Source organism: Brenneria sp. hezel4-2-4, from assembly GCF_013155275.1.
Lineage (GTDB): Bacteria > Pseudomonadota > Gammaproteobacteria > Enterobacterales > Enterobacteriaceae > Brenneria.
Genome location: NZ_JABJXS010000001.1, coordinates 632,903 through 690,573 on the forward strand (window position 1 = coordinate 632,903; position 57,671 = coordinate 690,573).

The window sequence follows — 57,671 nt, forward strand, 5'->3', positions numbered from 1 at the left end:
CCCCGGTTTCTCCTGCCATGAAATAGCCCTGGTAGGTAATGCTTCATGTTCACACCAGGTAGCCGGACGGAACATATTGCCTCGATAATTCTGGGCTATAGAATATAGTTCCTGCACCGGGTTTTGATCAATGTCCTCGAACAGAGACGCGACTGCCTTCCTTTGCTCGCCGCATACTTTGTAGTAATTTTCCGGAGACTTAAAATAATGCGATTCACCGATCATTATTCCCGGGACATTATCCTTACGAGGCAGCGCATCGCCTGTAGAATAAAAATTACTGGATATCTTTTCGCATACTGAAATATCAGAAAAACCTCGCAACCATACCGCATCAACTTTACCTTCCATTATATCGAACACAGCCTTACCAACATCTTCGCTGTTATTCCCTTGAACTTCTCTAACTCTGACCATTTGTTTCTACTCCTGTAGGCTTCTTTAATAACCTGAACACATCCCATTTCAAATTTATTCCTGCCGCCCCCAAAAGAATCAGACCTATTCCAGCCCATTGATCCAATGAAAGAGTGACGCCCAAAAATACAGAATCAATAAAAATAGCTAATGCCGGATATATGAATGAAATAGAAGCAGCACGGTAAGCTTCAATTTTTTGAAGTGCACCATAGAGCAGGATGTACATCACTCCGGTGTGCAAAACACCCAAAAGCACGGTGGCGAATGTTTGGCGGTCCCATGTCGGAGAGATAAGCATGCTCAGATCCGCAAAAGGCCACAGCGCCACAGCACCTAACGTCATCTGGAATAGCGCGATCAGTGTCGGTGGGTACCCTTTCAGGATACGTGCGTACAAAGCCGCCACTGCATAAAGTGCAGCCGCAATCAATGCCTGAGCAACGCCAATCAAATAATGGCTTGTCTCATTTGGAATACCATCATGACCAACCATCTGTGAAATAAATAGCAATCCGGCAAGCGAAACGGATGTCCAAATAATAATATTCGCTGTAATCTTTTCTTTGAAAAGAATGCTACCCAGTACGATCATCATTATCGGCTGGGTATTATATATCGTGGTCGCTACACCGATTGATGTTTTTTCATAGGACGCAAACAAAAAATACCAGTTTCCGAGAAGTGCAGCGCCGCCAATGAGCGATCCCATAATAAGGCGGGAAGTAATCAACTTATGATTCAGATATTTTCTAGCAAAGCATATTCCAAGAAGAACAATCATACCAAAAAGACAACGATAAAAAATCAAACTGACTTCAGTCTGTCCGGATGTCATTACCGTAATGCCGATCGTTCCACAGATCGTCATTGCTGCAAGCATCTCAACTATGCCTTTATTTTTCATAAGCCCACCATTAATTAATGACAGGTAAATTTTATTTTATAGTCCTTTCACATTGAATACATTTAATGATATGTTTAGGCCTTAAAGCCTTTTTTAATGACTTTTTTTTGATTATCGGCTAATTTAATTAAATATGGATAAAATAGACTGCAAGCTGCTCGAAACCCTTCACGGGGACGGTCGTATGACCGTAAAGTCACTTAGTGAGCACATCAACTTGTCACAACCCAGTTGCGCAGAGAGACTTAGGCGGCTTCAGGACCAAGGTATTATCGAAAAATTCTCGGTTCAGCTTTCGCCTAGTGCACTAGGATTCCCTATCACCGCCATCGTGCGGGTACGCCCTCTCCCGGGAGAACTTAATCGCGTGGAAAAACTCATCGCCGCGATCAAAGAAATTACACAGTGCGATAAGGTAACAGGAGATGATGCGTTCTTTTGTCGACTTCATTTACGCCATATTGAAGAGCTGGATATTTGTCTTAGTAAAATTTCCCGCTATGCAACGACCAGCACATCTATTGTAAAATCAAGCCCTGTGGCTAACCGATTGCTGCCGTTGCGTTCTTCAGAGTAGAGCAATGATCCAGCTAAAAGAGGATCTTGCTCAGCGACGGTGGACACAGCCTTAAGCGAGGTTTCTTGTTTCACATTGTCGGACTTAGTCCGCTCCGGCGGGGTCGGTTGTAATCAACCTCGATATACTCGAATACTGCCGATTTTATCGTTTTCCGAGTAGTAAAACGCTCTCCCTGGATCAACTAATTTATAAACGCCCTGGAGTTCTAATGAATTCCAGGGCGTTTTTCATTTTCATAGGTTAATGGCGCGGCTATTCACGACAGCGTCAGAAAGCCAGGCTTCATAGCGGGGATGATGCTCACGCATCAAACCCGCTCATCATGCATTACCATCCCATGATGCGGTGCCAGATACCCTGCCCGCCATTGTCCTGACTGAGCACCTGATACTGCTGATGCATGGCCGCTGTCGCGCAGGCATGATTTGGCAAAATGCGTAACCGTGATCCCACCGGAAAGTCATCCGGCTTCAGCGTGCTCTCAACGGGAAGCGCGATGATGCCGTGCTCCTGGTTGGTCGTTGTGAGACAAACATCCAGCGGTTTACCATCCATATCGCAGACCAGCCCGTAACCATAATCGGTCGGCTGCGTGGCGGTGCCGCGATCGCGAGACATGGCCATCCATCCGGCATCAATGAACACCCAGTTCTTGTCGCGGTTGTGACCGATGACCGACGCTACGACAGAGATAGCAATGTCGTCTATGTTGCAGACACCCACATTCTTCATGACCAGATCAAAACAGGTAAACACGCCTGCACGAACTTCTGCAATGCCCGACAGGTCTTCGGCAAAATGTGCCGTGGGGGTCGCGCCGACGCTCAGCACCGGACAGGCAATGCCTTTAGCCCGAATACGCGCGGCGGCAGCCCGGATAGCATCGCACTCATTGCGCGCGGCCTGACGAATTTGTTCATCCGTCCGGCAGTTATAGGATTCACCCGCATGCGCCAGCAACCCCGTCAATACCGCGCCGTTGCCGTGAACGAGCTGGGCCAATTCCGTCAGCGCTTCGCTTTCCGGCGGAATACCGCCACGGTGTCCATCGCAGTCAACCTCGATGAAAACTGAATATATCACGCCGTTATCACTGGCGAACGCCGACACAGCCCGCGCCTGCTCCGGGCTGTCCAGCAGAATATGAATATTGACGCCCTGCTTCATCAGACGCGTCACACGCTCCAGCTTATGCGGTGCAATGCCAACGGCATAAAGCAGATTGGTGTACCCGGCCGCGGCAAAGGCTTCGGCTTCCGCGAGCGTAGACACCGTGGCGGGCGAGTCCGGATTTTTCAACAGATAGCGGGAAGCCTCAAGGGAGCGAAGCGTTTTCAGGTGCGGGCGCACCTGGCTGCCCAGCTTCTCGATCCGCTCATATAACCGATCGATATTTCGCTGATACTTATATTCATCAATCAGTAGAAAGGGAGTATTAATATTCTGTAGCAACAGTAAATCAGACATGATGTGTTTTCCCGGTAAGTCGACGTCGCTATTCGCGCATTATTTCACGGTCGCCAGTGCAACGGCTTCGACCTCGACTGCCGCACCGTAATGAAGTTCAGAAACGCCGGCGACAACACGTGAGGGGCGAGCATCACCGATCCAGTCGGCATAAAGTGTATTAAATGCGGGCCACAGGCTAATATCCGTAACGTAAACCCGCACCGAAACCAGCTCTTTGCGGCTAACGCCCGCACCGACCAGACAAGCGTCAAGGTTACTGAGTACCTGTCGAACTTGTTCTTCGAAAGGCGCGGCAACCTGTTTTTCTCCGGTCGTTTTAATGGGCAGTTGACCTGAAATCCAGACGAACCCGCCCGCCGTACAGCTGTGTGAATAGTGCCCGCCGGGAGGCGGGGCGTTGTCAGCGTTATTAATCACAATCTGTGTGTTCATGATGCTTTTTCCTTTCGTGAGTATAGCCGCCGCACGGTATAGTCTCGCGGCCAATGTCGACGCGACCCGCCGGCGCAGAGCCGGCAGCGTGATCCCACAGCGTCCATGAATCAAAGAGCGCGGTGAGAAGATCGAAAAGTTTCGCTTGGGGATAGTCTGGATTGACAGTGGCGAAAGATTGCTGCATTGCGCTGGCCTTTTTCGCAATCGACGCGTATCAATAGGTCCGATTATAAAGTTCGAACAGGCACTGTCAATTAAGTCACTCTAACTCTTATAGTTAGTAAAACTGAATCTAAAATCAGGCAATGCTTTCAAATCGGCTTCACCCATCGCTTACGCGCCAAAGCACTATCAGGTTCGCCACGGAGGAGTGGGTTTGAATCTGCTCTGCAAATACGTCATAAAGTGTCGGGTTCGCGCCGGTAAACCGGCACGGTTGTGAGTCAGAGCGATCACATTGGCGTCTGGCGCCTTCCAGGTCGGTAGCAGCCTGACAAGTCTTCCGCTTTGAATATCGTCGGCGACGTCCCATTCGGAGCGCAGGATGACACCACGTCCTTCGCAGCCCCAACGGCGAATGACGTCGCCATCATTGCAACTGAGGCTTGACGACACTCTTACGCTGCGGCTGGTTTTCCCTTTGCTGAAATTCCACAAGGAAACGTCTTCGTTGTTCTCCGAGAGCACGATGCAAGGCATATGCATTAGTTCATCCGGAGTGGTTGGGTTGCCATAACGCTGAATAAACGACGGCGAGGCGCAGACGAATCTGGCATTTGGCGCAATGGCAAATCCAACCAGATTGGAGGCGAGCAATTCGCCGATATGTACGACGATATCGAAGCGATCGACCGTTTCAGTGAGCGGACGGTCTGAAAGCGTTAACGCCAGGGTAACCTCCGGGTGCTGCTGCTGAAAGTCGGCAATAACCGGAGCCAGGTAACGACGCCCGAATCCCAGGGGCGCGTTAATCTTCAAGGTGCCGACCAATCCTTCCCTGCGTTCGTGCAAATCTTCAAATAGCGCATCGAACTGTTGCAGCAGATCCCCGCCGCGTTGGCATAGCAGTTGCCCCTCCTCCGTAAAGAGAAGTTTGCGCGCGGTGCGATCCACCAGCCGCATCGACAATTTTTTTTCCAATAATTGCAAACGTTGGGTTACCGCAGAAGGGGATAAACCCAGTTTCCGCGAAGCGGCAGTGAGGCTTCCACTGTCCCTGATTGTGAGCAGGAACCGAATATCGCTGGATTCTGTCATTGCAGTTTTTCTAACTTTAAAAGTTAGCCATATTAAATCGTTTAACCTCATGGTCAAGCGATCTCAGCCCGCACGCGTCGGCATGTCGGGACAGATAAGCCCCCTTGAAATCGGACTTAACCCGACGTTGATCGGCATCGGATAAGATCGGCGCCGCAACGCCCTTCCGGCATACTGAAAACCACCAGAAGCCATTCTCGTTTATTGATAAAACGCAGGTTTAATTATTTTAATATTCGGGATTTGCCGGCCTCTGCCCGTTGCTTAACGTTGATAAGGCAGAGACCGTGGGAAAAAGAACCATCGTTCGAAATTAATGGGACGGCGCGTTATCAAGCACACCCTGGATCGCCGTCGCCAATTCGTTAATTTCGAATTTTGCCACATAAGCATCAGCCCCTACATTGCGAACATGATCTTCATTGGCGCTGCCGGACAGCGAAGAATGGATAATAACCGGAATATGCTTCAGGAAATCATTACGTTTAATATTTCTTGTCAGCGTAAAGCCATCCATTTCCGGCATTTCCAAATCGGTCAACACAAACGCGATCTTGTCCGAAATCGGCTTACCTTCCGCCTGCGCTTCTTGCGCCATCATCTGTATTTTATTCCAGGCCTCCAGCCCGGTAATATGCATAACGGAAGGAATAGCCATCATATTCAGGCCTTGTTCAAGCAGCGAACGGGCAACTTTGGAATCCTCCGCCACAATAGCCACCGCGCCCGGTTTGATATCAAACGTTTTCGATTCCACGTTCTCGATCTGAATATCGCGATCGACGGGAATGATGTCATGCAGGATCTGCTCAACATCCAGCACCAACGCCAGGCGATTACTCTCTTTATCGCTGTCAAGGCGCGCGATACTGGTGATATAGCTGCTGCTGACGCCAGACTCGGCGGCAAGCACCTGACTCCAGTCAAGACGCACAATGTCGTCAACGGATTCAACGGCAAATGCCTGGGTGCTACGCGCGTATTCTGTCACAAGAAGAATATTGAGCCCGGTAACCGGCGTACAGCCCGCTACGGCGGGAAGATCGATGACGGGAATAATCTGTCCGCGAATATTCACCATGCCAAGCATCGGTGATTTCATCCCCGCCGCCTTGGTCAAGGATGGCATCGGAACGATTTCGCGCAGCTTAAATACATTAATCCCAAATAACTCTGACTGTTCGCTGTGTAATGCAGTCCCTAATCGGAACAATAAAAGTTCAAACTTGTTAGCTGAAGTGAGGTTTGCTCTCTCATCAATCTCTTTTTGAAAATTATCCATACTTTCCTCAATGCAAAGGCATTATCAATGCTCGGTCACAACCCGGCATTAGCGATGCGGACTACATCCGACGTCCTCACTTTACGCGATCAATAGCCCTGTTCCAATCTCCCTTGGATGTTATTCCACCCGTTGCGTTATTCGTTGTTGATCCCCACGGAATATGGTTTTCCGCGGCGAGTAAAAACGGCCACTCTATGAGCGGCCATTTTCCCTGCCGGCAAGGCGTTAAAAGCCGTAACGGATCGCATCCTTGCTCTGCTGCATCAACGCATCAATTTTTTGTGAATAGCGCTCCGCCCCGCCGCTGTCGCCGGCCTGAGCACATTCACGCCGTCTGATATTGTAGGCTTTCATCAGTTGCGCCTGAGCAAAACCGGGTTTGCCATAACACGCAATACTTTTTTCCCAACAGGCGATGGCATGCTCGATATCATTTTGCTCCAGGGATTTTTTCCCCAGGTCATTCAGCGCCTTGGCGCGCGCCTCATCGCTCAGCCCCTGTTGCATAATATCGTCTATCGTGGCGCTCATACGGCCTCCGTCAGGCACTATTGGAAGAAGTTAAGAATGTAGCCGAACACCAGTCCGACGCTGATAACGTCTGAATCGCTGAATGTGACATTCTCCAAACCAAACGACCCCAGCAGCGGTAACAGCAACGCGGGCAACAACGTTATGAACAACCCGTGGAAAACCCCGCCGATGATGGCTCCGCGTCGCCCGCCGACCGCATTGGCGAAGATACCCGCCGTGCCGCCGGCAAAGAAGTTGGTCAGCATTCCCGGCAGTATCATCGCCAGCCCGACGGTGGGGAATAGGAACATGCCGATCACCGCGCCCACGGTGGTGGAGATAAAGCCGATAATCACCGCATTGGGCGCATAGGGGAACAGCACCGGGCAATCCAGCGCCGGCACCGCATTGGGTACGATACGCAGCGCAATACCGCGGAACGCGGGAACGATTTCCGCCAGCAGCAGGCGAACCCCGGCCAGCAGCACGTAGACCCCGACCACAAACTGGATCGACTGTATAAAGGCATATACCAGATAATTGACGCCATTCGAGGAGGCCGCCACCACCTCCGGGCCGGCGGCAATCGCCGGGATAAGGTAGATGGGGATCATCACCACCATCATGGACAGATAGGTGTCCTGTAAAAAGGATAACGCCGGCGGTAATTCCAGATCTTCGGTGCTTTTACTGGCATCGCCGGTCACTTTCGCCACGCCGGCCTGCACGATATAACCAATGGTGCAAAAGTGCCCCAGCGCGATATCATCGCTGCCGGTAATTTTACGCACGATCGGTTGCGCCATGGCGGGCATTAATACCGCCATCATCCCCGCAATCACCCCGCCAAGCAGAATGAGCTCCACGCCGCGCAATCCCCCCATATAGCCGATAACCGAACACACCGTCGCCATCCATAGCGAAGCCTGCCCGGTTAAAAAGATATATTTGTGGCGGGTAAACCGGGCAATGGCGATATTCACCACAAACGCGATAACCATAATTAATGCGGTTTCCCTTCCCAACGTTTGCTGGGCGATCCCGGCAATAGCGCCAACGTCGGTAACCACGCCGCGCATATTAAACCCTTGCTGGAAAATATCGCCAAGAAATGTCAGCGTCGCCACGATAATATTGGCGCCGGCGAGCAAAACTAAAAAACCCAGTAATGTTTTTAATGTTCCGGTGATAACCTGACCCGGACTTTTCTTTAGTGCAATCAGCCCGATCATGGCAATTAATGATACCAATATCGAGGCTTGACCTAGCACGTCATGGACAATGAAATTAAGGAAAGACATAACAATCCCCCTGTTCTATTTCGTCGTAATCGGATAACTCAGAAAAAATTAAATAAGATAGCCTTTTTCTTTCAAGATCGGTTCCAGCTTGGTTTTTATCTCATTTTTATCAACCAGCCGTTTTAAATAAATCACGGTGGCATTAATGGTATAATGCTGAAACTGCGATCTGAAATTTTCACCCGTCATAATAATATCCGCCCGGGAAGAGGTCGCGCTGGATATATCACAATGTGAAAGCTCGGCTTCAACACCCAGATCTTTCAGGGCTGACTCAATACTCATCTCACAGGCAAAGCTACTGCCCAGCCCGGCCCCGCATACCGCAAGAATCGATAGTTTTTTCATCAGTATTTCCTTAGTTGATCATATTCAGGTTTCGCGCCGCGATAACCCAATGCGGATCTCATTCTCATTTGCCACCGGCGGCAATGCCCACCGGCGGCCATGACCTGCTCGTTATTCAAAATAGACTAATAATATCAAGCACCTCGATTTTGCTACCGGCATTTTTTAACCTGCTGACGATTTCATCCTCGCAAAATAGTTTTGAAAGACTGGCGATCATTTCAATATGGGAATGGCTATCGATGGCTGCCAGTGCAAAAACAACGTAGACCGGATCATTATCAGGGCTACCGAACTTTACCCCTTCAGAAATAATCATTAATGAAAGTGCGGTTTTAATCACGCCATCTTCCGGCCGTGAATGAGGCATCGCAATTCCCTCCCCTAATACATAGTAGGGACCAATCTCTTCATGCATGGCATAAATAGCGTCAAGGTAGCGAGGTTCAACCGAGCCATTATCGATCATTGGCCGGATGGATAATGCAACCGCCTGACGCCAATCATCAACCTGCGTGAACAATTGAAGATTATTTTCATTAATCCAGTCAGTTAACATATTTCTCCTTATTCAGAATGAGCGTGTTAATTTAATATACTTTCCGAATAATTTAAAAAACGTGATCAAGTTTAATTATTTGGATCTAATTTAATATATCTATAACAATGAATAATTAATTTAACACAAAAGGTCTTTCTGATTAGATGAATTAATCAGTCAGTTTTATTTTCTCCATTAACTATAATTTAGGATAATTCCGTATATCTTTTTAAATTAACCTTAATTGATTATTTATTCAGATAATACCTCCTGCATCCAGGCGGTGATTTTTTCAATATCAACCGGCAACGTTTGGTCGACAATAAAAAGCGGGCCTAATTTCATCGGCTCGGCCACCCGCGCCAGTTCAATCAGTTCAGGAATATAGTCGGCACCGGGATGGCCGGGCAAACGCTGCCCCAGACGGGATTCATAACGCTGCGCCGCCAGCTCGCCGGAGATCTGGCACCACACTTCCGCAAGCTGCGTCACCCCCGACTCCGCCAGATAAGCCTTAAGGCTGGCTTTAGGCTGGAAGCCAAACCACGCATCGATAATAAAAGTATTTCCCACCGGCGCGCTGGCGACGATAGACCAAATCGCCTGATAACTCGCCATGCCCAGCAGACGGTTGAATTTACGATCCACGCCGTCAAGATGCTGTAAAAACGGATTCTTGACGCCATCCAGCGATAGAACGGGCCAGCCGGTCGCGGTCGCCAGCGCGATGGCGATGCTGCTTTTACCGGATGCGGGAACGCCGTTAACCATCACAACGCGTTTTCCGGGCACCCCGACAGGCGCTGCGGATTGCTTAGGCATGATTTACCCGATCCTCTCTTTTATGTTCAGTGTGTTGAGCGCCATGAAAATGTTGACCGATCACCGCTTGAATCTCTTTCAGCCGCGGGATGGCAAGTTTTTCCAGCTTTTCGCGGGTTACCGCGCGGTCGAGCGAAATACAGTCTTTCCACAACGCGCGCCCGGCGATCACTCCCGACGCACCATTTTGCATGGCATCGGCCACCTGCGTTAAGAACGTGCTATGGTCGACCCCCGCTGAGAGTACCGCCCACGGCACCTCTCCGGCAAGTTCGGTAATCGCGGCACAGGCCTGCGCCGAGCCGGGATAAGGGATTTTCAACACTTTCGCCCCGCATTCCAGCGCCATTTTGGTCCCTTCGTAGATCAGCGACGGAAGTTTGCTTTTGTATTGCGCCTCCGTTTCCCCTGCCAGCGGATAGGTCAGAAATTCCACGACCAGCAATAAATCTTCACCGGCAAAGTCTTCGATGCATTGGCGTAGAATAGCCATATTATGGATATTCGCCTGCGGACAATCGGCGCGTAAATACACCATGATTTTACCGCCATTGCCGCCTAACTCACGTACGCGGCGGGCGTTGATGCCGGGCACCAGCCGCGAAAGGCGATAGCCTTCGTCGGTGGCGTCCCACCCGGAGGCATCCAGGCCGATCAATAGCGCGGTATCACGCGCGATAATGCCGTCGTCCACCAGGTCGGGAACCGCACAGACCGGATCGACCAAAACACAAGAAGCCTGACTCGCCAGATAGCGGGTAATATCCGCTTTAATCTGTCCCAGTTGATGTTCGGAAATATTGGCCTGTTGATCGGGGTTCGAAGAGAGCAAACTACGCATTGCCCCGCGTTGATCGCAGGCAATAACCAGCATCGCGCCGTTACTGCCGCAAATTTGCTGATAACCGCGTAGTTCAGAGGTGGACATATGTGACATTGCGTTCTCCTTGGTAGGGTTTTTCGTCGATGAAACATCGTGTTGATAGCTGGCGTAACAACCTTCAACATGCTGTCCTGTCAGGGTTTTACGCCTCGACTACGGATTGCAATTTCAGTGGTGTTGCGCAATAATTCTCCAACTGACGAAATGAGTGTAATACATTGCAGAAAGGAATTTCAAGCTGAAAGAAAATATTTTACCCGACGTCGCGGCAACGCGGGCGATGATGCACATGGTGGCAAAACTGCACTACCAGTCAGATATGTCTCAGGTTGATATAGCTAAAAAACTGGGCGTCTCTACCGCAACCATTTCGCGACTGTTAAACAAGGCACGCGCAGCGGGTATTGTGCGTATTGAAGTCATTGAGTTGACCTCCGCCGAGGAAATCACCGCCGATCTGATCCAGCATCTGGGGTTGAAAACCGCGGCGGTGGTTGAACCCCCGCCGACCAACGTGCTTGGCGCGCTGGTCACGCCGCTGGCCGGGTTATTACAGCAGGCGGATTTGCCTGCCGGCGCCATTATCGGCATCGGCTGGGGACGCGCGGTCAGAGAGGTGACGCTGTCAGGTTTGCCGCGTCTGCCGGGCGTACTGACCGTGGCGCTTAACGGCGGAATGCAGCAGGCCGCGGCCCATTTTCAGATCAATGAGTTTGTGCGCCAGGCTGCGGAACAGATGGGCGGCACGCCGCATTTTCTGCATGCGCCGTATATTTCCTCCACCGAGCTGCGTGACGCCTTTCTTTGCGATCCCAGCGTTCAGCAGATAGCGTCACTGTGGGACAGGCTTGATGTGGCAATCGTCGGCGTTGGATTGACCCATGCCCCCAACCCGTCGGAAACCACCACCGCCACCCCGGACGAGCAGGCGCTTAGTCAGGCGGCCGGCGATGTTATCCGCCATTATTTCACCGAGTCCGGCGAGATCCTGCACTGGGCCGGGGAAGATCGCATGATCGCCGCCACGCCGGCGCAGTTGCGTCAGACCCCGCTGAGTATCGGCGTCGCCGCCACGCCGGAGAAAGCGGCCGGGATTATCGGCGCGGCGCGTTCGGGGATGATTAATGCGTTGGTTACGGATGTGAAAACCGCTCAGGCTATTCTTGACCGCCTGCTGGATTCCTGAATACGCCGCGGCGCGCAGTGGAAAAACAAAGCGCCGCGGCCGGGCGCAGGCGGGTTTTTACTCCTGACAATGGCGGGCAAACCGGCTTCAGATTAGCGGACGTTCGCCAGTTCAGTGGTTCTTTTCACCGCCGCCAATACGCTACGCTGCAACCCCGCGGCAAAATCACTGTTGTTAAGCTCGAACAATCCGTGCATTCCCACCCCTGCCGGCGAATTATTGATGTCCAGCAACTGGCGCGGATGTTTCTTGCTGATCTTCAGCATTTCAGCGGCGCCGACCAGGTTTTCCAACACCACCTGGGTCGCCTGCGCGCGCGGCAATCCCGCCAGCACGCCGGCGTCCGTCAATGATTCGATAAAATAGTAAATATAGTTTGGCCCGGCGACGCCAAAGCCGGTAAAGACGTCGAGCAACCGTTCTTCGAGATACAGAAACTTGCCGAAGCCCGATAGAAAATCCTCAATATTTTCAGCGCGGGCATGGGCGTTCAGCGTGACGCCGCTATAGCCGTAGCCGGTGTCGGTCAGCGTGTTGGGTATCACCCGGGCGATCGCCCGGCTCGCATCCAGCAACGACGCCAACTGGGCCAGGGTCACGCCCGCCACAATCGACACGATGGTGCTGTGCGCCGCCGCATGCTGGTTAATACGCTGCGCGACGGCGGACAGATCGTCCTGCGGACGCACGCCAATCACCACCAGATCCGCCTGCGCCAGCGCGTCCGCGGCGTCTTGCGCAGTCGACAGCCGATAGGTCTGGCTAACCGTTTCGATACGGGCCGGATCAATATCTTCAATACTGATGCGATCGGCGGATAATGTTTTGCGCGCCAGCGATGCGCGAATAATGGCCTCCGCCATCTGTCCGGCGCCAATAAAATGAACCTTTGCCATATTAACCTCCCGGTCATATCCCATGCGGGATAACCGTTATTATCGTGATGAATCCTGCGACAGTCGGATCGATTTTTGAGTGCTCGCCTGCACCGCCTGAATGATCGCCGCACGGAATCCTTTTTCTTCCAATACGCTGACGCCGTCAATGGTGGTGCCGCCCGGTGAACAGACATTGTCTTTAAGGACTGCGGGGTGCTGACCGCTTTCCAGCACTAACCTGGCGGAACCCAGCACCGTTTGGGCGGCAAACTGATAAGCCTGATGGCGCGACAACCCGCCGGCCACCGCCGCATCCGCCATCGCTTCAATCAAAATAAAGATAAAGGCCGGCGCGGAGCCGCTTACCCCCGTCACCGCATGAATCAGGTGTTCCGCCACACGCTCGCAACGCCCGACGCTGCCGATAATCTGGCTAACCAACGTATACTCTTGCGGCGTAACCTGTTCATTGGGCGTAAGTGAACAGATAGCGGCGCGCACCAGCGCTGGCGTGTTGGGCATAACCCGCACCACTTTTTTATCGCGCCCGACAATAGAGGTAATCGTCTCAATGGTAATCCCAGCGGCAATTGAGATTAAAATATGATGAGGCTGTAACCAGGGCGCGATATCTTGCAAGGATGTACGGATAACATCCGGCTTAACCGCCAGAAAAATAATATCCGTTTGTTGCGCCAGCGCCGCGGCGCTATCCGCGGCGACAATGCCGTTCTGCCGGGCAAGCGTATCGGTAATTTCACTCACAATGTCATAACCGAAAATTTGCCGCGGGGAGACGCTTTCACTGGAAATCAAGCCCAGCAAAATTGCCTTGCCCATATTCCCGCAGCCGATAAAACCTATTTTTTTATCCATCACATCATCCGATTATATTAACCTTAAATAAACTGATATTCCCCATCACCGACGAACAGGCTGAGCTGTTTTAATTCAGGGTTGTCAGTCTGCAACCGAATCGCCGCCAGACGATTCAACTCGCCGGTCTGGAAAATAAATTGCCGATCGCCAATACGCAGCCGCGCCGGATCCTGTTCGCTGTACGGCAAATTAAACAATCGCTGCCAATGGGCGGCGACCTGTTGCGGCTGTTTGACCTTGAACAGCGCGGATTGGATCGTGATATTGCCCGCCGGATGAGGCCGATCGAGACCCCGCTGGCGGAGTAAACGCAAACGCGCGTCATCGGCGTCGCCCCACTGGATAATGAATGGATAGGCAACGCCCTGATAATCGCCCGCGATGGTGAACATGCGCCACTCGATAAGATTGCCTTGGGCGTCATGACGCTTGCCATCAACGATCGGGGAAAGCGCCAGATCGTGCTGCTGAAGCGCGGCGTAGCTGGCATCAATGTCATCGCTGCGCAGGGCAAGGCGATACAATATCTGATGTTGCGGTAAAAGGGTCTGCGCGTCATGCGCCAACAAAAACGTATCCCGGGCGGCAGCCAGCTCGGCCGCATCGCGGATAGCCAAAAATTCGATATAGGTCAGACCAAAATAGCTCAGCGCATTATGGGTTCCCCATCCCGGATGGGAGCCGCCGGGAAAAGCCGCCAGTTGATGGTGGTTAAATGCCGCCACGGCATCGTCCGGATTATTCACGTAGTGAACCACATGATCCCATAATAAATTTGCCATACTCGCCTCTCATAATAGATGGATAATAATATTAGAAGAGTAATCAGGTTATTTGGTTAATGATTTTTTTATATTACCTTTTCCGGAAAATGAATATATAAAATTTTCACTTTGTATATATCAATAATGCAAGGCGATAGAATAAAACGTCATTTCCCTAATAATAATTTCTGCCTTTATTCTGCCGTTCAATTGCACTATTTTCTTCTTTAACAGGGATTGCTATGAATATTTCACGCAGACGTTTATTGATCTCTTCGGCTGCCATCACGGCCGCCTTGCCCTTTAGCGCCTTCCTGTCGGCCACGCCAAGCGGCGCGCTTGCGGTTGCGCCGGGAAGTCCGGTTAAGGGCGGGACGCTTGGCGTCCATCTGGCGTCGGAACAGCGTATTCTCAACCCGGCGTTGCGCGCGTCTACCGGCGTTTACATCGTAACCAGCAAAATCATTGAGTCGCTGGTGGATTTGGATGCGCAAGGCAATATCATTCCGCAGTTGGCTACCGAGTGGCACACCACGCCTGATGGCAAAACCATCACTTTTAAGCTGCGCGAGCAGGTGAAATGGCATGACGGCAAACCTTTTACCGCCAAAGACGTGCAGTACAACGCGCTGGAATTATGGAAGAAGCAGCTTAATTACAGCACCGCGCTGCAACAATATCTGGAGACGGTGGATACGCCGGACGATCACACCGTGGTGTTCCACTATTCCCGTCCGATGCCGATTGAACTGCTGCTGCGCGCGCTGGCCGACCTCGGCTATGTGGTTCCCCGCCATATCTATGAAAACACCAACGTACTGGAAAATCCGGCGAATACCGCGCCGATTGGCACCGGGCCGTTCAAATTCGTGCAATATGAACGCGGTCAATACATTATCGCCACCCGCAACCCGGATTACTGGCGGCAGGATCAGCCGTACATTGAACGGATTGTCTGGCGCATCATCACCGATAAATCCGCCGCGACCGCCGCGTTGGAAACCGGGCAACTCCAGCTTAGCGCTTACTCTCAGCTTTCGCTGGCGGATTTGGATCGTCTGAATAAACACCCGGACTTTGAGGTCACGCCGAAAGGTTCGGAAGCCAACGTGTTTAATAACACGCTGGAATTCAATTTCCGCCGCAAAGAGATCGCCGATGTGCGCGTCAGGCGCGCGCTGGCCCACGCCATTGATATTCCGTTCTTTATCGAGAATTTCCTGTACGGTCAGGGAAAACCGGCCACCGGCATTATTCCGTCCACTTCGACGAAATTTTACCCGCCCGACAGCAAACCGCCCTACCCGTTCGATCGCCAAAAAGCGGAAGCCCTGCTGGATGAAGCCGGCTACCCGCGGGCCGCCAACGGCGAACGCTTTAGGCTGAAGCTGGTGCAGTTGCCGAACGGCGAGGATGTTCCGCTGTTCGCCACGTTTATTCAGCAATCGCTGGCCGAGGTGGGGATTAAGGTGGATATCGCCAACTATGACTACGCCGGCGCGTTGTCGGCCGTTTACAAAGAACACAGCTTTGATATCGCCACCGGCTGGCACCAGTACCGCGGCGATCCGGCGGTGTCCACCACCGTCTGGCTGCGTTCCGGCAGTCCGGCGGGATCGCCGTGGACCAATCAGTTCGGCTGGCAGTCCGATGTGATTGACGCCTTGATTGACGACGCCGCCTCCGAAATCGACCCGCAAAAACGGCGCGAACTTTATGCCAGGCTGGTTGAAGAGGCCAATGAACAGTTTCCGATCTGGTTCGCCATCGAGCGTCAGTTCTATACCGTGGTGAACAAAAAGCTGAAAAACGGCCTGAACACCGCCCGCTGGCCCTCCAGCAGTTGGCACGATGCCTGGTTAGAGGCCTGAGCGGTATGAGGCTATTACTACTCAGCGGCCGCCGTCTGGCGGCGGCCATTCCGGCATTGCTGATCATCCTGACCGGTTTGTTTCTGCTGTTGCAGCTGGCGCCGGGCGATACCGTTGATGCGCTGGTGGCGCAGGTGGGCGGCGCCGATCCCTCGATGATCGAAGAACTCCGCCGCTATTACGCGCTCGATCAGTCCACGACGGTGCGGCTGGGTGATTATCTATGGCGCCTGGTTCACCTCGATCTCGGTCAATCGGCGATTTACGGCAAACCGGTGGCGGAAGTGATTCTGGAACGTTTACCGGCGACGTTGCTGTTGATGGGGTCGTCGCTGGCGCTGGCCGTGCCGGTGGGGATGGCGCTGGGCATTATTTCCGCGCGCCGGGTGAATCGCTGGCCGGATACCTTGATTTCCTTGTTGGGGCTGATTTTCTATTCCACCCCGTCGTTTTGGTTTGGATTAATGGGGATCTTCCTGTTCTCCATCTATCTTGACTGGCTCCCTTCCGGCGGTTTTGAAACCATTGCCAGCGGGTTGTCGGGCTGGCCCCGCATCTGGGATATCGCCCGGCATCTGGTGCTGCCCACGCTGACGCTGGCGCTGATTTTTCTGGCCATTTATTTACGCATCATGCGCGCCTCGATGCTGGAAGTCGCCACGCTGGATTTTGTGCGTACCGCCCGCGCCAAGGGCCTGAGCGAAAACCGGATTGTGACCAGGCATATTCTGCGCAACGCGCTGCTCCCGCTGATCACTCTGGTTGGGTTACAGGCGGGCACCATGCTGGGCGGCTCGGTGGTGGTGGAAAGTGTATTCGCCCTGCCCGGTCTGGGCCGACTGGCCTATGAGTCGGTGATGCAACGCGATCTCAACACCCTGCTGGGAGTGGTTTTTGTGTCCGCCCTATTGGTGATCGCGATTAATTTTTTGGTAGACCTGCTGTATGCCAGGCTCGATCCGCGTATTTCAGGTGAACGGTCATGAGCCGGTTTTTCAAACGTTACGCCCGCAGCGCCGCAGCGCTATGCGGCCTGATTTTGCTGCTGTTGGTGATCGCCATGGCGCTCACCGCCGATATTTTTTTCCCGGACAACCCGCTGCGGCTGGCGGGAAGACCGCTGCAATGGCCGTTGAATAACCCGAACTTTCTGCTTGGCACCGACCATACCGGGCGCGATATCGCCGCCCAGATTTTCCACGGCGCACGAATTTCGCTGACCATCGGGCTGGTGGCGACGGTTATCGCCATCCTTATCGGCATTGTGGTGGGTGCCCTGTCGGGCTTCTACGGCGGGGTGGTTGACGATGTGCTGATGCGCTTAACCGAAGCGTTTCAGATCCTGCCCAATTTTCTGCTATTGCTGGTGCTGGTCGCCGTTTTTGGCTCGACCTTGTCCACGGTGATCCTGGCGATTGGCATTGTCTCCTGGCCGCCCGCCGCCCGTCTGACCCGCGCCGAATTCATGTCGTTGCGCAACCGTGAATTTGTCCAGGCCGCCCGTTCGCTGGGGATGCGCGATATGCCGATCGTATTTCGTGAAATTCTGCCCAATGCGTTGCCGCCGATTGTGGTGTACGCCAGCGTGATTATGGCGGTGGCCATCCTGCTGGAAAGCGCGCTGGCGTTTCTCAACCTGTCCGATCCCAACGTGCCTTCCTGGGGCAACCTGATCGGCGGCGGGCGTAGCGTGCTGCGTCAGGAATGGTACGTATCGGCCATTCCCGGCATTGCCATTTTACTAACCGTGCTGTCTGTTTCGCTGGTCGGACAGGGACTCAATGATGCGCTAAATCCAAGGCTGAAAAACCGATGAGCGTTTTATTATCGATTAACGATCTCAGTGTCGCACTGCCGGCCGATGCCGATCGCCCGTGGGCTTTACGCCACGTGTCACTCGAGCTGCACAGCAATGAAATCCTGTGCGTGGTGGGCGAAAGCGGCTCGGGTAAATCCATGACCGCCAGCGCGATTATGGGATTATTGCCCGATCAGGTTCGTCCGACGGCAGGCAGTATCACGTTTGAAGGACAGGATCTGCTGCGTCTGACGGAAAACGAACTGCGCCAACTGCGCGGCGCGCGTATCGGAATGATTTTTCAGGATCCGATGACCGCTCTGAATCCGCTGCACAGGGTGGGCGATCAGATCGCCGAAATGTTTCTTACGCATCAGCATGGGCTATCGCGGCGCGAGGTGAACGACAAAGTGCGGCAGTTGCTGGCCGATGTGCATATCCCGGATCCGCCGAGCGCCGAGCGCGCCTATCCTCACCAGCTCTCCGGGGGACAGCGCCAGCGGGTGATGATTGCCCTGGCGCTGGCGCTTGAACCGCGGGTGTTGATCGCCGACGAACCGACCACCGCGCTGGATGTCACCACCCAGGCGCAGATCCTCCAGCTTATTCGCGAACTGCAACAGCGCAAGGGCACGTCGGTATTGTTTATCACCCATGACTTCGGCGTGGTGGCCGACATCGCCGATCGGGTTGCGGTGATGCAGCACGGCCAACTGGTGGAACAGGGGCCGGCCAGCCGCGTGCTCTATGCGCCGCAGCATGAATATACGCGCGCATTGATTGCCGCCGTTCCCGCGCTGCATCCGGCGACGCCGCGTCATGCCGCCGATAATCCGCCGATCCTGACGGTAAAAAACATCGCCAAAACCTTCCGGCAGTCGGGATGGCTCAAGCGTCATCAGCGCCAGGTCAACGCCGTACAGGATGTCAGCTTTGCGTTGCCGCAGGGCAGCACCCTGGGGATTGTGGGGGAAAGCGGCTCGGGAAAATCAACGCTGGCGCGCTGTATTGTGCGCCTGTACCGGCCTGACGCCGGCGAAATCCTGTTTGCCGATGGCGATCTTGCGCCGATGAGCGGTCAGGCGCTGCGAGAACAGCGCCGCCATATTCAGATGGTGTTTCAGGATCCCTTCGCCTCTCTCAATCCCCGGCAGAAAGTGGGCGAAATTGTGGCGAAAGGCTTGCTGATACAGGGCGTATCGCGCGATAAGGCACGGGAAAAGGTTGAGGAATTGTTTACGCTGGTCGGACTCGATCCCGCCGCCATTCAGCGCTATCCGCATGAATTCTCCGGTGGTCAGCGTCAGCGTATCGGCCTGGCGCGCGCGCTGGCCGTCGAACCCAGAATTCTAGTGGCCGACGAACCGGTCTCCGCACTGGACGTGTCCGTGCAGGCGCAGGTATTGGCCTTGCTGGCGGAACTACGTGAACGACTGGGGCTGTCGTTGATTTTCATTACCCATGACTTACGCGTTGCGGCGCAGGTCTGCGACCGCATTATCGTGATGAAGTCAGGCCGTATCGTGGAGCAGGGCTTGACCGGGCAAGTGTTCCTGCAACCCCGGCACGACTATACCCGACAGCTACTCAGCGCCATTCCCGGCCGGGAATGGCAGGCGCCGGCGGCCTGATCGGCAGGCTCGTGAATTGTCATCGACATCGCTATTGATTCGCTGCCGGCATTCGGCAGCGAATCAAATAACGTCCTTGTCTTCTCAGGCGTTAAAGCCCAAGCAGCTTATCCACCATCACGTTCAGTTGTAGCCAGAACGTATAGCCATTCTCGGACTTGATGCCGGTATAAGGGTACTGCCAGTTGCTGTTATTCCAGGTGCGGGCGCCGATCATCTGCAAGTTGACTTCCGGCGTCAGCATGATGGAGGCGTCGATGCTAAGCTGATATTCGTTGCCCGGCACCTGCCACCCCGTTCCGCCCGACACGTCGTACATATCCTGTAAGTAGCTTCGCTCGCTGCTGGTGAGTTTGGCCCAGCGGAAAGTCAGACCATAGCTGTCGTGAGGACGGCTCTGCCACGGCCCGGACCAGATCAGTCCGGCATCCGCCAGCGTGGCGATGCCATTGTGAGCATGCGATTGCAGGGCATGCGTCACGCTGCCATGCAGGCTGATGGCGCTGGGGGCCGGGTTTTGTAGATCGCCCCCGCCGTCGCGCCGCCACAGGGCTTTTTTGGCGGTGAGATAGACGCCGGAGACGCCATCGTGGGTGCGCACCGGCGAACTCGCGTCGTACACTTTGGAGGTGCCGTTTACCGTGTAGTAAACGTCGTCATACTCCTTGAAGTTGTGAAATGCCATGGCTTCCCAGTTGAAGGGGTACGGCTCCTGTTGCCAGTTGACGCGCCGCGCCAGATTAGCGACCAGCAAGGTGTTGCCGCTCTCGAAATCATCGCCCCACCTTTCCCAGCCGTTGGTGAACGGAAACGCCTGATAGGTGCGCCAGACGCCGACGCCGGACTCCAGCGTCGGCGCAAAGCGATAGCCGATACGCGCGCCCCAGCCGGCATATGGCGGCGGCGCGAATACCGCCGTTTCGTTCAGAATGGTATTCACGCAGGACGACGCGATATTACAGTTGGTGAAGCCGAAGAACTGTCCGGGATTGCTCTTACCGGCCTCAATCGACAGCCGATCGTCGAACAGCTTCTGCTGGTAGGTAAAGCGCATCAAATGCGCCGTTTTGGGAATGTAGGGCGGCGGGTTGCCGGCCAATACCCCGCCGGACTGGGTGCCGAGATCCAGATTATGGGTAAAAGGCACCCACAGTTGCATAAAGTGGATGCTGCCGCCGGGAATCAATCCCATATGATCGAGATCGAAATCCGCGCCGGCCATCAACATCGTCAGCGTTTCATGATTACCGGTGTCGGTTCCTGCGCTGGGGTTGCCCAAATAAAGCTGAGAGGCGATCAGATGCGGCGTAACCCCATGTTCCGCCAGCCATGTTCCCGCTTCGGACAGCGGACGTCCCGAGGTTTCCTCGTCGGCGGCAAACACCGGGCCCCCCGCCAGCAGCATGCCGGATACGACAACGCCGGCGGATAGCATGCTAGTCCATATATTATGATGCGTTATTTTCATTGTTCTATCCCACAGAGAGCAATGAGACGAGAACAGCCCGTCATAGAATGACAAAAAACAACAGAGTGAAATAGGAATCCCTATTTATTGCCGGTTATTTATTTCAGCGTTACGTTATCCCGGCGCTAAATAAGATTTACTCACACTCTTTTCGGTCACGAATACATTTAATGACGGTTCGATAATAATAATCCCCCGACTGCCGGTTTTATTTTTATCGTGCGGTTTCCGTCTCTGGTTTTAATTAATGCGGCACATTCTGTCGGTGCCGCATGGTTGTAAGGCAATACGACCGTTATTTTTTAAGAATAAATTGCGCCGCATGTTCACCGGCGATACGCCCGGAGTTGAGCGCAAAACCATTCGCCAATCCCTGATAAGGCGGATAACCCGGCACGCTGTAGAAACCGGCCGCATTGTTCCCGACCGCATACAGGCCGTCGATAGGTTTCAGGTTCGCATCGGTGACCTGCAAATCGGAGTTTACCCGCACGCCGCCCAGCGAACTCAGGCTGACCACTACCGCCTTGAAAGCATAAAACGGCCCTTTTTCGATACCGTACGCCAGATATTCAGGCTTTTTGCCGAAATCCTTATCCTGTTTGGCCTTCACGTTGCCATTGTAGCGGTCAACGGTGGCTTTCAGACTCTCAGGCGCGATCCCCATGTTCGCCGCCAGTTCGGCAATGTCCTTGCCCTTGAAGATCGTCTTGCTCTGTCCGCCTCGGGTGCCCGCATCCGCCAGCGCGACGAAGTCGCCGGGTTTGGGCGGGTTGGCCGGGCCGGCACCCGACAGCGGGAACGGCATGGCGTTGGCGGTAAACGATTTCAGCGTCGGGGTATCGACGACGATGTAATAATTCCCGCCGACGGAATAGGCGACGTTGGCCCAGAACGCGGTATCGTAGATATGACCTTCGTTGGCGAAGCGCTCACCCACCACATCCACCCACAGCAGCGGGGATTTAAGCAGCCAGATCAGCGGGCTGTCCAACGCCGCCGCGTCGCCGCCGCCATGATGCGCGGCTTCCGAAGGATCGATGCCAACCAGTTGGGCAGCGTGAATCAGCGCGGACTGCATATCCCATTTCGCGCCGCCGGCCGCCCAGGCCATTTGCAGCCCTTCACCCATATTGGGCCATGCCAGAGGGAAAATGTTCGACGTCAGCATCGCTTCATCCAGCATCTTCTTGTTGGCGCCGAATCCGCCGCTGGCCAGAATGACCGCTTTGGCATGCACGGTTAATTTACCGCCGTCGGCCTTTTCCGCGATCAACCCGGTCACTTTCCCTTTATCGTCCTGAATCAGTGATTTACCAATGGTTTTGGTCATCACTTTTCCGCCTAGCTTGGTAAAGTCGTCGTACAACGTCTTGTAAGCCGCTTCACCGCCGTTTTTGATGCGGTGATAAACGTCCGATTTAATCGGGTCTTCAAGGTGCGCCTGCTGTACCGAGCTTTGCTTGGCGTCGCGCGTGGTTTCCACAATTTCCAACTCCACGCCATGTTTGATCATCCAATCGACCGTCGATGCCGATTTATCGATGATCTTTTTGGTCAACGGCCCGTTGGACAGATACTGGTTATATTCCAGCAACCGCTGCGTCAGTTCGGCGGCGGTATATTTCATGCCTTTCGCTTTTTGCAGCGACGACTCCACCGCGGTAAAGCCGCTGGCCATCCGACCCGCGCCCCCCAGCACCGGCATCTTCTCGATGACCAGCACCGTGGCGCCCTTTTCCGCCGCGGCCAACGCCGCGGCGGTGCCGGATACGCCGCCGCCGACCACCACTACGTCGACGCGGGTTTCCTCATCCTGCCCCTGTCTGGCGACCTTTCCCTGATAGCGCGCCACGTCCGCCCCCGCCTGACTCAACGCATTGGCGACGGCTTTTTTTACCGCGTTGCTGGTCATCGTCGCGCCGGTCACGCCGTCCACATTCAGGCTCTGATGTTCGACAATCGCCTGGCCCACCGCCGGCCCGGCCTCGCCGCCCAGTTCCGGCGTTTCCTGACTGGCATCCACCGCGATATCTTTAATCACCCCTTCCTTATCGACGGTGACCGTCACGCTGACCATTCCCTCGTTGCCTTTCTCCGCGGCGCTGTACTGCCCGGCGGTAATCGCGGCCTGAGCCGCGCCCATCATGCCGCACGCCAATAACACGATGGCAAGCCGCCCCTTCCAGGCGCTTCCCTTATTTTTAGTTATCATAATTTCACCTTTATAGAGATATTTTCATTATGCTAATGTCGCATTTGCCATTTCGTCCTTTATTTCCATCCGCAAAAATAACCACACTTATTTTTTAAAATCAGTGATATAAACGACAAAACCCTTTTCACCGCGCTTATTTACCTTTACCTGTCGTGGTCTTTAATGCATTTTTTCGAATGACTTACGTTTTCCCTACATGACGTTCAAATGCGTTCCACTATCACTGCTACGCCCTGACCGCCGCCGACACACAGCGTCGCCAGCCCCAGCGTTTTATCTCTGTCAACCAACGCATGTAACAGCGTCACCAGGATCCGCGCGCCGGATGCGCCAATCGGATGGCCCAGGGCGATAGCGCCGCCATTAATGTTGGTTTTATCCCGATCCAGCTTCAGTTCGTGGCTGACGGCGACAAACTGAGCGGCAAAGGCCTCGTTGGCTTCGATCAGATCAAGATCGCCCACCGTTAAGCCAGCCCGGCTCAACGCCTGCCGGGTGGCGGGAACCGGCCCCAGCCCCATCACCGCCGGATCGACGCCGCTGACGGCATAACTGCGAATACGGGCCAAAGGTTGAATCCCCTGCCGTTTCGCCCATGCCTCGCTCATCACCAGCAGCGCCGCCGCGCCGTCGTTGATGCCCGATGCGTTGCCCGCCGTTACCGAGCCTGCCGGATCAAAAGCCGGCGCCAGTTTGGCCAGACTTTCCGCCGTGGCGTTGGCCCGCAGGTGCTCATCAACGGCAAAGATGCTGTCGCCGTGCCTGCTTTTCAGCGTCACCGGGACGATTTCCCGCTGGAATGCGCCGCGCTCAATCGCCGCCGCCGCCCGCCGCTGGGAAAGCAATGCCGCTTCATCCTGCTCCTGACGGCTGATATGACAGCGTTTGGCGACATTTTCCGCCGTGACGCCCATGTGATAATGATTGATGGCGCAGAACAGACCGTCAGTGACCATGCTGTCCGTCGCCCGCTGATCGCCCATTCGGTATCCCCAGCGGGCCTGATTGAGCAGATAGGGCGCCGCCGACATGTTTTCCATGCCGCCGGCCAGCACCACATCCGCATTACCGGCGGCGATGCTTTGCGCGGCGAAAATCACGCTTTGCAGCCCGGAACCGCAGACCATATTGACGCTGGTGGCCGGCGTGGTATCCGGTAGTCCGGCTTGCAGCAGCGCCTGCCGGGCCGGATTCTGTCCCAGCCCCGCCTGTAGCACGTTGCCGAAAATCACCTCATCGACCGCCGATGGCTCAAGCCCCGCCCGGCGGATCGCCGCGTCCATCACCAATGCGCCCAACTGCGGCGCGCTAAAGGTGCTCAGGCTGCCGCCAAATTTGCCAATCGCCGTTCGCGCCGCGCTGGCAATAACAAGTGATGTCATAAATGCCTCTCGTAATCGAAATTAAAAACGTCGCGATAACCCAACGTCATCCGTTTCATTTCCCGTCGGATGCGCTCGGGCCAACCGCTACCGGCGTCACGTCGGTCAGCCAGATCAACACCAGCGCGACGCCGCCAACGCCCACCAGCAGCAGATAAGCGCCGGTATAGCCGCCCAAATAGGCCAGCCCGAAAGCCAGAATGGAGAATGCAAAACAGCGCACCACCGATTGGATCGGATGCACAATGCCGATGGCGCGAACATAGAGACGACGGGGAAATTTGGTGGCGATCAGCGAGGTGCTTAAATTGGTGGCCCCGGGCAGGCTAAAACCGATCATCAGCAGCGAGAGCCACAACATGGCGGGCTGATGAGCGAACAGGTTGATCACCACCGCCACCATCCACCAGCCGGTGTAAACCAACAGCGCCTGCTTCACGCCGATCCGGTGATTAAGCCAGCCCCAGCCGTATGCGCCCAGCGTGCCAAACAGCGCCGACACCGTCATATAGAAGATGGCGGTGTTCAGCTCATAGCCCATTTCCATCAGCCGGGGAACGATCTGGCTGACTACCCCCACCAGCATGATGTAGATAGCGCCGGTGGCAATCCCCATAAACCAGACATCCCGCATTCCCAGCAATTGCCGGACGCCAAGCGGGCAGACATAGTCGTCATGCTGGCGCATCCGCTCGCCCAGTTCCGCCGCGGAGAGCGGTTCGTTATCCGGGGCCAGGCCGACATCCTCCGGCTTATTGGCGACGAACAGCAGCACCAGCACCGACATGATGAACATCATGACCGAGATGCCCCAGAAGCCATGCCGGATCCCCAGCCAGACGAACAGCGCCGCCAGCGTGGGAACGAAAAACGCGCTGGAAAAGGTCTGCCCCACCGTGCACCATCCCAATGCCAGCCCGGCCTTGCGCACGAACCAACTGGTCATGATGGCGGTGCCGCCGACATAAGCAAAACCGGTGCCGAAGAAACAGACGCCGGCGAACAACAGGGTGAACCCCACCAGCGAGCCGCAGTACCCCAGCAGGCCGAAACACAGCCCGCAGGCGATTAAGCAGAAAATGATATTGAATTTGGCCCCTTTCTTTTCACACAGCCAGGCGCATACCGGCCCCGCCGGAATAGAAGCCCAGGAGGCCGGCGTCGCCAGCGCCAGCAAGGTGCTGTAATCCAGATCGTAGGTCTGCGACAGCGCAGGCAGCATCACGTTCAGGCCGTGGGTCACCGCGCCTGCGGCGATCCAGAACATAACCGCCTGAAACACGATGATGGTCCAGCCGCGCGCGCCGAAACCGTTGCGGTCGGCGGCGGAAAGACAGGTATCATCCCGGGTAGAACACGCTGTGACTTTATTTAATGCCATGTTATTTTTTTGCCCAGCCATAAAGAGGTGCTCCTGCGGCGCGAACCTGCGAATGCGGGATCGCCGCCGTGATTAAGCCTGCATAATTGTCAACCGATCGGCGACGATCAGCTTGGGTTCGACCTGCCGTTGAATATCGTCGGGCGTCAGCCCTTCCAGCAGCTCGACCAGCACCAGCCCATCGTGCGTGACGTCAATGACACACTGCTCGGTGACGATATGGTCTACGCAGCTTTTGCCGGTCAGCGGATAGCTGCATGAGTTGACGACTTTGGCCTTGCCATCCTTGGTGCAGAGTTCCATGGTGATGATGACTTTCCGCGCGCCGTTAACCAGATCCATCGCGCCGCCCATGCCAAATACGCGGCCGGGCTGCGCCCAGTTGGCCAGGTCGCCGTTCTCCGCCACCTGCAATCCCCCCAGCACCGTCGCCGCCAGTTTGCCGGAACGCACCAGAGCGAAAGATTCCGCGCTGTCGAACACGCTGGCGCCGGGCACCGGCACGAAGCGCAGCGCGGTGGCGTTGGAAAAGCCCTCCACCGCCAGCAGCCCGTCAACCAGCGGCCCCATGCCCACCAGACCGTTTTCGGTGTGGAACATCACGCCGGGCGGCGCATAGTCGCTGCACAGACTGGGGATGCCGATGCCGAGGTTAATGACGTCGCCGTCCGAAAAATATTGCGCGGCGCGGCGCGCGATTCTGTCACGGGCATTCATGGCCGTTCTCCTTGCATCGTCAGGATTTTGTCCACATAGGCGCCGGGGGTGATAATGCTGTCGATATCGAGTTCGTCCACATCCACCAGCATATCGGCGTCCACCAGCGTCAGGCGGGAGGCTTTGGCGACCAGCGGATTGAAGTTGCGCATGGTGCCGCGATAGGTCAGGTTGCCCAGCGGATCGGCGGTACGGGCGCGCACCAGACCGATATCCGCTTGCAACGGCGTTTCCAGCAGCCAGATTTCACCGCCCACCTCGATGTGCGGCTTGCCTTTATCCACCATGGTGCCGATGCCGGTCTTGGTCAGCACCCCGCCCAGCCCGGAACCGCCGCAGCGCATGCGCTCGGCCAGGCTGCCCTGCGGCACCAGTTCCAATTCGATTTTGCCGGCGGCGACCAGCGCCACGGTTTCGGTATTACGCCCGATGTGCGACGCAATCAGTTTGTCCACCCGTCCGTGATGAATAAGACGCCCCACGGTGAGATCCGCGTCGCCGGAATCGTTGGCGATCAGGGTAAGGTGGCGTGCGCCGCTGTCGATCACGCACTGGATAAGGTGGTTCGGTACGCCATGGTTGGCGAAACCGCCGCACATGATGGTCTGCCCGTCGTGAAACAGGCTGATGATTTCATCTGTTGAAGCAAATTTTCCCGGCATCATCATTCCCTCGTCAGCAGAACCGCAACGCCCTGACCGCCGCCGACACAGAAGGTAATCACGGCATTGTTCAAATCACGGCGCTGCATGTCATAAACGGCTTTGGTCGCCAGAATGGCGCCGCTGCCGGCCAGTGGATGTCCCAACGCAATCGCCCCGCCGTTCGGATTAACCCGATCCGCATCCATGCCGATATCGCGGATACAGGCCAGCGACTGGGCGGCAAAGGCTTCATTCAGTTCCCACAGGTCGATATCTTTCACCGCCAGACCGGTCTGCTTCAGTAATTTAGCCGTGGCGGAAATCGGCCCCAGCCCCATGTAGTTGGGATCCACGCCGGTGGCGGCATAGCCGCGGAACACCGCCAGCACCGGCAGTCCCCGCTGTTGCGCCAGCGAGCGTTCCATGACCACCAGCGCGCCGGCGCCGTCGCTCATCGGCGAGCTATTGCCGGCGGTGCCCACGCCGTCGGCGCAAAAACAGGGACGCAGCGCGGAGAGCGTTTCCAGCGAACAGTCAGGACGCACCGACTCATCTTTGCGGACAATAATGTCCTGCCCCCGGCGATCCGGCAGCGTAACCGGCACCACCTGTTCATCAAATCGTCCCGCCTGCCAGGCCGCTGACGCCAGCCGGTGGCTGCGCAGCGAAAACGCATCCAGTTCTTCGCGGCTCAACGCATAGCGCCGGGCAATATTTTCAGCGGTGATCCCCATTGAAGGGTTGCCCAGCCGATCCGGTGAAGTATGAATATCGACAAAGCGCGGCGGCTGAACCGAATACGCCGTTTCCGTTTTCTCCAGCGACCAGGTACGGCGTGAATCGCTCTCTACGCCGCCGACCACCACGGTTTCGGCAAAACCGGCCATGATCTGGATTGCGCCATAGGCCAAGGCGTTAAGCGAAGCGGCACACTGGCGATCGAGCGTAATGCCCGGCACCGTAACGGGCAGCCCCGCCTCCAGCGCCACCATCCGTCCCATATTGTTGATTTCGTTATTCATCAAATTGGCGAAGATAACGTCATCAATGCTTTCAGGGGCGATCCCGGCCCGACGCACCGCTTCTTTCACCGACAGCGCGCCCAGCACATGGGCGGGAACCGGCGCCAACGTACCGCGGCATCTGCCGATCGGCGTGCGAACCGCCGAAACAATGACTGCTTCTTTCATAATCTTTTCCCGATGTAACCGCATAAAGGGACAACTACAGAGAACGGATCCCCAGCATTTTTCTGGCGCTGGCCGATGTCGCCACCTGTTTGCCCGCCAGGCGGATGGCCTGCGCCGCGCGTTCAACCAGCTGTGGATTGGTGGCCTTCACGCCTTTGCTGAAATAAACATTGTCTTCCAGACCGACCCGCACATGGCCGCCCAGCGCCAGCGTGGCAAACAGGATCGGCAGATGGTGCTTGCCGACGCCAAAAGCCGACCAGGTGGCGTCGGCGGGAATGCGGGAAACCAGATAGTTCAGATTCTCCACCGTGGCGGGCATCCCCCCCGGCACGCCGAGACAGAATTGATAGTGCAAGGGCGATAGCAGCTTGCCCTGCTCAACAAAATAGCCGGCGACGCCCAACATGCCGCTGTCGAAGATCTCCACTTCCGGCTTGATCCCCCGTTCCGTCAGGATTTCACCCAACTTGCCGAGGAACTGCGGGGAGTTGACAAACACGCCGCCGGGCATCCAGTTAAATGAGCCGGCGTCCCAGGAGGCCATTTCAATCCCTTCCAGCCGGGAAACGTGTTCCATACGCTGCGCGTCGCTGGCCCGGTGATCGCCGGAGGTGGTGCAGTTGATAATCACATCGCAGTCACGGTAGCCGCGCAGCAGGCGGATGGTTTGTGCGAACTTCTCACAGTCCATCGTCCCCAGCCCCTGGTCGTCGCGCATATGCAGATGCACGATGGCGGCGCCCTGCTGCCAACAGCGATAGGCGTCGGCGGCGATTTCTTCTGGCGTCAGCGGAATATGTTCATTGATGTCTTTCGGCGTGACCGCGCCGGTCAGCGCGGCGGAAATAATAACGTTATTGCCTGTGCTCATGGACTTACCCCACTCACAGTTTATTTTTATCTAGATCAAGATATTACCCGGGCCGATTCATCTCCCGGACAGCGTACGGCCCACTGACGGCGACCGTTTTATTACCTTGTCGGGCGAACGTTATCGCGCTCGCCCGACGATAGCCAAGCAGGGCGGTTATTTGATCTCTTCTTCTTCCTGTCCGCCGCCAAGCCGCGGACGAATCACCTTGCCTTTCTTCTCGGCGGCCCTGACCAGTTCGGCCTCTTCGTGCGCCCAGTTCCAGTAGTTGACTTCGTGCGGCGAGTGCTCCGTGGCGGTGACGAACATCTCGGTGGCGAACGCGTTGCGCAGTTCGTTGGCGATATCTTCCTTCCAGGCTTTGCGCAGTTGCTGCGTGGTCATGCGGCGGGTGACGCGGGTGCCGGTGTGCATAATCAGTTCGGCGATTTCCCAGGCTCTGTCGTAGCAAGATTCCGTATCAGGGGTAATTTCGTTAACCATACCGAGAGCCAGCGCTTTGCGGGCGGTAATGATTTCACCGGTCAGCTCCGCATAGGCGAAACGCTTGCGGCCCATCAGTTCGCGCCAGGCGATCTGGATACCGTCGCCGGGAACCATATTGACCCGGAAGTGCATGTCTGTTGTCCACGCATCTTCGGTACAGAGGGTGATGTCGCTGAACAGCACCAGATCGGTATGGAAGGCGGCGCCGTTCCAAACGCCGATGGTGGGCACTTCAATGTCAAAGACCTGGCCTTCTATATCGTTAGTGCCGTCATAATATTGATATTCATACATTTTCCAGGCTTCTTCCGGCGCGGAAGCAAACTCGGTGGCCGGTTGCCAAACGCCGTTTTCATCAAGCCGGCCGATCCCCCGCATAAAGTCCTTGCCGGTGCCGCCCAGAATGATCACTTCATTGTCCGGATCCCTGCCGGCCCAGTCGAAAAAGTAGTGCAGCGCCTGGTGCGCCGGCGCCCCCCATTGCAGGCTGTCGCCGTTGGTATGAAGCCGTGCTTCGAGGATGCCGTTCTTCCGTTTCATGGTGAAACAGTGTTTGAGCTTTTCCGAATATTCTTCGAAAGGCATATGGGGAATAGTTCCCAATTCCTTATGTGACATTTCTTTACGTTTATCGTGATCGGACTCATAATTGGCTTTAATCACCATGATTTACTCCTTTTTTATTGCTTTATTTGAATTTATTGAAATGCATTGGAAGCGGCATCGATTTAAATGATGTGATTCACATTTTCCTCTGTTTCTTCCAGACAATAAAAACCTATCACCGCCTCCCGAACGGTAGAAATTCTTTTTATTTTTCCGCCTATGCATTTTCAACATAACCATTTATACAATTGCGGATAAAATATTATTTACCCTTATAAAACAACAATACGGGCCAACCCAAAATGTGTATTTTGGGTTGGCCCGTTTAAAATTGACGTCGATTAATAAGATATTAATGAGAGGCGTATCACATTTAATTATTTGCCCTTTTTCTTTCAATTCGAGAAATATTTCATTTTATCTTTTACCTGCGTCACAAAATGGGCGCCGCACCGGAAAGCTATTCGAACGCCGCGCTGCCGTCGCGACGTTTATCGGATTATTAATAAGCCGTCGTTTCATCGAACGTCCAGTAGGGAACCGGAGGAACGGGTTCCAATACCGCCTGACGATCGGGCCGATAGTCCCAGGTGGTGGTGGGTTTGCGATCGGGCTGAAACGCTTTTGGCAGTGGCATTTCCCCTGCCGCATCGATGCGTTGTTTAACCCAACTGCTTTCAAAGGGGCTAAAAAACAGGCTGTAGACATGTAAATGCCAGATTTTCCACTCGCCGTCTTCTTTTATAAAATCGGCGCCATACTTCATCCACCCCCAATTCGCCGTCAGTTCATCATTCATCAAGGCGGTTTCCACCCCTGGCGACATCCAGACCGCCTTGGCGGTGTTAAGATCGCCCGCCACTTCGACGATGGGCGTCGTAAGAGTATGAATGTGCAGCGTGCCCTTGGCGTATTCGCCCTGTTTATTGGTATCGGCCCACACATGATAGCCGCTGTACAAGCGCTGTATGCTCTCCGCCCCCTCATAAACGCCCCACATCATTTCGACGCGCAATCCCGGCGTTTTCAGGGCGAATAATTGTTCCGCCTCTTTATGCTTATTGGCCGTGTGCAAAAACACATAACGGCCCAACACATTCTGTATCGCGGTGACGGCTTCTGCCCGTTCAATACGCTGTTCCGGCGTCAGTCGCGCGATAATGGCTTTCTCGGTGAGCGGGGCCTGGGTTGCGGCCCACGATGACGAGATTAGCGGGAATAGCAGACACAGCGCATAGCAGGCGTATAACAAAGCAGGACGGCATCCTCTCTGATGAACATTTTTTATATGCATAATAGGGCCTCATGATATTCATTCTGGTTTATCGGATAGTTAATGATTCATTGGTGCTTAAACTTCGGCAATCCCATAAGATCGCCGATGCTGAAAGTCATCACTGCGCCGGTGAAAAAGCCTTTCCGGGGTTGTTGCGGGGTATCAGGGTTATAGGCGGTGTTAGGACCGAAGCCGTAGGCGATAAAAGGATTGACCGAAAGATAGCGGGTAACGCCAAATGATCCATACAGCATAATAAACGCGGAGTCCCGGCCATGAATATTCCCGCCGCCGCCGCTATTAATATTGGCTTCATCCAGCGCCTGCCACTTCTCTTTGGTTAAACGGGTATGATTATATTTTATTCCCAGGGTATCCCCCTCCCGGCCAAAGGCATTGGTCCACGCCATACCGACGGTGGCGTTATAAGTGACGCCGGCCGCATTCCAGGGTTTTAAATTTACGCCATACATACCATATAAATATAAAGCCTCGGCTGTCTCGGCATTCTGTTGATTAAATCGTTTAACCACCTGGCCCGCGCTGATAATAAAACCCCGATTACCTTTGTGTTCTATTCCAGTATCAGGGGCGGTTTCTTTGGCGTTAACATAATAGCCGACCACTTCAAAATGTTTCGGATATAAGGTTGAGTCCAATGGCTCATCGTAGCCCAGCGTAAACAGGCTCGTGGTGCCTGACGAACCGTTGGTGCGAAAGTTCCATCCATCGTAACCCCAGTTTTTTACGTTGTACTCCCAGAAACCGGCCCGGGTATAGAAATGACGCCCCAGATCCACTCGGCCCTGAAACATCCATGTGGCATAAGGAGGCGGAGCCGTCAGCCATGTGATGCTATCCATCCGGCTCCCGCCTTCCCAGGCGGCGAACCTATCCATAAAATACCAGGTGACATTTTTGCGCCCCATATCGACGGCAACGCGATCGTTGAATAAACGCTGCGTATAACTGACTACCGGCACATCCCGTCTTGGCGCATTGGGCGGTAATTGCGCCAAAGGGAAGGAACCGAAAGAACTGCCAATCGCGTTATTTCGCCGGGTAAAATTGTTTTCCGTTTCCAGGTGAAAACTGGCGGAAGGAATATTCAGTAATTTTTCGAGGTCTACATCCAGGTTTAATGCCAATAAAGAGATATCCTGAAGCTGATTCTGTCCTGAACTTAATCCATAATCGATGCTGTAAAACAACTTTGATCTCAATAAAACCGTAGGATATATTCCGTTATCATCCAGCCAGGTATAAAATTCATTATCCGGGTTTTTATTATCCGTCGACCCGCTTAATACCGGCATGCCGCTGGTTTTATTTTCACTACGCGATAGACACCAGGCATCGGTAATCAATAAAAGGCACAGACACGGCAGCAGGTAATGTATTCGATATCGTATAGGCATATCCATCCCCTACCCATTTATCCCCGTCAGGGTTTAAGTCGCAGAGGCGTTGGCCTGCCTGCGATTTGAAATATGACGGGGATAATTTCATCATTAATTATTTTTACGGAGATAGTCGACCGCATTTTCACCCGCGATGCGGCCCGAATTTAAGGCAAAACCAAAGGTTCCCCCGGCCACATTGAGATCATAGGTATCGCCATACATACCGCCTGCGTCATCCCCCGCGGCATATAACCCCGCAATAATCTGGTTATCCTCGGTGGCCACCCGCATTTCACCATCAATCTTTATTCCCCCCAGCGTTCCCAACATTTGCGATATTGATTCGATGGCATAGAACGGCGCGGTTTTTACCGGGAGGAGGTAGTCGGGATTTTTGGTAAATAGCCGATCTCTTTTCGCCTCGGCGAATTGGTTATAGCCTTCCACCGTATCCTGCAATACGTCGGGATCAACGGAAATCAATGCCGCCAGCTCGGCCAATGTATCGGCTTTAAACGCATACGCCGGTTCCCGTTGCGCCAGGCTGGCAAAATCCGCATCGAGTTTCGTCATCCGGGTGCCGGTGGGAATAAAATCGCCCAGCCCGACTTCGATGCCGTCATTAATCAGATGTTCCCGCGTCGCTTCATCGTAGAGGGTATACATCACGCCGCCGGCCTTCACCAACGCATTCCCCGCATGCGGCCACATGATGATATTTTCTTCATTGGTAAAACGCCGCCCCTGACGGTCGACCCACAAATAGGGCTGACCGGCAGCCATCACCGCATGATTTTCCAACGACGTTCCCGGTACGCCGGGGCGATGTCCGTGCAACGTTCCCAATCCTTCTTTGCCGGCGCCCGCCGCCCAGGCCATATTAAGGCCATCGCCGTCTTTACCGGCGCTGGCGACTGAATAAATCTCTTCGATGCCAATAAAATCCTTCAGCATTTTTTTATTATTGCTAAACCCGCCGGTGGCGATAATCACCGCGTTGGCATCAATACGAATGGCATTCCCCTTGCTGTCTTCGGCATACATTCCCGTAACGACGCCCTTATCCGTAATCAGCGATTTCCCCACCGTTTTCATCATGATCTTCACGTTATCCATGGTTTTTAACCGATCATGGAAATGGGTAATGAGAACCCGGCCACGCCCGCTGCTCGGCCCCTTTATGACGTGCCAGGTCATCCACCCGCCCGGCGTTCCGGGGCCGATATATTCAAATTCAACCCCTTTGGACATCACCCAATCAATGGTATCGGCGGACTTGTCGACAAACGAGCGGGCAACGTAGGGGTTGGCTTTCCAATGGCTGTAATCCATGATCGCGTTAAAAGCCATATCGGGCGTGACCCTGATCCCTTGCCGCTTCTGCATGCGACTGTCCGCGGCGAATATCCCTTCGGCAAAATTCCCGGCGCCGCCGACGATACCCGATTTTTCCACCACAATGACTTTGGCGCCTTTTTCACCCGCGGCCATGGCGGCGGCGGTTCCCGCGGCGCCCGCGCCGATGATCACCACGTCCGCCTTTTCAATCACCGCAGGCTGTTGCGCATTCATTTTTTCCAACCCCTGCGCATGACAGATCGCAATACCGGTCATGGCGAGGCCATATGACGCCACCGCCTTGATAATGGCAGACGCCCTTTTCCCGCCCGACAGCGGGCCAACGCGGCGCATAGTTAAATAGTGATGCAGGAAGTGCTTTATCCAGAGAGACATAATTCCCCCGTCCATTACAATTACCGGTGGTTTAAATACGGCGTGTTCAACGATTGTTTATTCCGTTTTTTTATCATGTGATAATTCGACGGTAATTTAATACTTACCTTTTACAGACGGAATATTTACCCTATCCAAATAATGGGATAACAGAAACCCAACTTGGATCACATTATTATGACAGTCGTTAGTTTATTAATTCATTGTGGTTTATATAAACATTATTTTAATTTATCCAGAATATATTCTCCATGTGCAATAACGGATATTTATCTTCACGAAAATGAAGTAAATAATCATTTGTTTTTTATTATAGTAAATATCAATTTTCGCAGAAAGCGATAAATCCAAAACACCCTAATCAAAAAATGGAACACTATGAATCTGAATGCGCTACAGGATTTTATTGATATCACCGCCAGGGGGGGATTCGGCGCCGCCAGCCGCCACACGGGTATCCCCAAAGCGACCTTATCACGCCGCATTCGGCAACTTGAAGATACCCTGGGGATGCGCTTGTTCGAGCGAGCGAGCACCGGTTTTCGCCTTACCGATGAGGGAGCGATGTTGTATGAACGCATGGCACCGCTGTTACAAGAAATAACCGATGTCAAAAACGATATTCTGCATCTTCGCAATACCGGAGCAAGCGGCCGTTTGCGGATTAGCGTGCCGACCATTATCGCCCATTACATTACCGGCCGGTTGGCGGAGGTCTATCATGCACGTTATCCGAATATTGAATTAGATATCGTTGCCGATGACAACCGGGTCAACCTGATTAAGGAAGGTTATGATGCGGTAATCCGCGTCGATCCCGATGTCAACGACGATATGGTTGGAAAGGTGCTGTTCACATCCAAGCTCTATCTGGTGAGCGCGCCTCACGCCGTGATAAGCGGCGATGAATTGCCTTTTATTGATTCAGAACATGGTCATATCCCGTCGTGCCTGCATGTCACCCGCAGCGGCGAAGATAAAATATATAAGCTGCGTACCGTTATGCGCTTCTCATCTCCGCAAATGCATCGAGAGGCGGCCATAAGCGGCGTCGGCGCGGCATTGTTGCCCGGTTTTTTTATTTCCGGGGATATCCTCTCCGGTAAATTAACCATTATCGGCGTCAGCAATCTGCCTGATATCGTATTTTGGTTTCTTTACCCCAGCCGCAGATATGTCACTCCCCGGCTACGCAATTTCCTGACCATCCTCCACGATCTTTTTTCTCAGGATAAGTTGATTAATAACCCGTTATGTTGCGAAGCAAAACACGTGGAGATTTCAGAGGCCTCTCTTTCTCAGTGATATGCCAGGCGTACTTAGGGAACGCCAGAAATGAAAATATGCCAGTGGGGTGAACAATTAAAATGATAATTTTGTATTTAATATCATTAACTTAAATATAAAAACACAAGCAAGGTATTTTCTGGGGATTTTCAGCCTGAAAGGACGCAGCCCGGAGAGGGGCCGGGTAACCAGAGCGGCCGACACGCCGGTTAAGGTGAACGTCGGATGGCATTCAGGACAGTAGATCCTTATTATTTAAAAAATACTTAAATTCTTTTAAAAATAGCGGAATACAAGGATTGGTGTTTTTGTTATCCCACACCAGCTCCAGATCGAACCAGTAGTCGTTCTCTATCACTTCCAGTAATACGCTGTTATTACCGAGTAAATATCCCCGATGTTTCGGCATCAATAAGGCGACCCGCTCCCTAAATTCCAGATTAAAGCAGCAGGTTTTAAGATTGGGATATTCCTTGTCCAGATTAAACGCAATATTATAGCAATCGAAAAAACGGGTGCTGTATTCTTCGGCTAATAAAAATTCACGCGGATCGACGCGAATAATCGGCCATTCGCTCACTTCCCTTAACGATACCCGCCCCCGTCCGGCCAGGGGATGGTTTTTGTTTACCGCCACGCACAGCGGATCGGTTTGAAATGTTAAGTAACTGAATTTTTTATTTTCCAGAAAGTTAGGGCGAATCAACAGGCCCAAATCGCAGGTATGTTCTTCCAGCAAAAGTAATGCTTCATCCAGTTCGCTGTCGCGGCAATCCACCACCACGCCGATATTATTTTTCTGAAACTGGGTTAAGAAAGTGATCAGCACATGCTGTATGGCTTCGCCCAGAAAGGTAATGGTCAGCCGACGGCGGCTTTTACCCGTAAAAGCATTAACAATGGAGACCGAACTTTCATATTGGTAAAGTATTTTGCGCGCTTCCCCCGAAAACAATTTACCGATCGACGTCAGCTCGACACTATGCGTATCACGCCTGAACAATTCCACGCCAAGCTGCTCTTCAAGATATTTCATATGACGGCTCAATACCGGCTGCGTTATATTCATTTTCTGTGCAGCTTTACTGAAATTAAGTAATTCCGACAACAGAATAAATTCGTATAAAAGCTGCATTTTCATCGTTGGGCGCTTCCCCCTTGAGACATCCCCCTCTATATGACAGCCACTATAGCGAAATCACGCCGGATGAAATGTGAAAGCTATCAAATAGCCTTTATTACGCTCATCCGGTTATGTTCAGCGCAACAGCGTTTGAACAGTTCAGGGAGCATTCTGCTATCCTGAGCAGTGGAACATCCTCAGAGGGCCTTACTATGACCAGTAGAACGATTAAATTTCAGCACCCTGCATACCGGGATGATATTGGCGAGCTTTCAACAATCCGTCCGGTTCCGGGGCCAGAGGTTGAGCAAATCGATCCCTTTTTATTTCTCAACCATCATGGCCCTCAGACCTATCCGCCGAATAACGCCGGCCTGCCGTTCGGCCCGCATCCCCATCGCGGTTTTGAAACGGTCACCTTTATTCTTGCCGGCGAATTGTCTCACCTCGACAGCGGGGGACATGAAAGCATCATCGGCGCCGGGGGCGTACAGTGGATGACCGCCGGTTCCGGGCTGGTGCATGCCGAGATTTCACCCGCGTCGTTTAAACAAAACGGCGGATTGTTGGAGATCCTTCAGCTGTGGGTGAACCTCCCCGCCAGACTAAAAATGACCAAACCGGCCTATATCGGCCTGCAAAAAGCGCAAATCCCCACGATTCCGGCCGATGACGGTCGGGTCGGCGTCAATCTGGTTTCAGGCGATTTTGCCGCGACAACCGGGCCGATTGCCTCACTGACCGATGTGTCTCTGATGACCGTCGGCATGAAACCCGACGGCAAAATAGCGCTGCCCGCGCCGCAAGGGCACAACGTATTTTTATATACCGTGCGGGGAAATATCGCCATTGACGGCGTACCTGCCCATCCCCAACATTTGATTGAACTGAATGATGAAGGCAATGAGGTCAGTATCACCGCGTCAACGGATGCGGTGATACTGTATGGACACGCCAAACCGCTGAATGAACCGGTTGTCGCTCACGGGCCTTTTGTCATGAATACCCGTGACGAAATTAGTCAGGCAATTCGTGATTATCAGTCAGGCGCGTTTGGCAAGGTCGCACTCTGAACGGCGAGCGGCGTCTCACGCCCTCGCCGCCGCTCGATCAGGCCTGATCGACCGGAATCATACTGCTGGCGCCCTGCTCGGCGCCCGACAGTTGTTCGCGCAGCGCGCCGAATAACTCCCGGCCGCTACCACTATGCAGCGCGTCAAGATCAGGGTGATGCGCTTCGCGCCCGGCCAGTTCGGATTCATCCACCAGCAGATTCAATTCCCCCGTCCGGCCATTAACCCGGATCATATCGCCATCGCGTACTCTGGCTAACAGCCCGCCGTTGTAGGCTTCGGGCGTGACGTGAATAGCGGAAGGCACTTTACCCGAAGCCCCCGACAGACGTCCGTCGGTTACCAGCGCGACGTTGAATCCACGATCCATCAACACCCCCAGTGGCGGCATTAATTTATGCAGCTCCGGCATCCCGTTCGCTCGCGGCCCCTGATAACGCACCACCACCACACAGTCGCGATCCAGTCGTCCGGCCTCAAATGCCGGCACGATATCGTGTTGGCTGTTGAAAACCACCGCCGGGGCTTCAACGATCTGGTTTTCCGTCGGTACGGCAGAGGTCTTCATCACCGCCCGTCCCAGATTGCCGGACAGCAGTTTGGTGCCCCCATGATGTTCGAACGGCCGCGTACGATCGGCAATAATCTGCGTATCCAGAGAAGCCCTCGGCCCCTCGCGCCAGGCCAGTTGGCCCTCATCCAGCCACGGTTCCCGCAGATACCGTTCCAGACCGAAACCGACGACGGTGTTGACATCCTGATGCAGCAACCCCTGCTGCAACAGCAGCCGGATCACCAGCGCTACGCCGCCGGCGGCATGAAACTGGTTAATATCGGCCGGGCCGTTGGGATAGATACGGCACAGCAAGGGAACGACCTCCGACAACTCGGAGAAGTCATCCCAGTTGATGATGATGCCGGCGGCGCGGGCCATCGCGACCAGATGGATGGTCAGGTTGGTGGAACCGCCCGTTGCCAGCAGCGCGACGATACCGTTGACCACCACCTTTTCATCCATCAAACGACCGATAGGCATATAGCGGCCGCTCTGCTCCGTCATGCGGGTCACCTGGATGGCCGCCGCGTCGGTTAACGCGTCGCGCAACGGCGTGTCAGGCGCAACAAATGACGAGCCGGGCAGATGCAACCCCATCACTTCCATCACCATCTGATTACTGTTCGCCGTGCCGTAAAAGGTACAGGTTCCGATGCCGTGATAAGAGGCGGACTCCGCTTCGAGCAGCGCCTGCCGATCCGCTTTTCCTTCCGCATACTGCTGACGAATACGAACTTTTTCTTTATTCGGCAAGCCGCTGCTCATCGGCCCGGAGGGCACGAACACCGAAGGCAGATGGCCGAAAGACAAGGCCGCCATGAGCAGGCCGGGCACGATTTTATCGCAGATACCGAGATACAGCGCGCCATCGAACATATTGTGCGCTAACCCGATGGCGGCGGACATGGCGATCACATCCCGGCTCATCAGCGACAGCTCCATGCCGTCCTGCCCTTGCGTCACCCCATCGCACATGGCGGGAACGCCGCCGGCAACCTGCCCTACCGCGCCCTTACGATTCAGCGCCTGCCGGATGCGCTCCGGGTAGCGTTCATACGGCTGATGGGCCGACAGCATGTCGTTATACGCGGTGATAATGGCAATATCGCTATGCAGCATATTTTTCAGCAACGCTTTATCTTCCGGCTGACAGGCGGCGAAGCCGTGGGCCAGATTGCCGCAGGCCAGTTGCGCCCGATGCACGGTCTGACTACGCGCGTCGTCGATCCGCCGCAAATACGCGGATCGCGTCTGCCGGGAGCGTTCAATAATGCGTTGCGTGATGCGGGACAGCGTTGCGTTTGTCTGATTCATTAATGTATTGACCCGTGATATCCGTGAAGCTTAATAGAGCGGAACGGCATTCGTCGCGCTGGCGCGGGTGCCTGGCGGACGCCGGACAAAACGTGATTTTCCGAGCGTCATCAACCGGCCGGACACCGCGCTGCGCATGGCTTATTTAATGAGATGCCCGTTTACGCTGTTTTCTGTTATATCGCCATTCAGCGCGTTAATCAGGTTGTCCACGGCACAGGCGGCCATGTTGTGGCGCGTTTCATGGGTTGCCGAACCGATGTGCGGCAACGCCACCACATTGGACAACGTCAGCAGTTCCGAATCGACAGGCAGAGGTTCCACTTCAAAAACATCCAGGCCGGCGCCGCGGATGACGCCGTTTTTCAGCGCGTCGATCAGCGCGGGCTGATCGACAATCCTGCCGCGGGAGCCGTTAATCAGAATGGCGCCCGGTTTCATCATGCCCAGGCGCGCGGCATTGATCAGATGATGCGTCTGCTCGTCGTAAGGCAGCGTCACCACCACAAAATCGGCGTTAGCCAGCAGCGTATCCAGATCGCAGCGACGCGCGCCCAGCGTTTGTTCCACCTGGAGATTCCGCCGATCGTTCCAGTACAGCACCTGCATGCCGAATCCCGCGCTGGCGCGGCGGGCCACCGCCGAACCAATGCGTCCCATCCCTAAAATGCCGATGGTTTTATGATGTACGTCCGTACCGTAATATTCGCTGCCGATACTGCGTTGCCACCGGCCGGCTTTCACCAGTTCCGCCATTTCCTGCGCCCGCCGGGCCGTCATCAGGATCAGGGTGAATACGGTGTCGGCCGTTGTTTCCGTCAGCACCGTCGGCGTGTGCATAAGCACGATGCCGCGTCGGGTCAAATCCTCAACGTCGAACTGATCGTAACCCACAGAGATGGTGCTGATCGCCTTGAGCTGCGGAGCATGATTGAGCAACGCCTCGCGCACCGGCACGCTGGCGCCGATCATCCCTTTGGCGTCGGCCAGCGCGCGAATCACCTCCGCCTGATTGGCCGTGTTAATGCCGTCAAAAAAGCGCACATCGAATCGCTCCTCCAGATGCTGGAGCAAATCCTGGGGAATTTTTTTATACAATACAACCGGTTGTTTCATCTGTTACTTCTCCTGTGGAACCGCGCTATAGCCGCCAGCCGTAGCCCGCTTTTGCGTATCGGACGGTTTAACGATGATGGTGAGCCAGACGGCGGTAAACAGCGCGCCCGCCATAAACACGTAGGAAGCGGCAGGCGACCCGGTCGCGCCGTTGAGATACCCGACAAACCAGGAACCAAAGAACGAGCCCAGCGCGCCCATGCTGTTGATCAGAGCCATCGCCCCGCCGGCGACATTACGCGGCAACATTTCGGGAATGATGGCGAAGAACGGGCCGTATGGGGCGTACATGGCGGCGCCGGCAATCACCAACATCGCATAGGACCACCAGAAATGGTCGGCGCCGAGCAAAAACGATCCGACAAACGCCAGCGCGCCGATCAGCAGCAGAGGCCAAACGAACAGCTTACGATTTTGCAGTTTGTCCGAAGCCCAGGAGACCAAAACCATGGCTATCGTCGCCGCCAGATAAGGGACGGAAGACAGCCAGCCGGCCTCGACCATGCCCATATCGGAACCGTGGCGCAAAATAGACGGCAGCCACAGCACGAAGCCGTACACGCCGATGCTCCAGGCAAAATACTGGGCGCACAGCAGAATGACGTTGCGGGAACGGAAAGCTTCGCCGTAGTTGCGCACCACTTTGATATTTTGTTGCTCTTTCAGTAACTGAGCCTGCAAGGCGGATTTTTCTTCGTTACTCAGCCAACTCACCTGCTCCGGTTTATCTTTGACCAACACCCACCAGCAAAACGCCCAAATCACCGCCGGGAAGCCTTCAATGATAAACATTTCACGCCAGCCATAGGCCTGGATCAGATAACCGGAAACCACGGACATCCACAGCACCGTGACCGGATTCCCGAGGATCAGTATCGTATTGGCGCGGGAGCGTTCCGCTTTGGTAAACCAGTTACTGATGTAGATTAGCATCGCCGGCATGACCGCCGCTTCGACGACCCCGAGCGAAAAACGGATGGCGGCCAGCGCAGGAATATTGCTGACCAGGCCGGTCAGGGTGGCGCACATTCCCCACAGGATCAGACACCAGAAGATCAGCTTGCGCACGCTGCGCCGTTCAGCGTAGATGGCGCCGGGGATCTGGAAGAAGAAATACCCTAAGAAAAACAGCGCCCCCAGCAGGGATGCCATGCCTCTGGTGATCCCCAGATCGTCATTGATGCCGGCGGCGGAAGCGAAACTGAAATTGGCGCGATCCAGATAGGCCAAGCTGTAGGTGATAAAGATCACCGGCATGAGATACCACCAGCGTTTCTGGGAAATTACTGTATTTTTCATCATTGTTATCCTCAGTATTCAGGTATCGGGCATCCCTGCCCCACGTAGGATCCAGAGAGAGGGCAGATCGGTTATTCGTCCAATTGCGCCCGCGTCGGCAGCCCTTCGCTGTCGCCGATGGCCTGTACCGCCAGCGCGCCAATTCGGTTGCCGCGCATAACAGCCTGCGCCAGCGTCTTCCCTTCCAGCAGCGCGCTGATAACGCCGACGGCAAAACCGTCCCCGGCGCCGACCGTGTCCACGACATTGTCCACGCGAACGGCGGCCACATGCTGCTGATGTCCGTCGGCGGTTTTAAACCAGGCGCCATCCGGCCCCAGTTTGATAATCACCGCCTTCACGCCTCTGGTGAGGTAGAAATCGGCAATCTCTTCCGGCGTCTGTTTCCCGGTCAGAATCTGGCCTTCTTTCAAACCGGGAAGCACCCAATCCGCTTGAAACGCCAGTTCGTTCAGCTTTTCACACATCACTTGCCGGCTGGGCCACAGCACCGGACGCAGGTTGGGATCGAACGACAGGGTTTTGCCCGCCGCCCGCATTTCCCGCGCCGCGTGATTGGCCAGCGCCAGCGAGCTATCGGAAAGCGCGGCGGCCACGCCGCTCAGGTGCAAATGGCGGGCGTTAGTGAAATAGCGAGGGTCAAAATCACTGACCGACAGATGGCTGGCCGCAGAGCCACGGCGAAAATACTCTACGATGGGATCGGTTCCATTTTCGGCCCGCGATTTTAGCTGAAAGCCGGTAGGAAAACGCTCATCGACCGTCACGCACTGATGATCGATCCCTTCCCGCGCCAGCGTATCCAGGGTAAAACGACCAAAAGAGTCGTTCCCTACCCGGCTAACCCAGCCAACCTTAAGTTCCAGCCGCGACAGGCCGATGGACACGTTCAGTTCGGCGCCGGCGATACGTTTGCTAAAGTGTCCGGCCTGCGCCAAATCGCCGGTTTCACTGGCGACAAACATCGCCATCGCTTCACCGTAGGTGATAACGTCCAGTGGAAGTATGGTGCTCATCGTCAGTTCATCCTCAGTAAGTTGACATAATGCCGGGTAACCGCCGTCAAATCCTCACCGACCAGCGGAAACTCAATACCGCGCATGGCCTGCGCGGGCAGCAGGGAAATCAAGGATTTCCAGCTACCGTCGCTGTCGTCCAGCGCCACCGCGCGCCAGCCGCTGTGGGACGGTTTTGCCGCTTTTACGTGGATATAGTGCACATGGTCGGCAAGCTGAGCCGCGGCCTGTTCGGCGTCTTCATCCACCCAACGCCAGTTCGCCATATCAAAAGTCATGCGTATCGGTGACTGACTCCGGCGGGCGGCACTGAAAAAAGCATTCAGGGGCGACAGTATCCCACACGCTTTTGTCTGGTCGTTTTCCACCACAACCTGCACTGGCAGCGCGCTAAGCCGCGCATTCAACGCGCTGAGATCGTAAGCGGGACGATAATGTCCCAGCGAAAATTTGACGACTCTGGCCTTCAGCGCGACGGCCTCGGCGAGCCGGGTTTCCAGTTCAGGGTTCAGGCCGCCATCCGGGGAAAACAGCCCTTCAGGTACGGAATACACCGCAAACAGCTGGTGCTGCTCGATGCGCACGGCCAGTTCAGGCAAGTCCTGTAACGCGTGTTGCGTTAATAACTCGCGCCGGATTTCCACCCCGTCGGCGCCCGCTCCCGCGATGACCGGCAACAGTGCCTCCTGCCCGCCCAGTTGTCTGACGGTGTCGTTCCCATAAGCGGCCGTGACCACGACGATTTCTCTTTCCATCTCAGCTCCAGTGGCAGTCAATCTATTACCTGCTATTTTGTTGTGGTCATAGTAAATGGTATCGGTTCCATAAAAAATCGCGACGCGATTAAAATGTGAACACAATCACAGCGAAAATAATTTTCACTTTAATATTCAATCAGATAAACATAGCGAATTTCAGCCGGTACGCGAATAACCGCTATCCGGCGCTAAGGTGGCTGAGCGCCGCGGCCTCGGCGCATATCCCGCCATCGGCACAGAAGAACGCCCGCGGATTTACAACATAAAATTCACCGCGATTATGGTAGGCTGTAGGCTTCAGACCTGTCATATTCAGAGGAATAGCGTGGTGAAAAGCCAGGGAAACCGCACAACAATCAGCGACGTGGCAAAAGCGGCCAAAACGGGTAAAACCAGCGTGTCCCGCTACCTCAACGGGGAGCAGCACCTGTTATCCGATGCCCTCAAGCTGCGGATTGAAACCGCGATTCGGCAGCTTAACTACAATCCCAGCCAGATGGCCCGCAGCCTCAAAAAAGGCCGCACCAAGCTGATTGGCATCATCATTGCGGATATCACCAATCCCTACTCGGTAGACGTCTTGCGCGGCGTGGAAGACGCTTGCCAGCAGCATGGCTTTACCCTGCTGATGTGTAATACCAATAATGAAGTGGATCAAGAACAACATTATCTGGAGTTATTCAGCAGTTATTGTGTTGAAGGCATCGTGGTCAACGCGGTAGGCATGCGTGAAGATGCCTTTGCCAAGCTACAGCATTCCTTACTGCCGATGGTGCTCATCGACCGCAAAATCGCCGGGTTATCCTGCGACATGATCGGGCTGGATAATCAGGGCGCCACCATCGCCGCAACCAATCACCTGATTGAACAAGGTTTTGAGGCTTTTCTGTTTCTCAGTGAGCCGTTGGGCCTGGTGAATACCCGGCAGGAGCGGCTACAGGCCTTTCAGCAAACCATACAACGCAATCCGCCGCTGATTGCCTGCCACTATGACATCCGGCTAAGCGATACCGAACAGTTGGATAAGATCCTGTATGACTTTTGTCAGCGCCATCGCGGGATGCGCAAGGCAGCGATCTCGGCGAACGGCGCCATGACCCTGCAAATCGCGCGCGCCATGCGTCGGCTGCGCCTGAACTGGGGAAGCGATATGGGGTTATTGGGTTTCGATGAAATGGAGTGGGCGGAAGTGGCCGGCATCACCACGCTCAAGCAGCCAACCTATCAGATAGGGCGCGCCGCGCTCGAGCAATTGATTTCACGCATTAACGGCGACGCTCGGCCCAACGCCGAAAAAACCTTCCCAGGCACGCTGATTGTTCGGGAATCAACCATTCGCTAACGGCAACCGTCTTTTGTGACCGCAAAAACCGGCTGCGCGGAAAAGGCGGATCTAAATCGCCACCAGCCCGCGCACCCCGTCTGTTTCCATATCCTTACCGCGCCCACGCTGCACAATCTCGCCGCGCGACATGACCAGATAGCTGTCGGCCAGTTCGGCGGCAAAATCATAAAACTGTTCAACCAGCAAAATCGCCATATCGCCGCGCCGCGCCAACTGACGGATAACGGTTCCGATTTCTTTGATAACGGACGGCTGGATCCCTTCCGTTGGTTCATCCAGAATCAAAAGCTGCGGTTTGCAGGCCAGCGCACGGCCGATAGCCAACTGCTGTTGTTGCCCGCCGGACAGATCGCCGCCGCGACGTTGCTTCATGTCTTTCAGCACCGGAAAAAGCTGGTAGATGTCATCCGGTACTTGTCTGGCCTGAGAGCCGGGAAAACGCGACAGCCCCAGCAACAGATTCTCTTCCACGGTTAAACGCGGGAATATTTCCCGCCCTTGCGGCACATAGGCGATGCCCGCCCGCACCCGCTGATGCGGCTTACGGTGATTAATGGTCTTACCTTGCCAGAGGATGGTGCCCGATTTAGCCGGGATCAACCCCATCAGACACTTTAACAAGGTGGTTTTACCCACTCCGTTACGCCCCAGCAGACAGGTAATTTCCCCCGGTTGCGCCTCGAACGACAAACCGCGCAGGATATGGCTGCCGCCATAATATTGATTAAGTTCCGATATCTGTAACATCTCAGCGCCCCAAGTAAACGTCAATCACCTGCTCGTTGGCCTGCACTTCACGCAGCGAACCCTCCGCCAGCACCTGCCCCTGATGCAGCACCGTGACATGATCGGCAATGGTTTCAACAAAGCCCATATCGTGTTCCACCACCATCAGCGAATGTTTGCCCGCCAGATTGCGAAACAGCTCCGCCGTGTATTCGGTTTCGGCGTCGGTCATCCCCGCCGCCGGTTCGTCCAACAGTAACAGATGCGGCTCCTGCACCAGCAACATGCCAATCTCCAGAAACTGTTTTTGCCCGTGCGACAACAGCCCGGCCGAGCGACGACGCTCGCCGCCAAGACGCAGCAGATCCAACACCTCAGCGATACGATCGCGCTGCTCGCCGCTGAGTCTGGCGCGCAGACAGGCCCACACCGACTTATCCGTTTTTAACGCGATTTCGAGATTCTCAAATACCGTCAGCGCTTCGAATACCGTCGGTTTCTGGAATTTTCGCCCCACGCCGGCGCGGGCTATCTCCACCGGCGAAAGGCGGGTGAGATCGGTGTTCTGATCGTAAAATACCTTGCCGCTGTCGGGCCGCGTTTTACCGGTAATCACGTCCATCAGCGTCGTTTTACCCGCCCCGTTAGGGCCAATGACGCAGCGGAGTTCGCCGACGCCGATCTGCAACGACAAATCCGTCAGCGCGCGAAAACCGTCGAAACTGACGTTAATCCGGCTGAGTTGCAGTACCGGATCGGTCTGATGGCGATAACGATCCGCCGGATGCGCCTGCGTAAAAAGCGGCTCAGTCATGTTTCCTCCGCTGAATCAATCCGATAACGCCGCGCGGCAGGAGCAGCGTGACGAGAATAAACATAAGACCAAGGAAGAACAGCCAGTATTCGGGAAACGCCACGGTGAACCAGCTTTTAGCGCCATTGACGATGCCGGCGCCGAGCAATGGCCCCACCAGCGTGCCGCGCCCCCCGAGCGCCACCCAGATAGCCGCCTCAATCGAATTGGTCGGCGACATTTCGCCCGGATTGATGATACCCACCTGCGGCACATACAGCGCTCCCGCCAGGCCGCACAACACCGCCGACAGCGTCCAGACAAACAGCTTGAACCCTTGCGGATCGTAGCCGCAAAACATCAGACGGTTTTCCGCATCCCGCACCGCCGTCAGCACCCGGCCAAACTTGCTGCGGGCCAGCGCAAAGCCAATCGCCAGGCTGGCGGTCAGCAATAGCACGGTGGCGATGAATAACCCGATGCGGGTGCCCGTCGCCGTCACCTGAAAACCGAGCAGCGTGGTAAATCCGGTAAAACCGTTGTTGCCGCCAAACCCGGTTTCATTACGGAAGAAAAGCAACATCCCGGCGTAGGTCAGCGCCTGCGTCATAATCGAGAAATAGACGCCTTTGATTTTGGATCGAAAAGCGAACCAGCCGAATACCAACGCCAGTAACCCCGGCACCAGCACCACCAGACACAGCGCCCAGATAAAATATTGCGTACCGCCCCAAAACCACGGCAGTTCACTCCACGACAGGAACGACATAAAGGCGGGCAGCCCTTCCCCCGCGGCCTGGCGCATCAAATACATGCCCATGGCATAGCCCCCCAGGGCGAAGAACAGGCCATGACCGAGCGACAATAATCCGGCATATCCCCACACCAAATCCAAAGCAAGGGCGACAATGGCATAGCAGAGGATTTTGCCAACCAGCGTCAGCGTATAGGTGGAAATGGCCAACGGATTATCGGCCGGCAGCAGCGCAAGCCACGGCAGAATCAGCAGCGCCAGCAGCAGCATCAGGCCGATGCCGAGCGCCAGTCGCGGTGCTTTTTGCACGACGGTTAACGTTATTGGTTGTGTCATCAGTCAATTACCCGCCCTTTCAATGCAAACAGCCCCTGTGGCCGTTTCTGAATAAACAAGACAATCAACACCAGAATCAGGATCTTGCCCAGCACCGCGCCGATTTGCGGCTCCAGCACTTTGTTCAGAATGCCCAGTCCAAACGCCGCCGCCACCGTACCCGCCAGTTGACCGACGCCGCCCAGAACCACCACCAGAAAAGAATCAATGATATACCCCTGCCCCAACTCCGGCCCGACGTTGCCCAGCTGTGACAGCGCCACGCCACCCAGGCCGGCGATGCCGGATCCCAGTCCGAAAGCCAGCATATCGACCCGTCCGGTCGGTACGCCGCAACAGTCGGCCATCGCGCGGTTTTGAGTTACCGCCCGCACATGCAACCCGAGCCGGGTTTTATTCAATAGCAGCCAGGTGAGCAGCAATACGCCGATTACAAACAGGATCACCGCGATACGGTTATACGGCAGAACCAGATTTGGCAGCACGGTCATGCCGCCCGACAGCCAGCCCGGATTGGACACTTCCAGATTCTGCGTGCCAAACAATACGCGCACCAGTTGGATCAGCATCAGGCTAATTCCCCAGGTCGCCAGCAGCGTTTCGAGCGGACGCCCATACAGATGGCGAATAACCGCGCGCTCCAGCAACATGCCGATCGCGGCGGTAATAAAGAACGCGACCGGCAGCGCCAATAGCGGATAGTAGGCCAGCCATTCCGGGGCGAACCGTTGCAGCAGCGACTGAACCATCCAGGTTGAATAGGCTCCCAACATCAGCATTTCACCGTGGGCCATATTGATAACGCCCAGCAAACCATAGGTGATCGCCAGCCCGAGCGCCGCCAACAGCAGGATAGATCCCAGCGACAAGCCGGTGAACGCCTGCCCCAGCCACTCGCCTAAAACCAGACTCTGTTTGATTTGCTTCAGGCTATCGGCGGCGGCGGCCCGCACCTCGGCATCGGGTTCATTTTGTTCCAGGGTCAACGGCTGGAGACGGGCCTGCATTTGCGGATCGCCGGTCTCGCCCAGTCGTTGCACCGCGCTCAAACGGATCGCCGGCCGACTGTCGCCGAGTTGTAAACCGGCCACCGCTATCGTCAGCGCGGCATGAACGTCACCGTCCTGCTCTGCCGCCAGACGCTGCATCAAAAACGGCAATTGTTCGGCGACGCCCACACTTTGCAGCATCCGCGCCGCGTGCAGCCGGATGGCGGGGTCGTCGCCGATCAATTGATGGGACGCCAGCGTCGCGCCGATCAAGACGCGCAGGCGGTTATTCATAAACAGTTTTTTAGGCGTGCCGACGGGTTGCGCATTGCCCTCCATCGGCGTCAGCTTGCCCTGACGTTCGCTGAACGGCTGTTTGTTCTGATCGACCATTACCGACTCGCTACGCAGCGCCTGTAGCAACGGCAAACGTTCGATATCCGGCGCGACCGCCCATCGCTGGAGCATATCGGCCTGCTGGGTGCGGCTCGCCGCGACAAAATCGGCCGCGGGCCCGGCCAGCGCCGCCAGCGGAGCCGCCAAGCAGAGCGACAGAAACAGCTTAACGAATTGACCCATTATCATCGCAATGCCTGTCATGTAAGAAAGAAGGTTTCCCCCTTTTCCCGATAGGGAAGAAAGGGGAACTGGAACCGCGGGCGCTCTCTCCTGGCAAGAGAGCGCCAAACGAACTCATCACTGGGATGCTTTCACCGGGCTATCCGATTTCTTATCATTACCCGGGATGTACGGACTCCACGGCTGGGCGCGTACCGGTTGATCGGTCTGCCATACCACATTGAACTGACCGTTATCTTCAATTTCGCCGATCATCACCGGTTTATGCAGATGGTGATTGGTCGCATCCATGGTCAGCGTGAAGCCGTCCGGGGCCGCGAAGGTTTGCCCGGCCATCGCCGCACGGACTTTATCCACATCGGTAGTGCCGGCTTTTTCAACCGCCTGCGCCCACATATGAATGCCGACATAGGTGGCTTCCATCGGATCGTTGGTGACTACCGTGTCCGCATTCGGCAAATTGCGCGCTTTGGCATAGGCCTTGTAAGCCGCGACGAACGTTTGGTTAGTCGGATTATCCACCGACTGGAAGTAGTTCCACGCCGCCAGATGCCCGACCAGCGGTTTGGTGTCAATCCCCCGCAGTTCCTCTTCCCCTACCGAGAAAGCGATCACCGGAACGTCGGTGGCTTTGATCCCCTGATTCGCCAGCTCTTTGTAGAACGGTACATTGGAGTCGCCGTTGATGGTGGACACCACCGCCGTTTTCCCGCCGGTGGAGAATTTCTTAATGTCGGAGACGATGGTCTGGTAGTCGCTGTGGCCGAACGGCGTATACACTTCCTCGATATCCTTGTCCTGAACCCCTTTGGCGTGCAGGAAGGCCCGCAGGATCTTATTGGTGGTGCGCGGGTACACATAGTCGGTGCCCAACAGGAAGTAGCGTTTCGCCGCGCCGCCGTCTTCGCTCATCAGATATTCCACCGCGGGGATCGCCTGCTGATTTGGCGCCGCGCCGGTGTAGAACACGTTCGGCGACATCTCTTCACCTTCATATTGCACCGGATAAAACAGCAGGCCATTCAGCTCTTCAAACACCGGCAAAACGGATTTACGCGATACCGACGTCCAGCAGCCGAATACCACCGCGGCTTTATCCTGCGTCAGCAACTGGCGCGATTTTTCGGCAAACAGCGGCCAGTTGGAGGCGGGATCGACCACCACCGGCTCCAGTTTTTTACCCAACACGCCGCCTTTGGCGTTGATCTCATCAATGGTCATCAACGCCACATCCTTCAGCGGCGTTTCAGAAATCGCCATCGTGCCGGACAGCGAATGCATAATGCCAACTTTAATGGTATCCGCCGCCTGTACTCCCCATGCCATCCCCATGCCGACAACCGTCGCGGAGAGTGCGAATACCTTTAACAATGAACGTCTTTTCATCTCTGAGCCCTTATAAAGTATTGAGTGATGATTCAGATGAAACAGGTTGAAGCCTTGCCTGTTGCAACATATGCAAGGTTATTTTTCTGACTTCGGCCTTACTTACGGAGATATGGTCGGTCAAGATACGCTGCGCCTCCTCGGTTTTTTGTTGTAATACCGCCAGCAAAATACGGGCATGTTCGCTATACGTTGCATCCACGCGATCCTCTCGGGTGAAATCGAGGCGACGGATAATGCGGATTTTTTCTGTCAATTCGCTATGAACGCGCGCCATTTCACTATTTCCGGCTACCGCCACCAGGGTGATATGGAATTGCTCGTCATAACGCGACACCGTTTTGCCATCTTCCAGACGCGGCGCATCGACCCAGAATGTCTTCAAGTCAGCCAACAGCTCGGCGCAGCGCCCCGGAGGCAGGCCGCACAAACGCTGCACCGCTTCACGTTCCAGCACGATGCGGAAATCGTACAGCGCCTCGAAATATTCAAAATCGAACGCCTTCACCTGCCAGCCGCTGCGAAAATAGACCTCCACGTAACCTTCCCGCTCCAGCCAGAACAACGCCTGACGCACCGGTGTACGGCTGACATTCATCCGTTCAGCGATTTCACTCTCGCTGAAGCGATCGCCCGGCATCAGCCGAAAGTCAAAAATGTCGTTTTTAAGCGTTTGATAGACACGCTCGGCCAGCGCTTCCGGGCGGGCTTTACCGCGTTTCTTTCGCATATCGATTGGCATACTTATTCCTCCAGCCACAGCAGCGCATCGCCGGGGCTTACCGGCCGGCCGGGCTGACACCCTATCCGCTTCACACGGCCCGCTCGCGGCGCAGGGATCGTCAGTTCCATTTTCATCGCCTCGACGATGATCAGCGGCTGGCCCTGCTCTACTTCATCGCCGGGCTTCACCAGTACTTTCCAGATGTTGCCGTTCATATCCGCGCTTACCTGAAACGCGTTATCATCCTCCTCCGCCTCCTCGGGCGGATAGACCGTCTCGTCGGCCGGCGCTAGCGCGTCTTCCTGCTGCTGCCACCGCGCCACTTCGGCATCGAACGCCGTGGTCTGACGCTGGCGGAATTCAGCAATAGACCGCGCGTGCTCATTCAAGAAATCGGTATAGGCGGCGAAATCGAACTCGGTCTCTTCAATGGCGATGGCGACGCGCCCCTCGCGGAAATCTTCACGCAGCACATCCAGTTCGGCTTCGCTAACCGGATAAAAACGCACCTGATCGAAGAAGCGCAGCAGCCAGGGCTCATCCGCGGCAAACTGCGCGTTCTTGAGGTATTTGTTCCAGATAGGCAGGGTACGGCCCACCAGCTGATAGCCCCCCGGCGAATCCATGCCATAGATGCACATATACATGCCGCCGATACCCACCGTTCCCTCGGCGGTGAAAGTGCGGGCCGGGTTATATTTGGAACTCAGCAGACGATGACGCGGATCGATCGGCACCGCGCAGGGCGCCCCGAGATAGACGTCGCCAAGACCGAGGATCAGATAGCTGGCGTCAAAAATAATATCCCGCACCGCTGTGCGCGTCGGCAGGCCATTAATGCGCTGAATAAAATCAACGTTGTTGGGCAACCAGGGGGCGCTGGCGCGAACCGTTTCCTGATAACGCGCCACCGCCCCCAGGGTCGCACTGTCTTCAAAAGCCATCGGCATATGCACGATGCGCGACGCCACTTTCATCCGACTGACATCACCGAGTTTTTTCTCCAGATCCAGCAACAGCGACATCAGCCGTTGCTGGCTGAGGATCCGGCTGTCATAACGGATCTGCAACGAACGCACGCCGGGCGACAGCTCCGCAATGCCGGGCTGCTCGGCGTTGCGGATGGCCTCCATCAACAGATGCACCCGCAGGCGCAGCGCCAAATCCAGCACATTATCGCCGTACTCAATAAGGATATAGTTATCGCCTGCCTGACGATAAATCGCGGTCGGCGTACCGGCGGTGGCCTTAATGGCGGCCAATACGGTCGCGGACCCCTGCCCGGTATCTGCCAGCGACGGCACGTCAAAGGTCGGCGCAGGCGCCGTGGTTAAGCTGTTTATCTGCTCAGCCTGCGTTTTCTCCAGCGCCAGCGCTTCATCAAAGCTGATAGGATGAAAACGAATACGATCGCCCGGTTTCACCTGACCGACTTTCCACAGCTCGGCTTTGGCGATAGTGACCGGACAGACGAATCCCCCCAGACTCGGCCCATCGCGGGTGAGGATCACCGGGGAATCGCCGGTAAAGTTCACCGCGCCAATTGCATATTCACAATCATGCACGTTGGAGGGATGCAGCCCCGCCTCCCCCCCGTCGGCGCGGGTCCAGGCGGGTTTAGGCCCGACAAGACGGACGCCCAACCGGTTGGAGTTGTAATGAACCTGCCACTCGCTGGCAAAAAATTCGTCGATGGACGCATGGGTGAAAAAGTCCGGCGCGCCGTGCGGCCCGTAAAGAACGCCAATATGCCATTCGTCGGCGTAGGTCGGCACCAGCGCCGGCGCGATCGCCTGCGGCTGGCTGACCGGCGCTGCGGTGGTGCAAGCCGCCAGATCCGGCTGGGATATCGCCAGCATATCCGCCACGCGCAGCGTTCGTCCGGCGTGACCGCCGAACTGCCCGAGGGCGAACGTCGAGCGGCTGCCGAGGTATTGCGGAACATCGATGCCGTTGCGTACCGCCAGATAGGTGCGGCAACCCGATATTGCCCGCCCCAGCGTCAGCGTCTGCCCCGCTTTCACCGCCACCGGCCGCCAATAGGCGATCGGCTCGCCATCGAGATCGGCCGGGCAGTCCGCCCCGGTCAACGCAATCAGCGCCTCGCAGTGAAAACGCAGCGTCGGGCCTTGCAGCGTAAACTCCAGCCCGGCGGCCTCTTCGGCGTTGCCGACGATGCGGTTCGCCAGACGAAAAGCGAAATCATCCATCGGGCCGGACGGCGGCACGCCGATATCCCAATACCCCAGCCGACCGGGGTAATCCTGTACGCTGCTCCAGGTGCCAGGCTGAACAACCTCGATAACCGGCGCCGCGGGCGTAAAGCCGTCGAGCATCCGCGTCCAGACATGCCCCTGACGGAAAGCATCGGTGGCGACAATCTGCCGCAGGTAGTCAAGATTGGTGGCAATGCCGTGCAGGCGCGTTTCATTCAGCGCCCGCCGCATTTTCGCCAGCGCCTGATCGCGGGTGGGCGCATGAACGATCAGCTTGGCAACCATCGGATCGTAATACGCCGACACCTCGCTGCCGGTGCTGATCCAGCTATCAACCCGCACGTTGGCCGGAAAACAGACTTCAGTCAGCACGCCCGGACTTGGCTGAAAGTTTTTCAAGGGATCTTCGGCGTAAATACGCACTTCGATGGCCGCGCCCTGCGGCGCCTGCGCCAGCCGCGCCCAGTCGAGCGGTTCGTCAGCGGCAACCCGCAGCATGCACTCCACCAAATCCAGCCCGGTCACGCATTCGGTGACCGGATGCTCCACCTGCAACCGGGTATTCACTTCCAGAAAGAAGAACTCGTCCCGTTCGGCATCATAGATATATTCCACCGTACCGGCGCTGCGATAGCTGACCTGTTCGCCCAGTTTTACCGCCGACGCCAGCAGGGCGGCGCGGGTGCTTTCCGGCAGATTGGGTGCCGGCGTCTCCTCCACCACTTTTTGGTTGCGGCGTTGCAGCGAGCAGTCACGCTCGCCCAGCGCGATGACATTGCCTTTGCCGTCGCCAAAGATTTGCACTTCGACGTGACGCGCCCGATCGATGCAACGTTCGAGGAATACGCCGGCATCGCTGAAAAACTGCTCGCCCAGCCGCCGCACGCTTTCCCAGGCTTGACGCAGCGCCGCCGCGTCGGCACAGCGCGTCAGGCCGATGCCCCCGCCCCCGGCGGTGCTTTTCAGCATTACCGGGTAACCGATTTCTTCCGCCGACGCCAGCGCCTCTTCCAGCGAAGCAAGCAGCGCGGTGCCCGGCGTCATCGGCACCCCCGCGCTGGCGGCCAGTTCACGCGCCCGATGTTTAAGGCCGAACTCGCCAAGCTGTTGCGCGGTGGGGCCGACGAATACAATACCGGCTTCTTCACAGGCCGCGGCAAAAGGTAAGCTTTCCGACAAAAAACCGTACCCCGGCCAAACCGCTTGCGCCCCGGACTGTCTGGCGGCATTCAGGATCTTGTCGATACACAGATAGCTGTCGCCGGCCTTATCGCCGCCGATCGCGATGGCGATATCGGCGTCTTTGACATGTTGCGCGTTTTTATCGGCGTCGGAGTAAACCGCCACGCTGGTAATTCCCAAACGTTTCAACGTGCGCATTGCGCGGCAGGCGATCTCGCCGCGGTTAGCGATGAGTACGGTGTTAAACATGATCATTCTCCTGACGGGCAAGCCAGTTGCGCCAGCCGCCAAACCCGGTAATATCCAGCGCATCGCTCAACGCGGCCGGTTCGCAAATAAAGCCTTTCACCAGCCGGCCATCGGCCAGCTCCAGCGTCCCTATCCCCAGCGGAGCCGGAATTTCCGCGACAAACTCGCCAAAACGCGCCAGCGGGATATCCCACAGCTCAACGGTAATCGCCGCCCCGCCATCCTTTCTGACCAACCCGGGTTTGGCAGGCTGGGTGTTAGCCAGGGCATAGAGGCGATAGCAGGCCGCCGTGGTGGTTTCCTCCACCCACACCGCGTCGCGGCGGGTAAGCTGATGGTTGAGCGGCATCCCCGTCAGGTGTGCGCCGACCACCGCCACCTGCACATGCAGAGGTGAAACAGGAAGCGACAGGCGGCGCGCCGGCTGAGGCTTCCCGGTCGCCCCCAAAGTTAATGCCGACTGAGCTTGCCAGCGCGCGCCAAAAGCGGCCAGCGCGCGGTCGTGCCAGGCCGGTGCAATCAGCGTAATTCCGGCGGGCAAACCGTCTTCGCGCAGCGGCCCGGGCAGCGCCAGCGCCGCCAGATCCGCCAAATTGGTGAAGTTGGTGTAAGTACCAAACTGCGAGTTGTAGCGCACCGGTTCCTGCTTTATCTCTTCGAGGGTGCGAATGGTCGGCGAGGTCGGCACCACCAGCGCATCAAACTGGCTGAGCGTCTGCTGGATCTGACGCGTCAACCCGGCACGCCGATATTCGGCCTTGAAGGCATCAACCGCGCTATAGCGCTCGCCGTTGGCGACGATGCCGTACACCACCGGATCCATGTTCTCCGGATGTTGCAGCATTTCGCCGATGGACGCGGTGCGTTCAGCCACCCACGGGCCATGATAAAGCTGCTCCGCAAGCTGCTGAAACGCGCTGAAATCAATCGGTTCTAGCGTCGCGCCGCCGTCTTCCAGCGCGGCCAACGCTTTTTCCCATGCCTGCTGCGCCAGCGTGTCGCCAAAAAAAGTCGGATTGGCGGGTACGGCGAAATGGGGAGATGCAGGCAGCGCGGCCGGCGCCAGACCGGGATTACTGCGTGAATACGCGTCGGCGGCATCGTAGCCGCCGGCAAGCTCGGCGAGGGTAAAAGCATCCTCGACCGTTAAGGCAAAGATTGAAATGGTATCGTTCAACCGACAGGCGGGCACCACGCCGCTGGCGGATAGCCAGCCTTTAGTGGGTTTCAGGCCAACGATGTTGTTAAAACCGGCCGGTACGCGCCCGGAACCCGCCGTATCCGTACCCAGCGAAAATCCCACCAAACCGCGCGCCAGCACCGACGCAGAGCCGGAACTCGATCCTCCGCTGACGTATTCGGGATTAAAGGTGTTGCCGACCGCGCCAAACGGCGAGCGCGTCCCCACCAGACCGGTCGCATACTGGTCAAGATTGGTTTTACCGATGAGCACCGCGCCGGCCGCTTTCAGCTTCGCCACCGCCGTGGCGTCTTTCTCCGCCAGATAGGTGAATGCCGGACAGGCGGCGCTGGTCGGCCACCCCGCCACATCTATGTTGTCTTTGACCGCGAAAGGCACGCCAAAAAGGGGAAGCGCGGCGGGATTTTGTTGATAAAGCGCCAACAGCGGAGCGATCTGCGCGCGCAACTGCGCCGGAGTCGCCAGATAAATCCAGGCATTATCATCAGTTGACAACGTTGCCAG

Annotated in this window: 51 protein-coding genes (2 of these 51 running past the window's edge); 9 read left to right on the forward strand and 42 right to left on the reverse strand. The window is 55.6% G+C overall.

Features of this window, described 5'->3' with window-relative positions; all coding sequences use genetic code 11:
- Both HOY33_RS02960 and HOY33_RS02965 read right to left on the reverse strand, forming a co-directional pair.
- Positions 1 to 417, reverse strand: partial view of a hypothetical protein gene (locus HOY33_RS02960; RefSeq protein ID WP_172288373.1) — the 5' portion only. Its footprint begins 387 nt before the window's first position; only the first 417 of its 804 coding nucleotides appear in the window; it begins with the start codon at positions 415 to 417; its stop codon lies beyond the left edge, outside the window.
- Entirely contained in the window at positions 404 to 1,324 is a 921-nt protein-coding gene (locus tag HOY33_RS02965) for a DMT family transporter (RefSeq protein WP_172288375.1), read from the reverse strand. The genes HOY33_RS02960 and HOY33_RS02965 overlap by 14 nt, the downstream gene beginning before the upstream one ends.
- Before the next feature lie 133 nt (positions 1,325 to 1,457).
- Between HOY33_RS02965 and HOY33_RS02970 the strand changes: the two genes are divergently transcribed.
- The gene (locus tag HOY33_RS02970; RefSeq protein ID WP_172288377.1) at positions 1,458 to 1,901 is read left to right on the forward strand and encodes an Lrp/AsnC family transcriptional regulator; all 444 of its coding nucleotides are present in this window, start codon (positions 1,458 to 1,460) and stop codon (positions 1,899 to 1,901) included.
- Positions 1,902 to 1,971: 70 nt separating this feature from the next.
- On the opposite strand, the gene HOY33_RS02975 is transcribed toward HOY33_RS02970, so the two are convergent.
- From HOY33_RS02975 to HOY33_RS03025, 11 genes are all read right to left on the reverse strand, one after another.
- A complete protein-coding gene (locus HOY33_RS02975; RefSeq protein ID WP_172288379.1) occupies positions 1,972 to 2,085 on the reverse strand; it encodes an IS3 family transposase in 114 nt (37 codons plus the stop codon).
- Between the two features lie 146 nt (positions 2,086 to 2,231).
- A complete protein-coding gene (locus HOY33_RS02980; RefSeq protein ID WP_172288381.1) occupies positions 2,232 to 3,371 on the reverse strand; it encodes a DSD1 family PLP-dependent enzyme in 1,140 nt (379 codons plus the stop codon).
- Positions 3,372 to 3,410: 39 nt separating this feature from the next.
- Positions 3,411 to 3,806: a RidA family protein gene (locus HOY33_RS02985; RefSeq protein WP_172288383.1), complete on the reverse strand. Its 396-nt coding sequence runs from the start codon at positions 3,804 to 3,806 to the stop codon at positions 3,411 to 3,413.
- Between the two features lie 354 nt (positions 3,807 to 4,160).
- Positions 4,161 to 5,066: a LysR substrate-binding domain-containing protein gene (locus tag HOY33_RS02990; protein WP_172288385.1), complete on the reverse strand. Its 906-nt coding sequence runs from the start codon at positions 5,064 to 5,066 to the stop codon at positions 4,161 to 4,163.
- Positions 5,067 to 5,379: 313 nt separating this feature from the next.
- Positions 5,380 to 6,348: a chemotaxis protein gene (locus HOY33_RS02995; protein WP_172288387.1), complete on the reverse strand. Its 969-nt coding sequence runs from the start codon at positions 6,346 to 6,348 to the stop codon at positions 5,380 to 5,382.
- Positions 6,349 to 6,576: 228 nt separating this feature from the next.
- Positions 6,577 to 6,882, reverse strand: a complete 306-nt coding sequence (locus HOY33_RS03000; RefSeq protein WP_172288389.1) for a hypothetical protein — start codon at positions 6,880 to 6,882, stop codon at positions 6,577 to 6,579.
- Positions 6,883 to 6,899: 17 nt separating this feature from the next.
- Positions 6,900 to 8,165, reverse strand: a complete 1,266-nt coding sequence (locus tag HOY33_RS03005; RefSeq protein WP_172288391.1) for a PTS sugar transporter subunit IIC — start codon at positions 8,163 to 8,165, stop codon at positions 6,900 to 6,902.
- Positions 8,166 to 8,213: 48 nt separating this feature from the next.
- A complete protein-coding gene (locus HOY33_RS03010) occupies positions 8,214 to 8,513 on the reverse strand; it encodes a PTS sugar transporter subunit IIB (protein ID WP_172288393.1) in 300 nt (99 codons plus the stop codon).
- A gap of 115 nt (positions 8,514 to 8,628) precedes the next feature.
- Positions 8,629 to 9,072, reverse strand: coding sequence for a PTS sugar transporter subunit IIA (locus tag HOY33_RS03015; RefSeq protein WP_172288395.1), 444 nt, complete (start codon positions 9,070 to 9,072; stop codon positions 8,629 to 8,631).
- A 234-nt stretch (positions 9,073 to 9,306) separates the two neighbouring features.
- Entirely contained in the window at positions 9,307 to 9,876 is a 570-nt protein-coding gene (locus tag HOY33_RS03020; RefSeq protein WP_172288397.1) for an AAA family ATPase, read from the reverse strand.
- Positions 9,869 to 10,813, reverse strand: coding sequence for a tagatose-bisphosphate aldolase (locus HOY33_RS03025; RefSeq protein WP_172288399.1), 945 nt, complete (start codon positions 10,811 to 10,813; stop codon positions 9,869 to 9,871). Before HOY33_RS03025 ends, HOY33_RS03020 begins: the two co-directional genes overlap by 8 nt.
- A gap of 235 nt (positions 10,814 to 11,048) precedes the next feature.
- Here HOY33_RS03025 and HOY33_RS03030 point away from each other — a divergent pair, with 235 nt between their 5' ends.
- A complete protein-coding gene (locus HOY33_RS03030; protein ID WP_199376125.1) occupies positions 11,049 to 11,945 on the forward strand; it encodes a sugar-binding transcriptional regulator in 897 nt (298 codons plus the stop codon).
- Between the two features lie 92 nt (positions 11,946 to 12,037).
- Here the strand turns inward: HOY33_RS03030 and proC (HOY33_RS03035) are convergent, their stop codons facing one another.
- Genes proC (HOY33_RS03035) through HOY33_RS03045 form a run of 3 tightly spaced genes read right to left on the reverse strand, consistent with a single transcriptional unit; the run spans position 12,038 to position 14,484 of the window.
- Entirely contained in the window at positions 12,038 to 12,841 is an 804-nt protein-coding gene (proC, locus tag HOY33_RS03035) for a pyrroline-5-carboxylate reductase (protein ID WP_172288403.1), read from the reverse strand.
- A gap of 39 nt (positions 12,842 to 12,880) precedes the next feature.
- On the reverse strand, positions 12,881 to 13,699 hold the full coding sequence (proC, locus tag HOY33_RS03040) for a pyrroline-5-carboxylate reductase (protein ID WP_216660363.1): 819 nt from the start codon (positions 13,697 to 13,699) through the stop codon (positions 12,881 to 12,883).
- Positions 13,700 to 13,722: 23 nt separating this feature from the next.
- Positions 13,723 to 14,484, reverse strand: a complete 762-nt coding sequence (locus HOY33_RS03045; RefSeq protein ID WP_172288407.1) for a VOC family protein — start codon at positions 14,482 to 14,484, stop codon at positions 13,723 to 13,725.
- Between the two features lie 224 nt (positions 14,485 to 14,708).
- On the opposite strand from HOY33_RS03045, the gene HOY33_RS03050 reads away from it, so the two are divergent.
- Genes HOY33_RS03050 through HOY33_RS03065 form a run of 4 tightly spaced genes read left to right on the forward strand, consistent with a single transcriptional unit; the run spans position 14,709 to position 19,766 of the window.
- A complete protein-coding gene (locus HOY33_RS03050; protein WP_172288409.1) occupies positions 14,709 to 16,337 on the forward strand; it encodes an ABC transporter substrate-binding protein in 1,629 nt (542 codons plus the stop codon).
- A gap of 5 nt (positions 16,338 to 16,342) precedes the next feature.
- Positions 16,343 to 17,323: an ABC transporter permease gene (locus HOY33_RS03055; RefSeq protein ID WP_172288411.1), complete on the forward strand. Its 981-nt coding sequence runs from the start codon at positions 16,343 to 16,345 to the stop codon at positions 17,321 to 17,323.
- Positions 17,320 to 18,153 (forward strand): ABC transporter permease, encoded by an 834-nt coding sequence (locus HOY33_RS03060; protein WP_172288413.1) that lies wholly within the window; start codon positions 17,320 to 17,322, stop codon positions 18,151 to 18,153. The genes HOY33_RS03055 and HOY33_RS03060 overlap by 4 nt, the downstream gene beginning before the upstream one ends.
- The gene (locus HOY33_RS03065) at positions 18,150 to 19,766 is read left to right on the forward strand and encodes an ABC transporter ATP-binding protein (RefSeq protein ID WP_172288415.1); all 1,617 of its coding nucleotides are present in this window, start codon (positions 18,150 to 18,152) and stop codon (positions 19,764 to 19,766) included. The genes HOY33_RS03060 and HOY33_RS03065 overlap by 4 nt, the downstream gene beginning before the upstream one ends.
- Positions 19,767 to 19,857: 91 nt before the next feature.
- Here the strand turns inward: HOY33_RS03065 and HOY33_RS03070 are convergent, their stop codons facing one another.
- From HOY33_RS03070 to HOY33_RS03125, 12 genes are all read right to left on the reverse strand, one after another.
- Complete coding sequence (locus tag HOY33_RS03070; RefSeq protein ID WP_253906911.1) at positions 19,858 to 21,234, reverse strand: carbohydrate porin; 1,377 nt, start codon at positions 21,232 to 21,234, stop codon at positions 19,858 to 19,860.
- 295 nt (positions 21,235 to 21,529) lie between these two features.
- Positions 21,530 to 23,449 carry an FAD-dependent oxidoreductase gene (locus tag HOY33_RS03075; protein ID WP_172288417.1) on the reverse strand — a complete coding sequence of 640 codons (1,920 nt, stop codon included), beginning with the start codon at positions 23,447 to 23,449 and terminating at the stop codon, positions 21,530 to 21,532.
- Positions 23,450 to 23,655: 206 nt separating this feature from the next.
- Positions 23,656 to 24,834 (reverse strand): acetyl-CoA C-acetyltransferase, encoded by a 1,179-nt coding sequence (locus HOY33_RS03080; RefSeq protein ID WP_172288419.1) that lies wholly within the window; start codon positions 24,832 to 24,834, stop codon positions 23,656 to 23,658.
- A 55-nt stretch (positions 24,835 to 24,889) separates the two neighbouring features.
- On the reverse strand, positions 24,890 to 26,236 hold the full coding sequence (locus HOY33_RS03085) for a nitrate/nitrite transporter (protein ID WP_172288421.1): 1,347 nt from the start codon (positions 26,234 to 26,236) through the stop codon (positions 24,890 to 24,892).
- A 51-nt stretch (positions 26,237 to 26,287) separates the two neighbouring features.
- Entirely contained in the window at positions 26,288 to 26,932 is a 645-nt protein-coding gene (locus tag HOY33_RS03090) for a 3-oxoacid CoA-transferase subunit B (protein WP_172288423.1), read from the reverse strand.
- A complete protein-coding gene (locus HOY33_RS03095) occupies positions 26,929 to 27,594 on the reverse strand; it encodes a 3-oxoacid CoA-transferase subunit A (protein ID WP_172288425.1) in 666 nt (221 codons plus the stop codon). The genes HOY33_RS03090 and HOY33_RS03095 overlap by 4 nt, the downstream gene beginning before the upstream one ends.
- A gap of 2 nt (positions 27,595 to 27,596) precedes the next feature.
- Entirely contained in the window at positions 27,597 to 28,766 is a 1,170-nt protein-coding gene (locus HOY33_RS03100; RefSeq protein ID WP_172288427.1) for a thiolase family protein, read from the reverse strand.
- 34 nt (positions 28,767 to 28,800) lie between these two features.
- A complete protein-coding gene (locus tag HOY33_RS03105; protein ID WP_172288429.1) occupies positions 28,801 to 29,640 on the reverse strand; it encodes a 3-keto-5-aminohexanoate cleavage protein in 840 nt (279 codons plus the stop codon).
- Between the two features lie 156 nt (positions 29,641 to 29,796).
- On the reverse strand, positions 29,797 to 30,792 hold the full coding sequence (locus tag HOY33_RS03110; RefSeq protein WP_172288431.1) for an enoyl-CoA hydratase/isomerase family protein: 996 nt from the start codon (positions 30,790 to 30,792) through the stop codon (positions 29,797 to 29,799).
- Positions 30,793 to 31,234: 442 nt separating this feature from the next.
- Complete coding sequence (locus HOY33_RS03115; protein ID WP_172288433.1) at positions 31,235 to 32,026, reverse strand: nuclear transport factor 2 family protein; 792 nt, start codon at positions 32,024 to 32,026, stop codon at positions 31,235 to 31,237.
- Positions 32,027 to 32,073: 47 nt separating this feature from the next.
- A complete protein-coding gene (locus HOY33_RS03120) occupies positions 32,074 to 33,426 on the reverse strand; it encodes a carbohydrate porin (RefSeq protein WP_172288435.1) in 1,353 nt (450 codons plus the stop codon).
- 93 nt (positions 33,427 to 33,519) lie between these two features.
- A complete protein-coding gene (locus HOY33_RS03125; protein WP_172288832.1) occupies positions 33,520 to 35,025 on the reverse strand; it encodes an FAD-dependent oxidoreductase in 1,506 nt (501 codons plus the stop codon).
- Between the two features lie 498 nt (positions 35,026 to 35,523).
- Between HOY33_RS03125 and HOY33_RS03130 the strand changes: the two genes are divergently transcribed.
- On the forward strand, positions 35,524 to 36,450 hold the full coding sequence (locus tag HOY33_RS03130; protein WP_172288437.1) for a LysR family transcriptional regulator: 927 nt from the start codon (positions 35,524 to 35,526) through the stop codon (positions 36,448 to 36,450).
- A 214-nt stretch (positions 36,451 to 36,664) separates the two neighbouring features.
- Here HOY33_RS03130 and HOY33_RS03135 read toward each other — a convergent pair whose 3' ends face one another.
- Complete coding sequence (locus HOY33_RS03135; RefSeq protein WP_172288439.1) at positions 36,665 to 37,573, reverse strand: LysR family transcriptional regulator; 909 nt, start codon at positions 37,571 to 37,573, stop codon at positions 36,665 to 36,667.
- 194 nt (positions 37,574 to 37,767) lie between these two features.
- Between HOY33_RS03135 and HOY33_RS03140 the strand changes: the two genes are divergently transcribed.
- The gene (locus HOY33_RS03140) at positions 37,768 to 38,628 is read left to right on the forward strand and encodes a pirin family protein (RefSeq protein ID WP_172288441.1); all 861 of its coding nucleotides are present in this window, start codon (positions 37,768 to 37,770) and stop codon (positions 38,626 to 38,628) included.
- 37 nt (positions 38,629 to 38,665) lie between these two features.
- On the opposite strand, the gene edd is transcribed toward HOY33_RS03140, so the two are convergent.
- From edd to HOY33_RS03165, 5 genes are all read right to left on the reverse strand, one after another.
- Positions 38,666 to 40,498, reverse strand: coding sequence for a phosphogluconate dehydratase (gene edd, locus HOY33_RS03145; protein ID WP_172288443.1), 1,833 nt, complete (start codon positions 40,496 to 40,498; stop codon positions 38,666 to 38,668).
- Positions 40,499 to 40,639: 141 nt separating this feature from the next.
- On the reverse strand, positions 40,640 to 41,614 hold the full coding sequence (locus tag HOY33_RS03150; RefSeq protein WP_172288445.1) for an NAD(P)-dependent oxidoreductase: 975 nt from the start codon (positions 41,612 to 41,614) through the stop codon (positions 40,640 to 40,642).
- 3 nt (positions 41,615 to 41,617) lie between these two features.
- The gene (locus tag HOY33_RS03155; protein ID WP_172288447.1) at positions 41,618 to 42,913 is read right to left on the reverse strand and encodes an MFS transporter; all 1,296 of its coding nucleotides are present in this window, start codon (positions 42,911 to 42,913) and stop codon (positions 41,618 to 41,620) included.
- A gap of 71 nt (positions 42,914 to 42,984) precedes the next feature.
- Positions 42,985 to 43,929 (reverse strand): sugar kinase, encoded by a 945-nt coding sequence (locus HOY33_RS03160; RefSeq protein ID WP_216660364.1) that lies wholly within the window; start codon positions 43,927 to 43,929, stop codon positions 42,985 to 42,987.
- 2 nt (positions 43,930 to 43,931) lie between these two features.
- Positions 43,932 to 44,684 (reverse strand): sugar phosphate isomerase/epimerase, encoded by a 753-nt coding sequence (locus HOY33_RS03165; protein ID WP_172288449.1) that lies wholly within the window; start codon positions 44,682 to 44,684, stop codon positions 43,932 to 43,934.
- 283 nt (positions 44,685 to 44,967) lie between these two features.
- Between HOY33_RS03165 and HOY33_RS03170 the strand changes: the two genes are divergently transcribed.
- Positions 44,968 to 46,029: a LacI family DNA-binding transcriptional regulator gene (locus HOY33_RS03170; protein ID WP_172288836.1), complete on the forward strand. Its 1,062-nt coding sequence runs from the start codon at positions 44,968 to 44,970 to the stop codon at positions 46,027 to 46,029.
- A 51-nt stretch (positions 46,030 to 46,080) separates the two neighbouring features.
- Here HOY33_RS03170 and urtE read toward each other — a convergent pair whose 3' ends face one another.
- The 8 genes from urtE to atzF form a co-directional block, all read right to left on the reverse strand.
- Complete coding sequence (gene urtE, locus HOY33_RS03175; protein ID WP_172288451.1) at positions 46,081 to 46,779, reverse strand: urea ABC transporter ATP-binding subunit UrtE; 699 nt, start codon at positions 46,777 to 46,779, stop codon at positions 46,081 to 46,083.
- 1 nt (position 46,780) lies between these two features.
- Positions 46,781 to 47,572 (reverse strand): urea ABC transporter ATP-binding protein UrtD, encoded by a 792-nt coding sequence (urtD, locus tag HOY33_RS03180; protein WP_172288453.1) that lies wholly within the window; start codon positions 47,570 to 47,572, stop codon positions 46,781 to 46,783.
- The gene (gene urtC / locus HOY33_RS03185; protein ID WP_172288455.1) at positions 47,565 to 48,641 is read right to left on the reverse strand and encodes an urea ABC transporter permease subunit UrtC; all 1,077 of its coding nucleotides are present in this window, start codon (positions 48,639 to 48,641) and stop codon (positions 47,565 to 47,567) included. Before urtC ends, urtD begins: the two co-directional genes overlap by 8 nt.
- The gene (gene urtB / locus HOY33_RS03190) at positions 48,641 to 50,230 is read right to left on the reverse strand and encodes an urea ABC transporter permease subunit UrtB (protein WP_370541578.1); all 1,590 of its coding nucleotides are present in this window, start codon (positions 50,228 to 50,230) and stop codon (positions 48,641 to 48,643) included. The genes urtC and urtB overlap by 1 nt, the downstream gene beginning before the upstream one ends.
- Positions 50,231 to 50,326: 96 nt before the next feature.
- Positions 50,327 to 51,595, reverse strand: coding sequence for an urea ABC transporter substrate-binding protein (urtA, locus tag HOY33_RS03195; RefSeq protein ID WP_172288459.1), 1,269 nt, complete (start codon positions 51,593 to 51,595; stop codon positions 50,327 to 50,329).
- 10 nt (positions 51,596 to 51,605) lie between these two features.
- Positions 51,606 to 52,337, reverse strand: a complete 732-nt coding sequence (locus HOY33_RS03200; RefSeq protein WP_172288461.1) for a GntR family transcriptional regulator — start codon at positions 52,335 to 52,337, stop codon at positions 51,606 to 51,608.
- 2 nt (positions 52,338 to 52,339) lie between these two features.
- On the reverse strand, positions 52,340 to 55,966 hold the full coding sequence (gene uca / locus HOY33_RS03205) for an urea carboxylase (protein WP_172288463.1): 3,627 nt from the start codon (positions 55,964 to 55,966) through the stop codon (positions 52,340 to 52,342).
- Positions 55,959 to 57,671: the 3' portion of an allophanate hydrolase gene (gene atzF, locus HOY33_RS03210; protein WP_172288465.1), read on the reverse strand. It continues 90 nt past the right edge of the window; the window shows 1,713 of its 1,803 coding nt (coding positions 91-1,803); its start codon lies beyond the right edge, outside the window; the stop codon is at positions 55,959 to 55,961. Before atzF ends, uca begins: the two co-directional genes overlap by 8 nt.

Coding starts and splice junctions, on each gene's coding strand:
- HOY33_RS02965 (WP_172288375.1), bottom strand. CDS start 1,324: ATGAAAAATAAAGGCATAGTTGAGATGCTTGCAGCAATGACGATCTGT.
- HOY33_RS02970 (WP_172288377.1), top strand. CDS start 1,458: ATGGATAAAATAGACTGCAAGCTGCTCGAAACCCTTCACGGGGACGGT.
- HOY33_RS02980 (WP_172288381.1), bottom strand. CDS start 3,371: ATGTCTGATTTACTGTTGCTACAGAATATTAATACTCCCTTTCTACTG.
- HOY33_RS02985 (WP_172288383.1), bottom strand. CDS start 3,806: ATGAACACACAGATTGTGATTAATAACGCTGACAACGCCCCGCCTCCC.
- HOY33_RS02990 (WP_172288385.1), bottom strand. CDS start 5,066: ATGACAGAATCCAGCGATATTCGGTTCCTGCTCACAATCAGGGACAGT.
- HOY33_RS02995 (WP_172288387.1), bottom strand. CDS start 6,348: ATGGATAATTTTCAAAAAGAGATTGATGAGAGAGCAAACCTCACTTCA.
- HOY33_RS03000 (WP_172288389.1), bottom strand. CDS start 6,882: ATGAGCGCCACGATAGACGATATTATGCAACAGGGGCTGAGCGATGAG.
- HOY33_RS03005 (WP_172288391.1), bottom strand. CDS start 8,165: ATGTCTTTCCTTAATTTCATTGTCCATGACGTGCTAGGTCAAGCCTCG.
- HOY33_RS03010 (WP_172288393.1), bottom strand. CDS start 8,513: ATGAAAAAACTATCGATTCTTGCGGTATGCGGGGCCGGGCTGGGCAGT.
- HOY33_RS03015 (WP_172288395.1), bottom strand. CDS start 9,072: ATGTTAACTGACTGGATTAATGAAAATAATCTTCAATTGTTCACGCAG.
- HOY33_RS03020 (WP_172288397.1), bottom strand. CDS start 9,876: ATGCCTAAGCAATCCGCAGCGCCTGTCGGGGTGCCCGGAAAACGCGTT.
- HOY33_RS03025 (WP_172288399.1), bottom strand. CDS start 10,813: ATGTCACATATGTCCACCTCTGAACTACGCGGTTATCAGCAAATTTGC.
- HOY33_RS03030 (WP_199376125.1), top strand. CDS start 11,049: ATGGTGGCAAAACTGCACTACCAGTCAGATATGTCTCAGGTTGATATA.
- proC (WP_172288403.1), bottom strand. CDS start 12,841: ATGGCAAAGGTTCATTTTATTGGCGCCGGACAGATGGCGGAGGCCATT.
- proC (WP_216660363.1), bottom strand. CDS start 13,699: ATGGATAAAAAAATAGGTTTTATCGGCTGCGGGAATATGGGCAAGGCA.
- HOY33_RS03045 (WP_172288407.1), bottom strand. CDS start 14,484: ATGGCAAATTTATTATGGGATCATGTGGTTCACTACGTGAATAATCCG.
- HOY33_RS03050 (WP_172288409.1), top strand. CDS start 14,709: ATGAATATTTCACGCAGACGTTTATTGATCTCTTCGGCTGCCATCACG.
- HOY33_RS03055 (WP_172288411.1), top strand. CDS start 16,343: ATGAGGCTATTACTACTCAGCGGCCGCCGTCTGGCGGCGGCCATTCCG.
- HOY33_RS03060 (WP_172288413.1), top strand. CDS start 17,320: ATGAGCCGGTTTTTCAAACGTTACGCCCGCAGCGCCGCAGCGCTATGC.
- HOY33_RS03065 (WP_172288415.1), top strand. CDS start 18,150: ATGAGCGTTTTATTATCGATTAACGATCTCAGTGTCGCACTGCCGGCC.
- HOY33_RS03070 (WP_253906911.1), bottom strand. CDS start 21,234: ATGAAAATAACGCATCATAATATATGGACTAGCATGCTATCCGCCGGC.
- HOY33_RS03075 (WP_172288417.1), bottom strand. CDS start 23,449: ATGATAACTAAAAATAAGGGAAGCGCCTGGAAGGGGCGGCTTGCCATC.
- HOY33_RS03080 (WP_172288419.1), bottom strand. CDS start 24,834: ATGACATCACTTGTTATTGCCAGCGCGGCGCGAACGGCGATTGGCAAA.
- HOY33_RS03085 (WP_172288421.1), bottom strand. CDS start 26,236: ATGGCTGGGCAAAAAAATAACATGGCATTAAATAAAGTCACAGCGTGT.
- HOY33_RS03090 (WP_172288423.1), bottom strand. CDS start 26,932: ATGAATGCCCGTGACAGAATCGCGCGCCGCGCCGCGCAATATTTTTCG.
- HOY33_RS03095 (WP_172288425.1), bottom strand. CDS start 27,594: ATGCCGGGAAAATTTGCTTCAACAGATGAAATCATCAGCCTGTTTCAC.
- HOY33_RS03100 (WP_172288427.1), bottom strand. CDS start 28,766: ATGAAAGAAGCAGTCATTGTTTCGGCGGTTCGCACGCCGATCGGCAGA.
- HOY33_RS03105 (WP_172288429.1), bottom strand. CDS start 29,640: ATGAGCACAGGCAATAACGTTATTATTTCCGCCGCGCTGACCGGCGCG.
- HOY33_RS03110 (WP_172288431.1), bottom strand. CDS start 30,792: ATGGTGATTAAAGCCAATTATGAGTCCGATCACGATAAACGTAAAGAA.
- HOY33_RS03115 (WP_172288433.1), bottom strand. CDS start 32,026: ATGCATATAAAAAATGTTCATCAGAGAGGATGCCGTCCTGCTTTGTTA.
- HOY33_RS03120 (WP_172288435.1), bottom strand. CDS start 33,426: ATGCCTATACGATATCGAATACATTACCTGCTGCCGTGTCTGTGCCTT.
- HOY33_RS03125 (WP_172288832.1), bottom strand. CDS start 35,025: ATGACCGGTATTGCGATCTGTCATGCGCAGGGGTTGGAAAAAATGAAT.
- HOY33_RS03130 (WP_172288437.1), top strand. CDS start 35,524: ATGAATCTGAATGCGCTACAGGATTTTATTGATATCACCGCCAGGGGG.
- HOY33_RS03135 (WP_172288439.1), bottom strand. CDS start 37,573: ATGAAAATGCAGCTTTTATACGAATTTATTCTGTTGTCGGAATTACTT.
- HOY33_RS03140 (WP_172288441.1), top strand. CDS start 37,768: ATGACCAGTAGAACGATTAAATTTCAGCACCCTGCATACCGGGATGAT.
- edd (WP_172288443.1), bottom strand. CDS start 40,498: ATGAATCAGACAAACGCAACGCTGTCCCGCATCACGCAACGCATTATT.
- HOY33_RS03150 (WP_172288445.1), bottom strand. CDS start 41,614: ATGAAACAACCGGTTGTATTGTATAAAAAAATTCCCCAGGATTTGCTC.
- HOY33_RS03155 (WP_172288447.1), bottom strand. CDS start 42,913: ATGAAAAATACAGTAATTTCCCAGAAACGCTGGTGGTATCTCATGCCG.
- HOY33_RS03160 (WP_216660364.1), bottom strand. CDS start 43,929: ATGAGCACCATACTTCCACTGGACGTTATCACCTACGGTGAAGCGATG.
- HOY33_RS03165 (WP_172288449.1), bottom strand. CDS start 44,684: ATGGAAAGAGAAATCGTCGTGGTCACGGCCGCTTATGGGAACGACACC.
- HOY33_RS03170 (WP_172288836.1), top strand. CDS start 44,968: ATGGTAGGCTGTAGGCTTCAGACCTGTCATATTCAGAGGAATAGCGTG.
- urtE (WP_172288451.1), bottom strand. CDS start 46,779: ATGTTACAGATATCGGAACTTAATCAATATTATGGCGGCAGCCATATC.
- urtD (WP_172288453.1), bottom strand. CDS start 47,572: ATGACTGAGCCGCTTTTTACGCAGGCGCATCCGGCGGATCGTTATCGC.
- urtC (WP_172288455.1), bottom strand. CDS start 48,641: ATGACACAACCAATAACGTTAACCGTCGTGCAAAAAGCACCGCGACTG.
- urtB (WP_370541578.1), bottom strand. CDS start 50,230: ATGACAGGCATTGCGATGATAATGGGTCAATTCGTTAAGCTGTTTCTG.
- urtA (WP_172288459.1), bottom strand. CDS start 51,595: ATGAAAAGACGTTCATTGTTAAAGGTATTCGCACTCTCCGCGACGGTT.
- HOY33_RS03200 (WP_172288461.1), bottom strand. CDS start 52,337: ATGCCAATCGATATGCGAAAGAAACGCGGTAAAGCCCGCCCGGAAGCG.
- uca (WP_172288463.1), bottom strand. CDS start 55,966: ATGTTTAACACCGTACTCATCGCTAACCGCGGCGAGATCGCCTGCCGC.